At 72.2% G+C, this 56440-nt stretch carries 52 protein-coding genes and 1 pseudogene (2 of these 53 cut by a window edge); 20 read left to right on the top strand and 33 right to left on the bottom strand.

Going from position 1 to position 56440, the window contains the following annotated elements:
* From HAV39_RS15880 to HAV39_RS15850, 7 genes are all read right to left on the bottom strand, one after another.
* On the bottom strand, positions 1-174 hold the 5' portion of the coding sequence (locus HAV39_RS15880) for an ABC transporter permease (protein WP_191839974.1). It extends 897 nt beyond the left edge of the window; the window shows 174 of its 1071 coding nt (coding positions 1-174); it begins with the start codon at positions 172-174; the stop codon falls past the left edge of the window.
* Positions 175-241: 67 nt separating this feature from the next.
* Positions 242-1783, bottom strand: coding sequence for a sugar ABC transporter ATP-binding protein (locus tag HAV39_RS15875; RefSeq protein ID WP_120315373.1), 1542 nt, complete (start codon positions 1781-1783; stop codon positions 242-244).
* A 178-nt stretch (positions 1784-1961) separates the two neighbouring features.
* Complete coding sequence (locus HAV39_RS15870) at positions 1962-2963, bottom strand: ABC transporter substrate-binding protein (RefSeq protein ID WP_191839973.1); 1002 nt, start codon at positions 2961-2963, stop codon at positions 1962-1964.
* A gap of 145 nt (positions 2964-3108) precedes the next feature.
* Positions 3109-3774 carry an L-ribulose-5-phosphate 4-epimerase gene (locus HAV39_RS15865; RefSeq protein WP_191839972.1) on the bottom strand — a complete coding sequence of 222 codons (666 nt, stop codon included), beginning with the start codon at positions 3772-3774 and terminating at the stop codon, positions 3109-3111.
* A complete protein-coding gene (gene araB / locus HAV39_RS15860; protein ID WP_191839971.1) occupies positions 3771-5438 on the bottom strand; it encodes a ribulokinase in 1668 nt (555 codons plus the stop codon). Before araB ends, HAV39_RS15865 begins: the two co-directional genes overlap by 4 nt.
* 438 nt (positions 5439-5876) lie before the next feature.
* Entirely contained in the window at positions 5877-7151 is a 1275-nt protein-coding gene (locus HAV39_RS15855) for a L,D-transpeptidase (RefSeq protein WP_191839970.1), read from the bottom strand.
* Between the two features lie 164 nt (positions 7152-7315).
* Entirely contained in the window at positions 7316-7687 is a 372-nt protein-coding gene (locus HAV39_RS15850; protein ID WP_144119168.1) for a hypothetical protein, read from the bottom strand.
* A gap of 72 nt (positions 7688-7759) precedes the next feature.
* Here HAV39_RS15850 and HAV39_RS15845 point away from each other — a divergent pair, with 72 nt between their 5' ends.
* Together HAV39_RS15845 and HAV39_RS15840 are read left to right on the top strand one after the other, a co-directional pair.
* A complete protein-coding gene (locus tag HAV39_RS15845) occupies positions 7760-8113 on the top strand; it encodes a VOC family protein (protein ID WP_191839969.1) in 354 nt (117 codons plus the stop codon).
* 219 nt (positions 8114-8332) lie between these two features.
* Positions 8333-10990: a ricin-type beta-trefoil lectin domain protein gene (locus HAV39_RS15840; RefSeq protein ID WP_191839968.1), complete on the top strand. Its 2658-nt coding sequence runs from the start codon at positions 8333-8335 to the stop codon at positions 10988-10990.
* A gap of 62 nt (positions 10991-11052) precedes the next feature.
* On the opposite strand, the gene HAV39_RS15835 is transcribed toward HAV39_RS15840, so the two are convergent.
* The 3 genes from HAV39_RS15835 to HAV39_RS15825 form a co-directional block, all read right to left on the bottom strand.
* Positions 11053-11772 carry a transporter substrate-binding domain-containing protein gene (locus tag HAV39_RS15835; protein ID WP_191839967.1) on the bottom strand — a complete coding sequence of 240 codons (720 nt, stop codon included), beginning with the start codon at positions 11770-11772 and terminating at the stop codon, positions 11053-11055.
* A gap of 160 nt (positions 11773-11932) precedes the next feature.
* Positions 11933-12760, bottom strand: coding sequence for a dioxygenase family protein (locus HAV39_RS15830; RefSeq protein ID WP_191839966.1), 828 nt, complete (start codon positions 12758-12760; stop codon positions 11933-11935).
* A 32-nt stretch (positions 12761-12792) separates the two neighbouring features.
* Complete coding sequence (locus HAV39_RS15825) at positions 12793-13704, bottom strand: helix-turn-helix domain-containing protein (RefSeq protein WP_191839965.1); 912 nt, start codon at positions 13702-13704, stop codon at positions 12793-12795.
* 141 nt (positions 13705-13845) lie between these two features.
* Here HAV39_RS15825 and HAV39_RS15820 point away from each other — a divergent pair, with 141 nt between their 5' ends.
* From HAV39_RS15820 to HAV39_RS15800, 5 genes are all read left to right on the top strand, one after another.
* The gene (locus tag HAV39_RS15820; RefSeq protein WP_239120390.1) at positions 13846-15204 is read left to right on the top strand and encodes an alpha-lytic protease prodomain-containing protein; all 1359 of its coding nucleotides are present in this window, start codon (positions 13846-13848) and stop codon (positions 15202-15204) included.
* An 85-nt stretch (positions 15205-15289) separates the two neighbouring features.
* Entirely contained in the window at positions 15290-17647 is a 2358-nt protein-coding gene (locus HAV39_RS15815; protein WP_239120389.1) for a M4 family metallopeptidase, read from the top strand.
* Positions 17648-17771: 124 nt separating this feature from the next.
* A complete protein-coding gene (locus HAV39_RS15810) occupies positions 17772-18152 on the top strand; it encodes a PPOX class F420-dependent oxidoreductase (RefSeq protein ID WP_239120388.1) in 381 nt (126 codons plus the stop codon).
* 146 nt (positions 18153-18298) lie between these two features.
* Positions 18299-19351: a hypothetical protein gene (locus HAV39_RS15805; RefSeq protein WP_191839964.1), complete on the top strand. Its 1053-nt coding sequence runs from the start codon at positions 18299-18301 to the stop codon at positions 19349-19351.
* A 125-nt stretch (positions 19352-19476) separates the two neighbouring features.
* Positions 19477-20040 (top strand): hypothetical protein, encoded by a 564-nt coding sequence (locus tag HAV39_RS15800; RefSeq protein ID WP_191839963.1) that lies wholly within the window; start codon positions 19477-19479, stop codon positions 20038-20040.
* 78 nt (positions 20041-20118) lie between these two features.
* On the opposite strand, the gene HAV39_RS15795 is transcribed toward HAV39_RS15800, so the two are convergent.
* From HAV39_RS15795 to HAV39_RS15765, 7 genes are all read right to left on the bottom strand, one after another.
* Positions 20119-20730 (bottom strand): TetR/AcrR family transcriptional regulator, encoded by a 612-nt coding sequence (locus HAV39_RS15795; RefSeq protein WP_373311667.1) that lies wholly within the window; start codon positions 20728-20730, stop codon positions 20119-20121.
* Between the two features lie 20 nt (positions 20731-20750).
* A complete protein-coding gene (locus HAV39_RS15790; protein WP_191839962.1) occupies positions 20751-21905 on the bottom strand; it encodes an acyl-CoA dehydrogenase family protein in 1155 nt (384 codons plus the stop codon).
* A complete protein-coding gene (locus HAV39_RS15785) occupies positions 21902-23953 on the bottom strand; it encodes an acetyl/propionyl/methylcrotonyl-CoA carboxylase subunit alpha (protein WP_191839961.1) in 2052 nt (683 codons plus the stop codon). Before HAV39_RS15785 ends, HAV39_RS15790 begins: the two co-directional genes overlap by 4 nt.
* 4 nt (positions 23954-23957) lie before the next feature.
* Positions 23958-25553: an acyl-CoA carboxylase subunit beta gene (locus HAV39_RS15780; protein ID WP_203736153.1), complete on the bottom strand. Its 1596-nt coding sequence runs from the start codon at positions 25551-25553 to the stop codon at positions 23958-23960.
* Positions 25550-27232, bottom strand: a complete 1683-nt coding sequence (locus HAV39_RS15775) for an acyclic terpene utilization AtuA family protein (RefSeq protein ID WP_191840051.1) — start codon at positions 27230-27232, stop codon at positions 25550-25552. The genes HAV39_RS15780 and HAV39_RS15775 overlap by 4 nt, the downstream gene beginning before the upstream one ends.
* A 101-nt stretch (positions 27233-27333) precedes the next feature.
* Entirely contained in the window at positions 27334-28146 is an 813-nt protein-coding gene (locus tag HAV39_RS15770; protein ID WP_191839960.1) for a TIGR03084 family metal-binding protein, read from the bottom strand.
* Between the two features lie 113 nt (positions 28147-28259).
* Positions 28260-28661 carry a YchJ family protein gene (locus HAV39_RS15765; protein WP_191839959.1) on the bottom strand — a complete coding sequence of 134 codons (402 nt, stop codon included), beginning with the start codon at positions 28659-28661 and terminating at the stop codon, positions 28260-28262.
* Between the two features lie 94 nt (positions 28662-28755).
* Between HAV39_RS15765 and HAV39_RS15760 the strand changes: the two genes are divergently transcribed.
* On the top strand, positions 28756-29373 hold the full coding sequence (locus tag HAV39_RS15760; RefSeq protein ID WP_191839958.1) for an HAD family hydrolase: 618 nt from the start codon (positions 28756-28758) through the stop codon (positions 29371-29373).
* A 1-nt stretch (position 29374) separates the two neighbouring features.
* On the opposite strand, the gene HAV39_RS15755 is transcribed toward HAV39_RS15760, so the two are convergent.
* Entirely contained in the window at positions 29375-29869 is a 495-nt protein-coding gene (locus HAV39_RS15755) for an anthrone oxygenase family protein (protein WP_239120387.1), read from the bottom strand.
* Positions 29870-31100: 1231 nt separating this feature from the next.
* A pseudogene (locus tag HAV39_RS42675) lies at positions 31101-31616 on the bottom strand (SigE family RNA polymerase sigma factor); the annotation flags it as partial.
* Positions 31617-31832: 216 nt separating this feature from the next.
* On the opposite strand from HAV39_RS42675, the gene HAV39_RS15745 reads away from it, so the two are divergent.
* Entirely contained in the window at positions 31833-32666 is an 834-nt protein-coding gene (locus HAV39_RS15745) for a methyltransferase (protein ID WP_191839957.1), read from the top strand.
* A gap of 81 nt (positions 32667-32747) precedes the next feature.
* On the opposite strand, the gene HAV39_RS15740 is transcribed toward HAV39_RS15745, so the two are convergent.
* On the bottom strand, positions 32748-33410 hold the full coding sequence (locus HAV39_RS15740; RefSeq protein WP_191839956.1) for a TetR/AcrR family transcriptional regulator: 663 nt from the start codon (positions 33408-33410) through the stop codon (positions 32748-32750).
* A gap of 171 nt (positions 33411-33581) precedes the next feature.
* On the opposite strand from HAV39_RS15740, the gene HAV39_RS15735 reads away from it, so the two are divergent.
* Positions 33582-34484 carry a carbohydrate kinase family protein gene (locus HAV39_RS15735; protein WP_191839955.1) on the top strand — a complete coding sequence of 301 codons (903 nt, stop codon included), beginning with the start codon at positions 33582-33584 and terminating at the stop codon, positions 34482-34484.
* A 79-nt stretch (positions 34485-34563) separates the two neighbouring features.
* Here the strand turns inward: HAV39_RS15735 and HAV39_RS15730 are convergent, their stop codons facing one another.
* Positions 34564-35400: an oxidoreductase gene (locus HAV39_RS15730; RefSeq protein ID WP_191839954.1), complete on the bottom strand. Its 837-nt coding sequence runs from the start codon at positions 35398-35400 to the stop codon at positions 34564-34566.
* A 40-nt stretch (positions 35401-35440) separates the two neighbouring features.
* A complete protein-coding gene (locus HAV39_RS15725) occupies positions 35441-36061 on the bottom strand; it encodes a TetR/AcrR family transcriptional regulator (protein ID WP_191839953.1) in 621 nt (206 codons plus the stop codon).
* A gap of 98 nt (positions 36062-36159) precedes the next feature.
* Between HAV39_RS15725 and HAV39_RS15720 the strand changes: the two genes are divergently transcribed.
* Positions 36160-37152, top strand: a complete 993-nt coding sequence (locus HAV39_RS15720) for an aldo/keto reductase (RefSeq protein ID WP_191839952.1) — start codon at positions 36160-36162, stop codon at positions 37150-37152.
* 83 nt (positions 37153-37235) lie between these two features.
* The gene (locus tag HAV39_RS15715) at positions 37236-37781 is read left to right on the top strand and encodes an EF-hand domain-containing protein (RefSeq protein WP_120315394.1); all 546 of its coding nucleotides are present in this window, start codon (positions 37236-37238) and stop codon (positions 37779-37781) included.
* Between the two features lie 70 nt (positions 37782-37851).
* On the opposite strand, the gene HAV39_RS15710 is transcribed toward HAV39_RS15715, so the two are convergent.
* Entirely contained in the window at positions 37852-38298 is a 447-nt protein-coding gene (locus HAV39_RS15710) for a hypothetical protein (protein ID WP_191839951.1), read from the bottom strand.
* A gap of 176 nt (positions 38299-38474) precedes the next feature.
* On the opposite strand from HAV39_RS15710, the gene HAV39_RS15705 reads away from it, so the two are divergent.
* Entirely contained in the window at positions 38475-40064 is a 1590-nt protein-coding gene (locus tag HAV39_RS15705) for a nucleotidyl transferase AbiEii/AbiGii toxin family protein (RefSeq protein ID WP_191839950.1), read from the top strand.
* A 67-nt stretch (positions 40065-40131) separates the two neighbouring features.
* Here HAV39_RS15705 and HAV39_RS15700 read toward each other — a convergent pair whose 3' ends face one another.
* Entirely contained in the window at positions 40132-40686 is a 555-nt protein-coding gene (locus HAV39_RS15700; protein ID WP_191839949.1) for a GNAT family N-acetyltransferase, read from the bottom strand.
* A 139-nt stretch (positions 40687-40825) separates the two neighbouring features.
* On the opposite strand from HAV39_RS15700, the gene HAV39_RS15695 reads away from it, so the two are divergent.
* Positions 40826-41158, top strand: coding sequence for a DUF952 domain-containing protein (locus HAV39_RS15695; protein WP_191839948.1), 333 nt, complete (start codon positions 40826-40828; stop codon positions 41156-41158).
* Between the two features lie 45 nt (positions 41159-41203).
* Here the strand turns inward: HAV39_RS15695 and HAV39_RS15690 are convergent, their stop codons facing one another.
* Both HAV39_RS15690 and HAV39_RS15685 read right to left on the bottom strand, forming a co-directional pair.
* Positions 41204-41596 carry an MmcQ/YjbR family DNA-binding protein gene (locus HAV39_RS15690; protein ID WP_191839947.1) on the bottom strand — a complete coding sequence of 131 codons (393 nt, stop codon included), beginning with the start codon at positions 41594-41596 and terminating at the stop codon, positions 41204-41206.
* 41 nt (positions 41597-41637) lie between these two features.
* Positions 41638-42966, bottom strand: a complete 1329-nt coding sequence (locus HAV39_RS15685; RefSeq protein ID WP_191839946.1) for an MFS transporter — start codon at positions 42964-42966, stop codon at positions 41638-41640.
* 66 nt (positions 42967-43032) lie between these two features.
* Here HAV39_RS15685 and HAV39_RS15680 point away from each other — a divergent pair, with 66 nt between their 5' ends.
* The 3 genes from HAV39_RS15680 (at position 43033) to HAV39_RS15670 (ending at position 45986) form a co-directional block, all read left to right on the top strand.
* A complete protein-coding gene (locus HAV39_RS15680) occupies positions 43033-43683 on the top strand; it encodes a TetR/AcrR family transcriptional regulator (RefSeq protein ID WP_191839945.1) in 651 nt (216 codons plus the stop codon).
* Positions 43684-43833: 150 nt separating this feature from the next.
* Complete coding sequence (locus HAV39_RS15675) at positions 43834-45174, top strand: flavin-containing monooxygenase (protein ID WP_191839944.1); 1341 nt, start codon at positions 43834-43836, stop codon at positions 45172-45174.
* Positions 45171-45986 (top strand): SDR family NAD(P)-dependent oxidoreductase, encoded by an 816-nt coding sequence (locus tag HAV39_RS15670; protein ID WP_191839943.1) that lies wholly within the window; start codon positions 45171-45173, stop codon positions 45984-45986. Before HAV39_RS15675 ends, HAV39_RS15670 begins: the two co-directional genes overlap by 4 nt.
* A gap of 166 nt (positions 45987-46152) precedes the next feature.
* Here HAV39_RS15670 and HAV39_RS15665 read toward each other — a convergent pair whose 3' ends face one another.
* Positions 46153-48429 carry a glycosyl hydrolase family 18 protein gene (locus HAV39_RS15665; RefSeq protein ID WP_191839942.1) on the bottom strand — a complete coding sequence of 759 codons (2277 nt, stop codon included), beginning with the start codon at positions 48427-48429 and terminating at the stop codon, positions 46153-46155.
* A 131-nt stretch (positions 48430-48560) separates the two neighbouring features.
* Positions 48561-48902 carry a S24 family peptidase gene (locus HAV39_RS15660; RefSeq protein WP_191839941.1) on the bottom strand — a complete coding sequence of 114 codons (342 nt, stop codon included), beginning with the start codon at positions 48900-48902 and terminating at the stop codon, positions 48561-48563.
* A 170-nt stretch (positions 48903-49072) separates the two neighbouring features.
* On the opposite strand from HAV39_RS15660, the gene HAV39_RS15655 reads away from it, so the two are divergent.
* Together HAV39_RS15655 and HAV39_RS15650 are read left to right on the top strand one after the other, a co-directional pair.
* Positions 49073-49531 (top strand): hypothetical protein, encoded by a 459-nt coding sequence (locus HAV39_RS15655; RefSeq protein WP_191839940.1) that lies wholly within the window; start codon positions 49073-49075, stop codon positions 49529-49531.
* Positions 49532-49674: 143 nt separating this feature from the next.
* Positions 49675-50706, top strand: a complete 1032-nt coding sequence (locus HAV39_RS15650) for an extracellular catalytic domain type 2 short-chain-length polyhydroxyalkanoate depolymerase (RefSeq protein WP_191839939.1) — start codon at positions 49675-49677, stop codon at positions 50704-50706.
* 91 nt (positions 50707-50797) lie between these two features.
* On the opposite strand, the gene HAV39_RS15645 is transcribed toward HAV39_RS15650, so the two are convergent.
* The 5 genes from HAV39_RS15645 to HAV39_RS15625 form a co-directional block, all read right to left on the bottom strand.
* Entirely contained in the window at positions 50798-51778 is a 981-nt protein-coding gene (locus HAV39_RS15645; RefSeq protein WP_191839938.1) for a pentapeptide repeat-containing protein, read from the bottom strand.
* A 168-nt stretch (positions 51779-51946) separates the two neighbouring features.
* Positions 51947-52963, bottom strand: coding sequence for an ArsR/SmtB family transcription factor (locus HAV39_RS15640; protein WP_191839937.1), 1017 nt, complete (start codon positions 52961-52963; stop codon positions 51947-51949).
* A gap of 288 nt (positions 52964-53251) precedes the next feature.
* Positions 53252-53773 (bottom strand): LURP-one-related family protein, encoded by a 522-nt coding sequence (locus tag HAV39_RS15635; RefSeq protein ID WP_191840049.1) that lies wholly within the window; start codon positions 53771-53773, stop codon positions 53252-53254.
* 220 nt (positions 53774-53993) lie between these two features.
* Complete coding sequence (locus HAV39_RS15630; RefSeq protein WP_191839936.1) at positions 53994-54749, bottom strand: hypothetical protein; 756 nt, start codon at positions 54747-54749, stop codon at positions 53994-53996.
* The gene (locus HAV39_RS15625; protein WP_191839935.1) at positions 54749-55249 is read right to left on the bottom strand and encodes a sigma-70 family RNA polymerase sigma factor; all 501 of its coding nucleotides are present in this window, start codon (positions 55247-55249) and stop codon (positions 54749-54751) included. The genes HAV39_RS15630 and HAV39_RS15625 overlap by 1 nt, the downstream gene beginning before the upstream one ends.
* Before the next feature lie 149 nt (positions 55250-55398).
* Here HAV39_RS15625 and HAV39_RS15620 point away from each other — a divergent pair, with 149 nt between their 5' ends.
* Positions 55399-56440, top strand: partial view of a translation initiation factor 2 gene (locus HAV39_RS15620; RefSeq protein WP_191839934.1) — the 5' portion only. The gene runs 455 nt beyond the window's last position; the window shows 1042 of its 1497 coding nt (coding positions 1-1042); the start codon lies at positions 55399-55401; the stop codon falls past the right edge of the window.

Raw genomic sequence — 56440 nt, 5'->3', positions numbered from 1 at the left:
GGCCAGCCGCAGGATGTCGACGAGGCTGCCGTAGAGGTGGCCGTCCTTCATCTCGACCGTCAGGAATCCGGGCCGGTAGATCGTGTTGGCGACCAGCAGCGCCACCAGCGCGACGACGGGCCAGAACAGCGAGTGGCCGGAGACGGCGGCCCACCGTGCCTTGGCGGTGCTCATGCCTTCTCCTCGCTTCGCTCGCCGACGACATGTGGCATGAGCCTGCTGATTCGCTCGCTGCGCTCACTCATGCTCGGGCCCCTTCGTGGTGCGTGCCGCTGGCGATGGTCTGCATGACGAGGTCGGCGTCCACCGTGTGGTCGTTGGCCAGTTCGGTGACCAGCTGCCGGTCGCGCATGACCGCGATCTTGTGGCTGAGCCGCAGCACCTCCTCCAGCTCGGCGGAGATGAACAGCACCGCCATGCCGCCGTCGGACAGCTGCACGACCAGCTTCTGGATCTCGGCCTTGGCGCCGACGTCGATGCCGCGGGTGGGCTCGTCGAGGATCAGCAGCCGCGGCTCGGTGATCAGCCAGCGGGCCAGCAGGACCTTCTGCTGGTTGCCGCCGGACAGGTTGCGCACCGGGATCTCGGGATCGGCCGGGCGGATGCTCAGCGCCTTGACGTACTTGTCGACCAGCTCGTCCTGCCGGCGGCGCGGGATGGGCCGCAGCCAGCCCCGGGCGGCCTGCATGGCGAGGATGATGTTCTCGCGCACGCTCAGCTCGCCGACCAGGCCCTCGGTGCGCCGGTTCTCGGAGCAGAACGCGATGTCGTGGCCGATCGCGGCGATCGGGCTGCGCAGCGGCGCGGACTTGCCGTCGATGGCGACCTTGCCGTGGTCGGCGCGGTCCGCGCCGAACAGCAGGCGGGCCACCTCGGTGCGGCCGGAGCCGAGCAGCCCGGCCAGGCCGACGACCTCCCCGGCGTGGATGGTGAGGCTGAACGGCGTCACCGAACCCTTGCGGCCCAGCTCTTCGGCCTGCAGGAACGGCGTGCCCGCCTCGATCGCGCGCACATCCCGCTTGGACTGCTCGTCCAGGCTCTCCAGCACGTCGAGTTCCTTGCCGATCATCTTCTCGACCAGGGCGAGCTGGGGCAGCTCCGCGATCGGGTACTCCCCCACCAGGCGGCCGTTGCGCAGCACGGTGATCCGGTCGGCGATGCCGTAGACCTGGTCGAGGAAGTGGGTCACGAAGATGATCGCGATGCCCTCGTCGCGCAGCTGGCGCATGATGCGGAACAGCTGCTCCACCTCGGTCGCGTCGAGGCTGGAGGTGGGCTCGTCGAGGATGAGCACCCGGGCCTGGATGTCGATGGCGCGGGCGATGGCGACCATCTGCTGCACGGCGAGGGAGTACGTGCCCAGCAGCTGCGTCACGTCGATGTGCAGGTCGAGACGGGCCAGCAGGTCACGGGCGCGGCGGCGCATCTCGCCCCAGCGGATCGCGCCCAGGGTGCGCGGCTCGCGCCCGATGAAGATGTTCTCCGCCACCGACAGGTTGGCGCAGAGGTTGACCTCCTGGTAGACGGTGCTCACTCCGGAGGCGGCGGCCTGCATGGGGCCGCTGAACGACACCTGCTGCCCGGCCAGCTCGACGGTCCCCGCGTCGTGGGAGTACACGCCGGTCAGCACCTTGATCAGGGTTGACTTGCCGGCGCCGTTCTCGCCCATGAGGGCGTGCACCTCGCCGGGGAACAGCCGGAAGTCGACGCCGTCGAGCGCGCGCACCCCCGGGAAGGACTTGCTGATGGCGGTCATCGTCAGGACCGGTTGCCTACCCGACATCCCATCCGACCTTTCGCTGAGTACGTGGGCAAGGGTCGCCGCGGCCGTCCGGCAGCGGACTGGGTCGGCTCGGCGGCGAGGACGTCGGCCGGTCGCGGTGTGCCCCGCGGATCCGGCTCCGTCTGCGGTGAGGTGAGGACGGGGCCGCCGCACGGCGTGCGGCGGCCCCGGGGTGCGATCAGTACTTGCGGGTCGGCAGCGCGGCCTTGGCCTGCTCCGGCGTGAAGGTGGTCTCCTGGGTCTCGATGCGCTGGGGGATGGTCTCCCCGGCCTTGACCTTCTTGACCAGGTCCATCAGCTGGGGCCCGAGCAGCGGGCTGCACTCCGCGATGAAGTTGAACTTGCCGTCGGCCAGGGCCTGCATGCCGTCCTTGACCGCGTCGATCGTAATGATCTTGATGTCCTTGCCCGGCACCTTGCCCGCGGCGGTGATCGCCTCGAGCGCGCCCAGACCCATGTCGTCGTTGTGCGCGAACAGCACGTCGATCTTCGGGTTGGCCTTCAGGAACTGCTCCATGACGGCCTTGCCGCCGGCGCGGGTGAACTCACCGGTCTGCGACGCGATGATCTTCAGGTTCGGGTTGGCCGCGATGGCCTCGCCGAAGCCTTTCTTGCGGTCGTTGGCCGGGGCCGAACCCGTGGTGCCCTGCAGCTCCACGATGTTCACCGGGCCGGTGGCCGTCTTGGTCTCGTTGACCAGCCACTCACCGGAGAGCTTGCCCTCCTTGACGAAGTCCGAGCCGATGAACGTCTTGTACAGCGACTTGTCCGCCGAGTCCACCGAGCGGTCGGTCAGGATCACCGGGATGCCGGCGTCCTTGGCCTCCTTGAGCACGGTGTCCCAACCCGACTCCACCACCGGCGAGAAGGCGATGACGTCGACCTTCTGCTGGATGTAGTTGCGGATCGCGGTGATCTGGTTCTCCTGCTTGCCCTGCGCGTCGTCGAACTTCAGCTCGATGTTGGCCTCCTTGGCGGATTCCTTGATCGAGTTGGTGTTCGCGGTGCGCCAGCCGCTCTCGGCGCCGACCTGCGAGAAGCCGAGCGTCAGCTTGCCGTCGTCGGCCGGCGTGTCGCCGGTGTCGCTGTTGCCGCACGCGGCCATGCCGGTCGCGAGCAGAGTTGCGGTCAACACCGCGACGGCGCGGCGTCGCGTGATGGCCTTGCCCATGGTGAGCATGCGATCTCCTTGGATGAGGATGGGCCTACCCCCGCGCGCCGTGTGGGACGTCGGCGCGCGGCCTGCGCTGTGGTGCTGGTGGAGCGGTGATGCTGCGGTGAGAGAGTCGGGGTGGTGCCACCGCCGGCGCCGAACCGGCGGACATCTAGCGGCCGGACTGGCCGTACACGTTCTGGTAGCGGTCGTAGAGGGAGTCCACATCCGCCTGCGCCATCGGCAGCGGCTGCCCCAGCGCCCTGGCCAGGTGCGCGGTGCGGGCGACGTCCTCGCACATCACCGCCGCCTTGACCGCGGCCCGGGCGTCCTTGCCGATGGTGAAGACGCCGTGGTTGCGCATCAGCACCGCCGGCGAGCGGTGCCCGGACAGGGTGGCCACGATGCCCTTGCCGATGTCGTCGCCGCCGATCAGCGCGAAGGGCCCGATCGGGATCTCCCCGCCGAACTCGTCGGCCTGCGCCGTCAGGTGGCACGGGATGGCCTCGCCCCGCGCCGCCCACGCCGTGGCGTACGTGCTGTGCGTGTGCACCACCCCGCCCACCTCGGGCATGGCCCGGTAGACGTAGGCGTGCGCGGCGGTGTCGCTCGACGGCGACAGGTCGCCCTCGACGACCACGCCGTCCAGATCGCAGACGATCATGTTGGCCGGGGCGAGGTCGTCGTAGGACACCCCGCTGGGCTTGATGACCAGCAGCTCCTGGCCCGGCACCCGGGCCGACACGTTGCCTGAGGTCCAGGCCACCAGCCCGTATCGCGTCAGCTCCCCGTGCAGCGACGAGACGGTCTGCCGCAACGCCGCGATGACCTCGCTCATGCCGCCACCCCCAGCGCCACCGTCGGCTCGTCGGCCGAGCGCTGCTGGGCGGCGTTGCGGATGGCGCGCAGGCGGGACATCACGTCGTTCGCACCGCGTCCGAAGTGGTCGTGCAGGGTGCGGTACTCGGCGTAGAGCGCGTCGTAGGCGCGGGCCCGGTCCGGGTCGGGCTGGTAGACGCCCCGCTCGACCCGCCCCATCGCCTCCGACGCCTCGTGCACGTCGACGTAGGCCCCGGCGGCGACCGCGGCGTGGATCGCCGAGCCGAGTGCCGGGCCCTGCGCCGAGCCGATGATGCTCAGCGGCCGGTCGGTCACGTCGGCGTAGATCTGCATCAGCAGCCGGTTCGTGGTCAGGCCACCCGCCACGACCAGCTCGGTGACCGGCACGCCCGCCGCCGCGAACGCCTCGATGATCATGCGGGTGCCGTACGCGGTCGACTCCAGCAGCGCCCGGTAGACGTCGGCCGGCCGGGTGGCCAGGGTCAGCCCGACGAGCAGGCCGGACAGGTCGTGGTTGACCAGCAGCGAGCGGTTGCCGTTCCACCAGTCCAGCGCGATCAGGCCGTGGCCGCCGACCGGCTGCGCGGCGGCCAGCTCCGACAGGCGCTCGTGCGAATCGAAGCCCGCCGGGGCGGCGTGGTCGACATACCAGCCGAAGATGTCGCCGACGCCGCTCTGCCCGGCCTCGTATCCCCAGGCGCCCGGGCTGATGCCGCCGTCGACGACGCCGCACATGCCGGCCACCTCGGCCGGGACCGTGCCGTTGACGACGTGGCAGGTCGAGGTGCCCATGATGGCGACGAGCCGGCCCGGGTCGAGGGCCTGCGCGGCGGCGGCGGTGACGTGCGCGTCGACGTTGCCGACCGCGACCGCGATGCCTTCCGGCAGCCCGGTCCACGCCGCGGCCTCGGCCGTCAGCGAACCCGCCCGGCCGCCCAGCGGCAGCAGCGGACCGTCCAGCTTGGCCACGAAGCCCGCGAAGCCGGGGTTCAGCGCGGCCAGGTAGTCCTTGGAGGGGTAGCTGCCGTCCTGGAAGATGCCCTTGTAGCCGGCGGTGCAGACGTTGCGGGTCTCGACCCCGCAGAGCTGCCAGATGATCCAGTCAGCGGCTTCGATCCAGCGCTCGGCCCGGTCGTAGACCTCCGGGTCCTCCTCCAGCAGCTGCAGCCCCTTGGCGTACTGCCACTCCGCGGAGATCTTGCCGCCGTATCGGCCGATCCACGGCTCGCCGCGCTCGTGGGCCAGGGCGTTGATGCGGTCGGCGTGCGGCTGCGCGGCGTGGTGCTTCCACAGCTTCACCCACGCGTGCGGGCGGTGGCGCAGCTCCGGCAGCTCGCACAGCGGCGTGCCGTCGGCCAGCGCCGGCAGCACCGTGCACGCGGTGAAGTCGGTGCCGATGCCGATCACGTCGGCCGGGTCGACGCCCGCCGCGGCCAGCGCTGCCGGGACCGCGTAACGCAGCACGTCGCGGTAGTCGTCGGGGTCCTGCAGCGCCCAGTCCGGCGGCAGCGGCGCAGCGGAGGCGGCGAGCACGCCGTCCATGACGCCGTGGCGGTACTCGTGCACCGCCGTGCCGACCTCGGCGCCGTCGCTGACCCGGACCACCAGGGCCCGGCCGGACAGCGTGCCGTAGTCGACGCCGACGACGTACCGGTCGCTCATGTCTTCCTCCGCTCGGTTGCTGGCACACAGTGTTAGCGCTCACATCAAGGTGCGTCAAGACACGCCAACGCAACAGATGCGTAACGGCGGCTGGTGCAGAACGACCCAAGAATTTGCGCAACACTTCACGCAGGCGGCATGTGGAATGCGCAGCCCGTCATCGGGCATCCCTTGACGTGAACCGATGTGTGCGTTAACACTATCGCTGCAACCGAGTCCGGCGTTCGACCGGATCGAGTCCGCGGACATGCCGTGCGCCCGGCCGGCGTCGGCAGCTCGACGGCGGGCGGGGGTGGCACTTCATGCGGTGAGAGCGGCACCCCCGCCCGCTCCAACAGAACCGTCCTGATCGGACGGTTCTGTTCGGGCAAGCTGACGCCCGCAGACCGTCAGGCGGATCTGCGGGCGGAAGGGCAGAGGGGAGGGACGGCGGGCTGGTCAGGCCGCCGGCGAGGCAGTCGGTTCGGGCGACGGGTCGGCCGACGGCGCGTACGGGATCGCGCTGCCCTTGACGTACTCGTCCCAGGGCTTGTCAAAGTCGGTCCAGCCGTTGCCGTACTGCAGCCTGCGCGGCGTGCCCTTGGTGACGACCGGGTCGCCGATCATCGTCTGCTCGAACAGCCACTTGGCGTCCGCCAGGGACATGTTGACGCAGCCGTGCGAGACGTTGCGCACGCCCTGGTCCTTCACCGACCACGGGGCCGCGTGGATGAACTCGCCACCCCAGGTCAGCCGCTGGGCGTACTCGATGTTGGTCCGGTACCGGTTTGCCGGATTCGGGTCGTTCGTCGTGTCGAACACCGTCTTGGCCAGGCGCTCGATGATGACGGTGGTGCCGCTGGACGAGGGCATGCTCGGCCGGCCGAGGCTGACCCGGATGGTGCGCACGGTGGCGCCGTCCTTGACGACCTTCATCACCTTCGGCTTGGCCTTGTCGTCGATCGTCATGACCAGCGACCGGCCGATGGCACAGGTCAGCGTCGAGTTGCGTTTGCCGAAGTAACCGTCGCCCAGGGGCAGCCCACCCGCGCGCACGTCGACGAAGACCTTCGTGCCGGCCTGCCAGAACTCCCGCGGCCGCCAGTGCAGCTCGTCGGGGGTGTACCAGGTCCAGATGCCCTCCTGCGCCGGCGTCGTCTGCACCAGCAGCCGCCGCTGCAGCGCCGCCCGCTGCGCCTCAGGGATCTTGCGGCTGAGCCGGAAGATCAGCGGCATGCCGACACCCACCACGGCGTCGTCGGGCAGGAAGCTGACGACGCTGACGACCTTGTCCGGCTGGGCCATGGTCGTGAAGGTCGACGTCGCCGTGGCGGGCTTGCCGTCGTCACCGGTCGCGGTGACCGTGACGGTGTAGGCCGTCCCGTACGCCAGGGACTTGGCCGGCAGCCAGCCCTTGCCGTCAGGGTGCAGCTCCCCCGTCACCTCGGCGCCCGCCGCGTCCTTGAGCACGACCTGCGTGGAGACCGCGTCGGTCGCGGCGAACACGATCTCGGCCGAGGCGGGGACGTCCGTCGCGGCCGCGGCCGGCTCGGTGATCGTGACGTGGGCCTTGGGCGGCGGACCCTCCGGACTCTGGCCGGGCGAGGCCGTCCCGGACGGCGACTTGCTGCCCGTGCAGGCGGCCAGGCCGATCGCGGTGCCCGTCAGGCCCAGGGCGGCGAGGGCAGACCGGCGCGTCAGCGGGCCGAGGTCGAGGCGGGGGAAGGAGGGCATGCATTCCTCACCAGGTCACGAGGGGTGTATGCCGGTCCATCGGGGGAGGGAGCCGACAACGACGATCCCGGACAACTCTACGCCGCGTTCCGTGAAGATCCCTCACACTCCCGACCGGCCCGGAGCCCGCCCGGCCCGAACCGGCCCACCGCCGGAGCCCGGTGTCAGCGGAAGCCGTCGCGCAGCCGCCGGAAGAAGCCACCCTCCATGGGCAGCGGGGCTGCGGGCGGCGGGGCCACCGCGCGCTGGCGGGCGATCGGCTGGTCGTAGTCGGTGCGCGCGATGGCGTCGATGACCTGCTCCTCGGTGAAGTCCTCGGAGCCGGGGATGTGCGGGACGAACCCCACCAGCATGCCGTCGCGCAGCACCTGCGCCTCCAGGCCCGCGGTGCCGTCCGTGTCCCAGAGCGCCTCCCGGCCGTCGGGCAGCGCGATCCGGACACCGACCTTGCGGTGCCCTCCCCCGAGGGACAGGTGCGCGGGGACTCCGCGGTCACGCAGGCGGTCCACCACTCGCCGAGCACGGTTCTCGTCCATGCGCCCACGGTAGCCAGCCACGCTGGGCAGCCGCTGAAAACCACGCCGACCGGGCACGCCTAGGCTGCAGCGGTGAGCCTGGAGTGGGAGCAGACCGTCATCGACGCGCACGACCCGGCGGCGCTGGGCCGCTGGTGGCGGGAGGCGCTCGACTGGGTGGTCGTCGACGACGACCCCCGCTGGTACGAGATCCGCCCCGCCCTCGACCGGCGGCCCGGTCTCATCTTCGTGCCGGTGTCCGACGCCAAGACCGGCAAGAACCGGGTCCACCTCGACCTGCGCCCCGACGACCGGGACGCCGAGGTCGGCCGGCTGATCGCGCTCGGCGCGACGCGCGTCGACATCGGGCAGGGCGAGCCGTACTGGGTCGTGCTGGCCGACCCGGAGGGCAACGAGTTCTGCGTGCTGTCCTCGCGCCGCGCCTGATCGCAGCCGCGAGCCGCCCGCCGGTATGTGTCAGCGCGATGTCCAGACCTTGACAGTCGTATATCTATACGAGTATCAATTAGCTGAAAATAACGTTATAGAGCCGATGTGCTCAGGGGCGTCGACGATCCACCACGGAGCGTCGACGTCTGCCTTCCCGACCGCGACGGGGCTTTCGGCGACGCCTCGTCTGGCCCGGTAACGACCCTGGGAGACCCCATGCACCCAGCACGTCATCGACGCCGCCTGCGGACCGCCGTCCTCCACGGCGCCCTCGGCATCCTCACCGTCCTCGGCGGCCTCACCGCCGCCGCCGCTCCGGCCACGGCCGCCCCCGCCCAGCCGTCCCCGCTGACCACCCCGTGGACCAGCCAGGCGCTCAACGGCACCCCCCTGCCGGAGTATCCGCGCCCGCAGATGACCCGCCCCGACTGGCTGAACCTCAACGGCGAGTGGCAGCTGGGCCAGTCCACCACCAACGGCGCGCCCGTGTTCGGCCAGAACCTGCCCGAGCGGGTCAACGTGCCGTTCCCGGTCGAATCGGCGCTGTCGGGCATCAAGCGCGCCGCCAACGACAACCGCTACTACCTGACCTACCGCCGCACCTTCACGGTCCCGGCCGGCTGGGCCGGCCGCCGCGTGCAGCTGCACTTCGGCGCGGTCGACTGGCGCACCACGGTATGGGTCAACGGCGTGCAGGTCGGCACCCACACCGGCGGTTACGACCGGTTCGAGTTCGACGTCACGGCGCAGCTCAACGGGGGCACCAACGAGCTGGTCGTGCGGGTGTTCGACCCGACCGACTCCGGCGCCGAGGGCAGCAATCCGGCCCGTGGCAAGCAGGTCCGCAACCCCGGCGGCATCTTCTACATCCCCACCTCGGGCATCTGGCAGACGGTCTGGATGGAGCCGACGCCCACCTCGTCCATCTACAGCGCCGACCTCTACGCCAACCTGGCCAACAACACCCTGCGGATCCGGGTGTTCACCCGCGGCGACGTCACCGGGCACTCGGTGTACGCCGAGGCGCTCAACGGCAGCACCGTGGTCGGCACCGCCACCGGCGGCTTCACCGAGTTCACCGTGCCGGTGCCCAGCGCCCGCCGCTGGTCGCCCGACGACCCGTTCCTCTACAACCTGCGGCTGTCGCTGCGCAACAGCGCCGGCACGACGGTCGACCAGACCATGCACTACTTCGGCATGCGCGAGGTCGGCAAGGCCATGCTCAACGGCAAGCTGATGCCGACCCTCAACGGCCAGTTCGTCATGCACAACGGCACCCTCGACCAGGGCTTCTGGCCCGACGGCCTGTACACCGCGCCGACCGACGCGGCCCTGGCCGGCGACCTGCAGAAGATCAAGGACCTCGGCTTCAACATGGTCCGCAAACACATCAAGGTCGAACCGCAGCGCTGGTTCTACCACGCCGACCGTCTCGGCCTGCTGGTCTGGCAGGACATGCCGAGCAAGGGCGACCCCGGCACCGCGGCGCAGCAGGCGCAGTGGGAGACGGAGCTGCGCGAGGTCGTCGACGAGCACCGCTCCTCCCCCGCCGTCGTGGTGTACGTGCCGTTCAACGAGGGCTGGGGCGAGTGGAACCTCGCCGACACGTCCCGGGTCGCGCAGAACGTCAAGAACCAGGACCCGAGCCGGCTGGTCAACCCGCACAGCGGCTACAACTGCTGCGCGTCCAAGGGCGACCCCGGCAACGGCGACATCATGGACTGGCACATGTACGTCGGCCCCGACTCGCCCACCCCGACGTCGACCCGCGTCGCGATGCTCGGCGAGTACGGCGGCATGGGCCTGCGCTCGCCAGGCCACGAGTACAGCCCCAACGGCAACTTCGGGGCGTACGAGATGCACACCAGCACCCAGTCCATCACCGACCGGTTCGTGGGCCTGATCAACTCGTCCACCAACCTGATGTACACCCGGGGCCTGTCCGGCCTGGTCTACACGCAGCCGTTCGACGTCGAGGGCGAGGTCAACGGCTTCTGGACGTACGACCGGCAGGTGCTCAAGTTCGACGCGGCCCGGGTGCGGGCCGCCAACCAGGGCATCATCGCCGCGTCCAAGGCGCTCAACACCGGCCCGCCGCCCGGCCAGCGCATCATCGGCCCCGGCGGCAAGTGTGTCGACGTCGCGGCCGACGACACCGGGGGCAACGGGGCGGCCGTCCAGCTGTGGGACTGCCAGGCGGCCTCCGGTGACCAGCGCTGGACCTGGGACGGCAGCTCCCTGCGCACCCTGGGTCGCTGCATGGACGCCACCGGCAACGGCACCGCCAACGGCACGCTGATCCAGCTGTGGGACTGCAACGGCGGCGGCGCGCAGCAGTGGGTGCAGCAGGCCAACGGCTCGCTGCGCAACCCGCAGTCCGGCCGCTGCCTCGACTCGCCCAGCGGCTCCACCGCCAACGGCGCGCGGCTGCAGCTGTACGACTGCAACAGCAGCGCGGCGCAGGTGTTCCGGGTCGGCGGCGGCTCCACCGCAGCGAGCAACATCATCGGCCCCGGCGGCAAGTGCGTCGACGTCGCCGCCGACGACACCGGGGGCAACGGGGCGGCCGTCCAGCTGTGGGACTGCCAGTCCTTCGCCGTGGACCAGAAGTGGGCCTGGGACACCACCACGCTGCGCACCCTGGGCCGCTGCATGGACGCCACCGGCAACGGCACCGCCAACGGCACCCTCATCCAGCTGTGGGACTGCAACGCCGGCGGATCACAGCAGTGGATCCCGCAGGCCAACGGCTCGCTGCGCAACCCGCAGTCCGGCCGCTGCCTCGACTCGCCCAACGGCTCCACCGCCAACGGCGCCCGCCTGCGGCTGTGGGACTGCAACGGCAGCCCCGCCCAGCAGTTCCTGAAGCAATAGCGAACCGGGTGGTGGCGGCGCTTCCCACGCCGTCACCACCGGCCGCACCCGGCCCGCCCGGCTCAGGCCGCCGGGGCGACCGTGGCGTCCAGGCGGCCCGAACGCCGCAGCGAGTCGGCCACGAACCCGGAGGCCTTCAGCTCCTCGACGAGGTCGCACAGGAACCGGACCGTCTCCGGCCGCCGCTGCCGGGACGTGCCCACGGCCTGCTTGATCTGCATGAAAGCCTCGCCGATCACCCGGACGCCCGGATCGGCGGCCGCATACGCGGTCATCGGCTGCCGGATGCCCGCCCCCACCTCCAGGCCGTCGGTGCGGAACACCTCGACACCCTCGTCGCCGCGGACGATCTCGGCGTGCTCCAGCGTGCGCGACAGGAACAGGTCGTACGCCGACCCCCGCTTCACGCCGACGCGCACACCGGGCCGGTCCACGTCGCCGGGTGAGCCGATCGGCGAGTCCACCGGGACGACATAGACGGCTTCGATGACGGCGTACGGGGCGGTGAACGCGACCTCGGACTCGCGGGCCGGTTCGACCGCCAGGAAGCAGATGTCGGCCTGGCCGGAGGTCAGCGCCTCGAAGGACTTGCGGGCGGCGTCGAAACACACGAACTCGACGGGCACGCCCAGCCGCGCCCCGACCTCGCGCGCGATGTCCACGGTCACCCCGCTCGGCGCGTCCGGTGTGCCCTGCGCCAGCACCGGGTTGCCGAGATTGATGGACGCCCGCAGCACTCCGGTCGAAGCCAGGTCCCGCACGACCTCACCACTAACGATCATGACCGAAGCCTAGGCCACGACCCGCCCCGCCACTGCCCCGCGCCCCACCGGGAACCAACCTGCCGGACGCCCACGGACCCCGGCACCGGTCTGCTGTTTCGGGGAAACTGCAGCATTTGGATGACTCTTTCGTGCAGTTTCCCCGAAACAGCAGGACCGGTCAGAGACGGCGCCAGAGGGCGGGGGTGTTCGGCGGTTCCCAGCCGGGTAGGGAGGTGTGGGCGATCTGGCAGGCGTAGGCCGGGCCGGCGTGGGTGACCTGCGCGCCGACGGCATACGGCTGGTAGGGCTGCCAGGTGCCGCCACCGCCGGGCGGGGTCGGGCTCGGGGAGGGCGTCGCCGTCGGAGAGGGGGAGGGCGGGGTGCCGGGCACGTTCAGCACGAAGTCGAACGTGGCCTGCCGGGTCGAGCCGACCTGCTGCACGTTCATCAGCAGGGCCGGGTCGAACAGGGAGTCGGTGCTGTTGCGGGGCTCGTTCGGGAAGTACAGCTGGGTGGTCAGGACCGGGCGGCCCGGCGCCTGCACCTTGACGTGGATGTGGCGGGTACGGCCCGGGTACAGGCCCGGCACGATGGTGGACAGGGTGAAGCGTCCCGCCGCGTCGGTGAACTGGTGGCCGCGGAAGCGGCTGCCGACGTTGTCGTACCCGCCGGCGTTGTCGGCCTGCCAGAAGTCCAGCAGCGCACCGGCGATGGGTTGGCAGGCCAGGCCGACGACGTAGCCGGTCAGGGTCAGCCGGGTGCCCGCGCCGTCGACCATCGCGGTGCGCAGCGGCGAGCCGGGCTTGAAGTACGGCCCCTCCATCTGCGGCGGGGTGAGTTCGTCGTCGTCGCAGGACTCGGGCGTGACCTGCACCGGCTGCCCGGACGGGGTGCTCGCCCGCGCGGGCACCGCGCCGAGCAGCAGCGGAGCGGCGGGCACGACCAGCGCGGCGCGCAGCAGGGTCTTGCGCGAGATGCCCGGGGTGCGGGCCTCGTCGTCGTTCATGGGTTCTCCTTCGTGGGGCGTCGACGGGAACCCTAGAGCGGCGCATAGCCACCATTCGATGGACGCGAGCGGGTGTTCGTGGTGTTTTCGGGGGTGCCCCACGTCCACGAGGCCGCCCGCCGGAACTCCCCCGCACTCGACCCGGTCTCCCGGCGGAAGAAGCGGCAGAAGTACGCCTGGTCGGCGAAGCCCAGCTCGCGGGCTATCTGCGCGATGCCGAGCCGGGTGCCCGCCAGCAACCGCATCGCCTCCACGGTGCGCGCGTGGCGGATCAGCTCGCCAGGCGAACGCCCGGTGACGTCGCGGACCGCCTCGCCCAGGTAGCCCTGGGAGACGCCCAGCGCCGCCGCGCACTCACGGACCGAGTGCCGCCCGCCGCCGGGCCCCATGAGCAGGTCGAGGAACCGGGCCGCGAGGTCGGCCCGCTGCCCGGTCGCGACCGGCGCGGCGGGCGTGCCGGTGGCGCGGGCGGCCTTGGTCAGCAGGACGCGCAGGTATGCCTGCACCACCCCGAGCGAATCCGCGGCGGGTTCGCCGTACTCCCGCCGCATGCGCCCGACCAGCGCGAAGGCCTCCTCGGCGACGTCGGGTGCGAGCCTGCGGCACGGCTGGTGCGCAAGCAGGTGCAGCAGTTCGCGGACCCGGGGACAACCCGCGAGGAACTCCTCGCCGAACAGGATCAGCCAGCCGTCCAGGTCCGCCAGGTCCTGCCAGTGGTGGGCACGGCCCGGCAGCACCACCGCCAGCTGCGGCGGCTCCAGCGGGTATGCGGCGAGGTCGACGACGTGCGCGCCCACGCCGCCGCGCACGAGCACGACCTCGTAGAAGGTGTGCCGGTGCGGGAACGGGGCGTGCGACATGGGGCCGAGCGCGTCGAACGTGTCGATCGCGAACGGCACCGGCAGCGGCTGCGGCACCGTGAGCCGGTGCAGTGGCAGGGACATCCCCCGAGCCTGCGGCCTCGATCCACGGGGCGGCAGATGTCAGCCCGGTCCTATCACGCCCTGATGCCAGGTTTACCTATCGTAAAGAATATGACCTGTTTGGAACTACAAGGTTTCCAGTGGTCTTCCTAGATTCGCCGTGTGGTCACCAAATCCAAGATCCTCACTGCATTGATCGCTGTGGCGGCGCTCTCCTCCGCCATGGTGGTCACGTCGGCCGCCACCGCCGGCTCGGCTTCCCCCATCCCCGCCCCGCTGCCCGTCGCCGCGGACCGCGGCATGGTCACCGAACTCGCCCGCACCCTGCGCATCAGTCCTGATCAGGCACTCGCCCGGCTGGGCCGGGAGGCGGCCTTCGCCCGTGTCGAGCAGGACCTGCGCCGTGCCCTCGGCGACGGTTTCGGCGGGGCCTACCTCGACGGCGACGCTGCCGCCCTGACCGTGGCGGTGACCAGCGCCGCCGACAGCTCGCGGGTCCGCGCCGCCGGGGCCGTCCCGGTCACCGTCGCGCACAGCGAGGCCCGGCTCGTCGACGGCGCGGCCCGCCTCGACCGCCGCGCCGCCACCGCACCGAAGCAGGTGCCCGGCTGGTATCCGGACGTGCGCACCAACCGCATCGTCGTGCTCTTCCGCGACGGCGCGCTGGACAGCGCCCGCGCGTGGGCCGCGAGCAGCGGCCTCGACGCCGCCGTGGTCCGGTTCGAGGCCAGCGCGGAGCAGCCGCGCCCGCTGATCGACATCGTCGGCGGCAACGCGTACTACATCGGCAGCGGCACCCGCTGCTCGGTCGGGTTCGCGGTGACCGGCGGGTTCGTCACCGCCGGGCACTGCGGCAGCACCGGCGCGTCCACGACGCAGCCCAGCGGCACATTCGCCGGGTCGAGTTTCCCCGGCAACGACTACGCCTGGGTGCGGGCCGCCGCCGGGAACACCCCGCGGGCGCAGGTCAACCGATACCCGGGCACCGTGCCGGTCGCCGGTTCGCAGGCCGCCGGGGTCGGCGCCTCGGTGTGCCGGTCGGGTTCCACGACCGGCTGGCACTGCGGCACCGTCAACGCCCTCAACAGCTCGGTGACGTACCCGCAGGGCACCGTCACCGGGCTGATCCGCACCAACGTGTGCGCCGAGCCCGGCGACTCGGGCGGCTCGCTCATCGCCGGCGACCAGGCACAGGGCGTGACCTCGGGCGGATCGGGCAACTGCAGCTCCGGCGGCACCACGTACTTCCAGCCGGTCAACGAGATCCTGCAGGCCTACGGCCTGACCCTGACCGTCGGCGGCGGCACGCCGCCGACCACCCCGCCGAGCCCGACCGCCGGGCCGACCGGTCCGCCGCCGGGCTGCGGCGGGCTGCCGGGCTGGAGCGCCACCACGGCGTACGCCCCCGGCGCGACCGTCGCCTACAACGCCCGCCGCTACGAGTCGACCTGGTGGTCCACCGGTGCGGTGCCCGACGCGCCCGGTTCGTGGGCCGTCTGGGCCGACCGCGGCTCCTGCTGACGCACGACCCTCCCCTCGGTGGCCTGGGCGTTCCGGAGAAACGCCCAGGCCACCACCCCCACCCTCCGAAGAAGGAGTACCTCCCGTGAAGTCCACAGGCATCCGGATCACGCTCGCGGCCACCGCCGCGGCCGTGGGCCTCGCCCTGGTGATCCCAGGAGTGTCCGGTGCAGGAGCCAGACCCGACGCCGCCCCGGCGCGCGCCGCCGACCCGGCCGTGCTCGCCGCCACCGCCGCCGACGGGGCCGCCGACAGCGGCTACGACGCGCTGGCCAAGGGCCCCGACGAATCCTTCGTACGCCGCGACGTCGTCGCCGGGTCCGGCGGATTCCAGTACGTCTCCTACGAGCGCAGTCACCGCGGGCTGCCCGTGCTCGGCGGCGACGCCGTCGTCGTCACCGATGCCGCCGGAAGCGTGCGCGGCACCGCGTCCGCCCTCGGCCGGGGCGTGCGCCTGGCCTCGGTCACGCCGACGGTGGCCCCCGCGCAGGCGGCGGCCGTCGCCCGGCGGCAGCTCGACCAGGTCGGCCAGGCGACGCCGCCGCGGCTGGCCGTGTTCGCCACCCCGGCCCGCGACCGGCTCGCGTACGAGGTCGTGCTCGAAGGCGTGCGCGCGAACGCACCGAGCCGCCTGCACGTCGTCGTCGACGCGGTCACCGCCGCGGTCCTCGACGTGCGCGACGACGTGCGCATGGGCACCGGCAGCGGCTACTACAACGGCCAGGTCGCCATCACCACCAGCGGCTCCGGCGGCTCCTGGTCCATGACCGACACCAGCCGCCCCGGCATCCGCTGCGGCGGCCAGGGCGGCGCCGCGTACACCGGGACCGACGACGCCTGGGGCAACGGCTCCGGCACCAACCTGGAGACCGCCTGCGTCGACGCCCTCTACGCGGTGCAGCGCGAGTGGGACATGCTCAGCTCCTGGCTTGGCCGCAACGGCATCAACGGCACCGGCGGCGGCTTCCCGGCGCGGGTCGGCCTGGCCGAGGTCAACGCCTACTGGAACGGCAGCTACACCAACTTCGGCCGCAACCAGGCCGGCACCGGCCAGGCGACGCCGATCGACGTGGTGGCGCACGAGTACGGCCACGCCATCTTCCAGACCACGCCCGGCGGGGCCGGGTCCGGCAACGAGAACGGCGGCCTCAACGAGTCCACCGGCGACATCTTCGGGGCGCTCACCGAGGCGTACGCGAACAACCCCAACGACCCGCCGGACTACCTCGTCGGCGAGGAGGTCGACCTCACCGGGTCGGGCCCGATCCGCAACATGTACCACCCGTCGGCGCTGGGCGACCCGAACTGCTACTCCTCGGCGATCCCGAGCACCGAGGTGCACGCCGCGGCCGGGCCGAACAACCACTGGTTCTACCTGACCGCCGTCGGCTCGGCGGGCGGTGGCGGCAACCCGGCCAGCCCGACCTGCAACGGCTCCACGGTCACCGGCATCGGCCTGCAGAAGGCGGGCCAGATCTACCTGGCCGCGCTGAACCTGAAGACCTCGGCCTGGCGCTACGCCAACGTGCGTACGGCGACGCTGCGCGCGGCGGTCAACCTGTTCGGCGCCTCGTCGGCCGAGTGCCGCACCGTCAAGGCGGCCTGGGACGCCGTCAGCGTGCCCGCGCAGTCCGGCGAGGCGCAGTGCACGACCGCGCCCGGCAACGACTTCTCGCTGTCGCTGTCCCCGAGCAGCGGCACCGTACAGCGCGGCTCGACCGTCACCACGACCGTGGTCACGGCCATCACCTCGGGCAGCGCGCAGACGGTGAACCTCACCGCGAGCGGCCTGCCCGCGGGCGTGACGGCGAGCTTCAGCCCGGCGTCGGTCACCTCCGGCGGCTCCAGCACGCTGACCCTGACCGCGAACGCGAGCGCGGCGACCGGGGCGGCGTCGGTCACCGTGACCGGCACCGGCGGCGTGACCCACAGCGCGACGTACACGGTGACGGTCACCAGCGTGCCGAGCGGCAACGACTTCAGCGTCTCGCTGTCGCCCGCCGCCGCGACGGTCGCGGCCGGTGGCAGCACCAGCGCCACCGTGTCCACCGCGACGACCGCGGGCAGCGCGCAGCCGGTGAGCCTGTCGGTGTCCGGTGCGCCGACCGGGGTCACGGCGTCGGTCAGCCCGGCGTCGGTGACCTCGGGCGGCGGCGCGACGCTGTCGGTCGCGGTCGCGGCGGGCACCCCGGCGGGCACGTACCCGCTGACGGTGACCGCGGCGGGCACGTCAGCGACGCACACGGCCGGGTTCACCCTGACGGTGACCGGTGGCGGCGGCGGCTGCGGCGGACTTCCGGCCTGGAGCGCGGCGAGCCCGTATGTGCCGGATGACGTGGTCGCGCACAACGGACGCCGGTGGAAGGCGACCTGGTGGTCGACCGGCGCGGAGCCCGGCGCGCCCGGCTCCTGGGCGGTCTGGTCCGACCAGGGCGCCTGCTGACGGCAGCCGGATGGACGGGGGTCGAACGCCGGGACGCGTTCGACCCCCGTTCCGTGGCACCGGCCTGCTCGCCGGGCAGGTTCCCCGCCGCGCCCGGATGTGGCCGGTGTCTATGCTGACCGGCGTGACCACCGCCGAGCGGTTCGCCCGCGCCAAGTACGTCAGCCTGACGACCTACCGCAAGGACGGCACGCCCGTCGCCACGCCGGTGTGGCTGGCGGTCGACGGCGACCAGCTGTTCATCGTCTCCGACGCCGACGCGTGGAAGGTCAAGCGCATCCGGAAGACGAGCCGGGTGTCGCTGGCCGTGTGCGACGTCCGGGGCCGGGTCGCGCCCGACGCGGTACGCGTGGACGCCACCGCCCGGGTCCTCGACGACACCGGTACGCAGCAGGTCCGCCGCCTGATCGCGCGCAAGTACCTGATGTCGCGGGTGGGCAACTGGGCGGCGCGGGTCCTGCACCTGCCGAAGAAGCCGGTCGTCGGCATCGCCGTGACCTTCTGAACGGACACCGCGACCGGCTCCCGGTGATTTCTGCCCGATGTGGACGGTGAACAGAGTTTCCCCCACCGAAACGGTTGCGCACGAGGCTCCGGGGTAAGACGCTGTCTGAACCCAGACGATGGGCTCGGGCACGGAGGGCGTCGGCGATGAAGGTTACCGAACTGCGGGCGAGCCGGGCGCTGCTCGGCGCGATCATCGCCGGGCTGCTCATGACGGCTCTCATCGCGGTGAGCACCACGTGGCTCGCCCGGCCGGACCTGCTGCCCGACGCCGGCCCCTCGTGGTACGTCTGGCAGCGCCCCGAACGCTCCACACTGATCATGGCCGGGGTCTGGGCCCTGTACGCCCTGCACCAGGTCGGTTTCTGGGCCCTGATCTGGTACGGCCAGCAGCGCGTCGGCAAGTACACCGGCCGCCTGCACCTGGTCAACGTGGCCGCCCTGGCGTTCAACGCCGCGTTCGTGCTGCTGCACTTCGCGCAGACCCAGCTCTGGTACGACGGCCTCGCCCAGGACGTGTCGATCTGGTCGTCGCAGTTCTCCGTCATCATCCTGCTGGTCTGGGTGCTGCTGATGGAGAACGACAGGCGCGGGCTGGTCTTCGGGAAGAAGGTCCCCACACCCGGTGGCGCCGGCGTGCGCGCGTGGGCCCGCAGGTACCACGGCTACTACTTCGCCTGGGCCGCGGTCTACACGTTCTGGTACCACCCGATGGAGACCACGACCGGGCACCTCGTCGGCTTCCTCTACATGTTCCTGATCCTCGTGCAGGGCAGCCTGTTCCTGACCCGCGCGCACGTGAACCGCTGGTGGACGGTCACGCTGGAGGTCATGGTGCTGTTCCACGGCGCGGTCGTCGCCCTGAACAGCCCGAAGCAGCTGTGGTTCCAGTTCGGCTGGGGCTTCGCCACGATCTTCGTCGTCACCCAGATGCACGGGCTGGGCCTGTCCCGCCGGGCCAGGTGGCTGATCGGCCTCGCCTACGTCGGCTCGGTCGGCCTGGTGGTCTCCCAGCTCGGCACGGCGAAGCTGGCCACGCTGCCCCGGGTGCCCGCGGCGGAGTACGCCGGGGTGTTCATCCTCGCCGCGATCTTCGCGGCCGGGCTGTGGACCGCCCGCCGGGTCGGGTCCCGCCGCACCCCGGCCCCCGAAACGGCCGCCGAGACCGGCGCGCCGACCGGCGCGCAGGTCGGGGTCTGACCGCGGGCCCGATGATCTGACAGTTCCGGTGCTGGACGTCACCGCCAGGCGGGATACTCGACCGAAGGGGAGGTCGGGCGCGCACACGGGCCCGGGGTCGCCGTCCAGGTCGACAGGAGCCGGGTATGCGGATCCGAGAACGCTCGCTCACCCCCGTCGCCGCGGTGGTGGCGGGGCTGCTCGCCGGGGTCGTGGGCACCGTCTGCATGGACACGTTCCGATACCTCGCCTACCACCGCACCGGTGGCAAGGACAGCCCCCTGGCCTGGGAGTTCGCACCGGTCGAGAGCTGGGCGCAGGCGCCCGATCCGGGTCTGGTCGCCAAACGCGTCGTCGAGGGCTTCACCCAGCGTGAACTGCCCGACCGCTGGGCGTTCCCGGCCAGCACCGCCGCGCACTGGGGCTACGGCTCCGGCTGGGGCGCGCTCTACGGCATCGTGGCCGGTTCCCTGCACGACCCGCGTCCGCTGTACGGGCTGCCGTTCGGCGCTGCCGTCTGGAGCAGCGACTACGCCGCTCTGCCGCTGGCCGGCCTGTACAAGCCGATCTGGGAGTACGACGCGAAGACCCTGGCCACGGACCTGACCGGACACCTGGTCTACGGCCTGGGCACCGGCACCGCGTTCTGGCTGATCACCAGATGGTGGTCGGGTGTGGCCCGGTCGCCGCGCTGCGCTCCAGGTGCGTGATCCGTTCTTGTGGACGCTGGATGTCGTCATGACAACTGCCGGCGTCCACAGAAACAGATCTCGGGGCGGCCAATCTGCTCAGGATGACGGCGGCAACACGGTGTCGAGGGTGGCGGCCCACTGGCGCAGCACTCGGGCCCGGCGGGCCGTGTCGTCGTGCAGCAGCTCGCCCAGGCCCAGGCCGCGCGCCAGGTCCAGGGTCGCCTGCACGGTCTCGCGCGCGCCCGGGGTCTGCTCGTCGACGCGCAGCAGCTCGACCGCCATGCCGTGCGCGGTGCGCCCGAGCGCCGCCTCCAGCGGGCGCACCTGGGCACGCAGCGACTCGTCGACCGCCGCCGCGGTCCACACGTGCAGCGCGGCCCGGAACAGCGGCCCGCGATACAGCCCCACCAGCACGACCAGCACCTGCTCGGTGCGGCGCGGTCCGCTGCGCAGCCCGGCGGCAGCCGTCTCGATCTCGGCGGCGCGCACCTCGGTCATGTACTCGATCAGGCCTGTGACCAGGTCTTCCCGGGTCGGGAAGTGGTGCTGGGCCGCGCCGCGGGAGACCCCGGCGCGCTCGGCGACGACGGCGACCGTCGTGCCGGACCACCCCAGTTCCGCCATGGCCTGCACCGAGGCCTCCAGCAGCCGCCGCCGGGTCGCCCGGCTGCGGTCCTGCTGCGGTTCACGAAGGGGGGTGGTCGGCACGGCGCTCACGCTACCTGGGCTCAGTAGGACCGGGGCAGGCCCAGGCTGTGCTGGGCGACGAAGTTGAGGATCATCTCCCGGCTGACCGGCGCGATCCGCCCGAGCCGGGACGCGACCAGCAGCGTGGCCAGGCCGTACTCGGTGGCCAGCCCGTTGCCGCCGTGGGTCTGGATGGCCTGGTCGACCGTCTTCACGGTGGCCTCCCCCGCCGCGTACTTGGCCATGTTCGCCGCCTCGCCCGCGGCCTGGTCGTCGCCGCTGTCGTAGAGGTACGCCGCCTCGCGGGTCATCAGCCGGGCCAGCTCGACCTCGATGTGGCAGGCGGCCAGCGGGTGGCTGATGGCCTGGTGCGCGCCGATCGGCGGCCCCCACACGGCGCGGGTCTTGGCGTACTCGACCGCCCGCGACAGCGCGTAGCGGGCCATGCCGAGCGCGAACGCCGAGGCCATGATGCGCTCGGGGTTCAGCCCGGCGAACAGCTGCAGCAGGCCCGCGTCGGCGCTGCCGACCAGGGCGTCGTCCGGCAGCCGCACCTCGTCGAGGAACAGGTTGTACTGCTTCTCCGGCGCGACCAGCTCCGTCGGGATCTGCTGGGCAGTGAACCCGGGCGCGTCGGTCGGCACCACGAACAGCACCGGCTTGAGCCGCCCGGTCCGCTCGTCGGCGGTGCGGCCCACCACCAGCACCGCTTCGGCCTCGTCGATGCCGGAGATGTACGTCTTGCGGCCGGACAGCAGCCAGCCGTCGCCGTCGCGGGTCGCGGTGGTGGTGAGCTTGTGCGAGTTCGAGCCCGCGTCGGGCTCGGTGATCGCGAACGCGAAGATCTTCGTCCCGTCGGCCAGGCCCGGCAGCCAGCGCCGCTTCTGCTCGGGGGTGCCGAAGCGGGAGATCACCGTGGCGCAGATGGCCGGGGAGACGACCATCATCAGCAGCGGGCAGCCGGCCGCGCCCAGCTCCTCGCACACCGCGGCCAGGTCGCCGATGCCGCCGCCGCCCCCGCCGTACTCCTCGGGCACGTGTACGCCCAGGTAGCCGAGCCGGCCGGCCTCCTGCCACAGCTCGGTGGTCTTCTCCCCGGCGCGGGTGCAGCGCAGGTAGTAGTCGTGGCCGTACTTGCCGGCCAGGTCGGACACGGCGCGGCGCAGGGCCTGGCGCTCGTCGCTCTCAAGGATCACGGTTGGGCCTCCGGGTCGGCGGGGGTGACGACCGCCAGCACCGCGCCGACCTCGACCTGGTGGCCGACGGCCACGGGCAGGTGGGTCACGGTGCCGTCGGTCGGGGCGGTGATCTCGTGCTGCATCTTCATGGCCTCCAGCCACAGCAAGGGCTGTCCGGCGCTGACCTGGTCGCCTTCGGCGACGGCGACGCGGATGACGGCTCCGGGCAGCGGCGCGAGCAGCGACCCGCTGGCGACCTGGACCTCCGCCTCCGGGAAGCGCTCGACCGGCCGCAGGCTCACCGGCCCGAGCACCGAGTCGACACAGACCACATCGGGGTACGCCGCGACGGTGAACGCGTGCCGCACGATGCCGCGGGCCAGCTCCACCCGGGTCGCGGTGACCTCACCGACGACGAGCTCGGGCTCCCCCTCGATCTGCACGCCGTCGCGGGTGCGCCGGTAGCCGACGTCGATCCGCCCGGCAGGGGCCTGGTAGGCGCGTGTCTGCGGCGCGGTGGCGACATTGCGCCAACCGCCCGGCAGTCCGGTCACGACGGTCGCGCCCGCCCGCTCGGCTGCCGACGCGGCCAGCGCGGCGGCGTACGCCGACAGCCGCTGCGCGTCCTCGTCGGCCAGCGGCCGGGCGAGCATGTCCAGCCCGTGCTGCGCGAAGAACGCCGTGTTGATCCGCCCAGCGAGGAACGCCGGGTGCCGCAGCACGTTGACGAGCAGGTCCCGGTTGGTCACCAGCCCGTGGATGCGCGCCTGCGCCAGCGCCGCCGCCAGCGCCCGCGCCGCCTGCGCCCGCGTCGGCGCCCACACGATCACCTTCGCCAGCATCGGGTCGTAATGCGCCGTAACCGTGTCACCCCCCGCAAACCCGCTGTCCACCCGCACCACGACCGCACTGTGGCCCTGCAGTTTCGGGGAAAGTGCACGAATGCCCCCCTCGATTCCTGCACTTTCCCCGAAACTGCCGGCCGGCGCGGGTGTGCCGAACTCGGTGGTCGCGGTGGGGAGGGTGAAGGTGTGGAGGGGGCCGGTCTGCGGGCGCCAGGTGTGGGCGGGGTCCTCGGCGTAGAGGCGGACCTCGATGGCGTGTCCGTGGGTGGCGGGCGGGGTCGGTGGGAGTGGTGCGCCTTCGGCGATGTCGAGTTGGAGGGCGACCAGGTCGAGGCCGGTGACGAGTTCGGTGACGGGGTGTTCGACCTGCAGGCGGGTGTTCATCTCCAGGAAGTGGAACGAGCCGTCGTCGGCGGCCAGGAACTCGACGGTGCCCGCGCCCCGGTAGGCGATCGCCGCCGCTGCCGCGGTGGCCGCGGCGTGCAGGCGGTCGCGCATCGCCGGGTCGACCATCGGCGACGGGGCCTCCTCGACGACCTTCTGGTGGCGGCGCTGGAGGGAGCACTCGCGCTCGCCCAGCGCCCAGATGGTGCCGTAGGCGTCGGCCATGACCTGGACCTCGATGTGCCGTCCGGTGGCCAGGTACGGCTCGCAGAAGACGGTCGGGTCGCCGAACGCGGCGGCGGCCTCGGCGCGGGCGGCTTCGACCTGATCGGGCAGGTCGGCCAGGGTGTGCACGACGCGCATGCCCCGGCCGCCACCACCGGCGGACGCCTTGACCAGCACCGGCAGGTCGGCCTCGGTGACCGTGGCCGGGTCGAGTTCGGGCAGCACGGGCACACCCGCGGCGGCCATCAGCTTCTTCGACGCGATCTTCGAACCCATCGCGTCGATGGCGTCCGGCGACGGCCCGACCCAGGTCAGCCCGGCGTCGATGACCGCCTGGGCGAACGCGGCGTTCTCGGACAGGAAACCGTAGCCGGGGTGCACCGCGTCCGCGCCGGCCGCGAGCGCGGCCTCGACGATGAGGCCGGCGCGCAGGTAGGTGTCGGCGGCGGTGACGCCGGGCAGGCGTACCGCGATGTCGGCGTCCGTGGTGTGCAGGGCTCGGGCGTCGGCGTCGGAGTAGACGGCGACGGTGGTGATGCCGCGTTCGCGGCAGGTGCGGAACACCCGGCGGGCGATCTCGCCCCGGTTGGCGACCAGCAGTCGGGAGATCATCTCGTCACATCCGGAAGATGCCGTAGGGACCCGGGCCCGGGTCGGGTGCCGACTGGACCGCGGACAGGCACATGCCGAGCACGGTGCGGGTGTCGCGGGGGTCGATGACGCCGTCGTCGTAGCCGAGCCCGGACAGGACCATCGGCAGCGACTCTGCTTCGATCTGGTTCTCGACCATGGTGCGTACGACCTGGTCGGCGTCGGAGTCGTAGGGCCGGCCCGCGGCGGCCGCGGACTGCCGCGCGACGATCGACAGGACGCCCGCGAGCTGCGCGCCGCCCATCACGGCCGACTTCGCGCTCGGCCACGCGAACAGGAAGCGCGGGTCGTAGGCCCGCCCGCACATGCCGTAGTGCCCCGCGCCGTAGGACGCGCCGATCAGCACGGAGATGTGCGGGACCGTGCTGTTCGACACCGCGTTGATCATCATCGCGCCGTGCTTGATGATGCCGCCCTGCTCGTAGTCCTTGCCGACCATGTAGCCGGTCGTGTTGTGCAGGAACAGCAGCGGGGTCCTGGTCTGGTTGGCGAGCTGGATGAACTGCGCCGCCTTCTGCGACTCCGCGCTGAACAGCACGCCGCGCGCGTTGGCCAGGATGCCGACCGGGAACCCGTGCACGCTCGCCCAGCCGGTGGCCAGGCTCGCGCCGTACTCGGGCTTGAACTCCTCGAAGCGGGAGCCGTCGACGACCCGGGCGATCACCTCCCGCGGGTCGAACGGGGCACGCAGGTCCGGCGGCACGATGCCGAGCAGCTCCTCGGCGTCGAACACCGGCTCGTCGGCGTGCGGCGACGGGGCCGCGCCGAGCTTGCGCCAGCGCAGCGACGCGACGATGCGCCGGCCCATGCCGATGGCCTGCACCTCGTCGTCGGCCAGGTAGTCGGCCAGGCCGGAGACGCGGGCGTGCATGGCCGCGCCGCCCAGCGACTCCTCGTCGGCGTCCTCGCCGGTGGCCATCTTGACCAGCGGCGGCCCGGCCAGGAACACCTGCGAGCGCTCCTTGATCATCACGACGTGGTCGCTCATGCCCGGCACGTACGCCCCGCCCGCGGTGGAGTTGCCGAAGACCAGCGTCACCGTCGGGACGCCCGCCGCGGAGAGTCTCGTCAGGTCGCGGAACAGCCGCCCGCCGGGGATGAAGATGTCCTTCTGGCTCTGCAGGTCCGCGCCGCCGGACTCGACCAGGTTCACCAGCGGCAGCCGGTTCTCCCGCGCGATGTCCATCGCGCGCAGGGTCTTGCGCAGGGTGTACGGATTGGACGCGCCCCCGCGCACCGTAGGATCATTCGCGATGATCATGCATTCGGTGTTCTCGACGACGCCGATCGCGGTGACCACGCTCGCCCCGACCGGGTAGTCGGTGCCGTAAGCGGCCAGCGCCGACAGCTCCAGCAGCGGCGAGTCCCGGTCCACCAGCAGCTCGATGCGCTCGCGCGGCAGCAGCTTGCCCCGGTCGTGGTGCCGCTTGACATACTTCGGCCCGCCCCCGCCCAGCGCCTTGGCGTGCTCGGCGTCGAGCGCGGTCAGCTTCTCGAGCAGCGCGCCGCGGTTGCCCGCGTACGCGGCCGCGCCGGTGTCCAGGGTGGATCGCAGGATCACAGCAGTTCCTCCGGGATGTCGACGTGCCGCGAGCGCAGCCACTCGCCCAGTCCCTTGCCCTGCGGGTCGAACCGGGTGCCCGCCGAGACGCCGTCACCGAGCAGCCCGTCCACGACGAAGTTCAGCGCCCGCAGGTTCGGCAGCACATGCCGGGCGACCGGCCGCCCGGCCGCCTCGGGCAGCAGCTCCACCAGCACGTCCGCGGTCAGCGTCGCCGCCAGCCACGCGTACGCCGCGTCGCTGCGCGCCCAGACCCCGATGTTGGCAGTGCCGCCCTTGTCCCCGCTGCGCGCCCCGGCGACCAGCCCGAGCGGAGCGCGCCGCGTCGGCCCGCGCCCCGTCCACGACGGGACCGCCGCGTCGCTCGCCGCACCACAGGGATCGTTCGATCCGAGCGACCCGCCGGTGGTGCCGCACGCGGCATCCGCCAGGTCCCCGTTCAGCGGCTCGATCGTGTGCTCGGTGCCGTCAGGCAGCACGACCAGGTGCGGGACCAGTCCGGCCGGGACGGCCGCCGAGGTGAACACGCCGAACGGGGTGGCGTCGCCGGGCGGGGCGAGCAGCGTGAAGCCGGGATAGCTGGACAGCGCCAGCTCGACGGCCGCCCCGCTGAAGGCGCGACCGGCCACGGCCGGGTCGGTGTCCTTGACGGTGGCGTGCAGCAGCGCGCTGGCCTCCTCCTGCCCGTCCGCGTCGGGGTGGTCCGTGCGGGCGAGCCGCCACACCAGCTCCGCGGGCGGGCGGCGCTTGAGCGACGCTTCGAGCTGAGTACGGGCCAGCGCGGCCTTCGCCTCGACGTCGAGGCCGGTGATCAGGAACGTCACGTCGTTGCGGAATCCGCCGAGCGAGTTCAGGCCCACTTTCAGCGTCGGCGGCGGCGCCTCGCCGCGCACGCCGGTGATCCGCACCCGGTCGGGACCGTCGTCGGTCAGCACGACGGTGTCGAGGCGGGTGGTCACGTCGGGGCCGAGGTAGCGCGGGCCGTCCACTTCGTACAGCAGCTGCGCGGTGACCGTGCCGGTGGTGACGGCGCCACCGCTGCCGGGGTGTTTGGTGATGACGCTGCTGCCGTCGGCGTGCATCTCGGCGATCGGGAACCCGGGCAGGCCGATGTCGTGCTCGGCGAAGAACGCGTAGTTGCCGCCGGTGGCCTGCGCGCCGCACTCGATCACGTGCCCGGCGGCGACGGCCCCGGCGAGCGCGTCGAAGTCGTCGCGCGCCCAACCGAAGTGGGCCGCGGCCGGGCCGACGATCAGCGACGCGTCGGTGACCCGGCCGGTGACCACGATGTCGGCCCCCTGCCGCAGGGCGTGCGCGATGCCCCACGCGCCGAGGTAGGCATTCGCGGCCAGCGGCGCGCCGAGCCCCAGCTCGTCGGCCCGGCCGAGCAGGTCGTCGCCGGTGACCTGGGCGATGCGCGGGCTCAGCCCGAGCCGCCCCGCGAGCGCGCCGAGCGCCTGGGCGAGCCCGGCCGGGTTGAGCCCGCCCGCGTTCGTGACGACGGTGACGCCCCGGTCGAGCACGGTGCCGAGGCACTGCTCCAGCTGCCGCAGGAACGTCTTGGCGTATCCGGTGGCCGGGTCCTTCATCCGGTCGCGGGCCAGGATGAGCATGGTCAGCTCGGCGAGGTAGTCGCCGGTGAGCACGTCGACCGGGCCGCCTTCGAGCATCTCCCGCATCGCCGACGCCCGGTCGCCGTAGAACCCGGAGACGTTCGCGATCCGCAGCGGGGTGCCCGCGCGCTCCCCGGTGGCGGCCTGCGACGGCGTGGTCCGCTCGCTCACGCGACACCCTCCGCGGCGAACTGGCCGGGGGCGCGGCCGGCGCCGGGCGGGCCGGCGAAGGCCTGGGCCACGTCGAGCCAGCGGTCGGCGTCCGGCCCCTCGGCGTGCAGGGCGAGGTCGGCGCGGTGCCGCCGCTGGGTGACCAGGAGGCAGAAGTCGAGCGCCGGGCCGGTGACGCGTTGCGCGGCGTCGTCGGGTCCCCAGGTCCACACGTCCGCGTCCGGGCCGGTGAGCCGGACGTGGAACGGCTCCGGCGGCGCGTCGAGGCCGTGCGCGGCGTAGGCGAAGTCGCGGGCCCGTACGCCGAGGTGGGCGACGTGGCGCAGCCGCCCGGTCGGCGGCCGGGTGACGCCGAAGGTGTCGGCCAGGTCCTGGCCGTGCGCCCAGGTCTCCATGATGCGGGCGGTGGCCATGGAGGCGGCGCTCATCGGCGGGCCGTACCAGGGCAGCCGGGTGCCGGGCGGGACGGCCGCGAGCGCGAACCGCAGCCTGGCCCGGGTCTCCCGCCAGCGGTCGAGCAGTTGAGCGGGCGGCAGCACGGCGAGCTGTGCGGCTCCGGCGTCGACGAAGCGCAGCGGGTCGGGTGAGGTCGCGATCTCCTGCAGCGCGTCACCGAAGCCGTCGGGATCGGTGGCGGCGAGCAGCGAGCGCTCATCGGTCCACAGCAGATGGGCGATCTGGTGCGCCACGGTCCAGCCGGCGGCCGGAGTGGGCGTCGTCCACTGGCCCGCAGGCAGGTCGGCTACGAGCCGGTCGGCGTCGGCGCTCTCGGCGTCGAGATCAGCCAGCAGCGCCTCGAGTTCGGCCATCAGGGGTGCTCCCTCCAGTCGGCTCCACCCTTCCCCCGGGTCACAAAAAAGTCAAGCGTGCTTGATTTTATTACGGACCGGCCGAACAGGCTGCGGATCGCAGGAACTATCGCTCAGAGGGGATTCACGTACCGCCAGTGACCGCCCTCGCGCAGGAACCGGCTGTGCTCCTCCAGCACGCCCGGCCGGCCGCCGTCGCGGTAGTGGGCCCGGAACAGCACGGTCCCCTCGGTGTCGAACATGCTCCCCCGGTCGGTGGCGAGCACCTCCAGCCCGGTGTAACGCGGGCCGCCGGTCAGCTCCAGGTCCCGCGGCCGGGTGCTGGAGTGCCAGGTGCGCAGCAGGTATGCCGTGTCGCCCAGCGCGAACGCGCTGTACCGCGACCGCATCAGCTGCTCCGCGGTCGGCGCCTCGCCGCCGCGATGCCAGCGCCCGCAGCACTCGGCATAGGGCTGCCCGGTCCCGCAGGGGCAGGTGGCGGGCCGCGGGTCAGGCTTCCTGCGTACACGTGCCATGGTCACCATGGTGGCCCATCACCGTCCCGGCCTCTCACCGGACACCCACCGGCACATATTTGATCTTATGGAACCCCCGCCGGAGGATGGCAGCATGACGGTTGCGGAACTGGTCTGGGACATGGACGGCACGCTGCTCGACTCCACGGTCGTCGTGCCGGCCGCGTTCGTCCGGGCGGTGGCACGGCTCGGCGGGCAGCCGGTGAGCCCTGCGCAGGCCGTCGCCGCGTATCCGCTGGGCACCCCCGAGGTGATCCTTGCGCACCTGGTCGGGCGGCCGCTCGGCCCGCACGAGACCGACTTCTACTACCAGGAGTTGCAGGACGGGCAAGTCGCCCCCTATCCCGGGATCGTCGAGGCGCTCGCCGCACTGCGGGCACGTGGCCGGGCAGTGGCGGTGTTCACCGGGGCCAGCACGCGGGGCGCTCGCATGCTGCTGGACGCAGCCGGGCTGGAGGTCGACATGCTGATCGGCGGGGACCACATACGGCGGCCCAAGCCGGCCGGGGACGGAGTGCTGCTGGCCGCCGAGCGGCTAGGGGTCGCGCCGGGCGGGATCGCCTACATCGGGGACTCTCCGCTGGACCTTCGCGCGGCCGCGGCAGCGGGCAGTGTCGGCGCGGCGGCCGCCTGGGGCCACCTGTACGACGCCGAGGAGCCCGCCGACCGCACCCTGGCCCGGCCGGAAGCCGCCCTGGAGCTGCTCGGCTGACTCAGCGACCGTAGTGCAGGAGCGCGACGGCGAGGCAGATCAGCGCGGCGGTGGTCGCCACGGTGCGGAGGTGGTTCCAGCGCGACCACTTGGCCTCGTCGAACCGGGCCCGCACGCCCGCCAGGTCCGTGATCTCGTCCGGATCGCCGGCGGCCTTGAGCGCGTTGTTCATCGGCACGTTGACGGCGACCGTGATGACGAAGACCACCAGGTACAGCACGAGCGCGGCGACGGTCCAGCTCAGCGCCGGGCTACCGGGTCCGAACAGCAGCGCCGCGGACGCGACCGTGAACACCAGCGCGCCGACGAAGCCGCCGAGCATGAACCAGGGGTTGATGATCGCCCGGTCGAGCGCCTGGAACGCGGCGACGAAGGTCCGGTCGTCGGTGCGGCGCAGGCCGGGCATCACGGTGTGGGAGTACAGGCCGAACACGCCTGCCATGATCCCCATCGTCACCGTCGCCGCGACCAGCATGACCATCCGTACGGTGTCCACATCGCCCCCTCGGTGCCCGTGCTGCCGCGCCGATCCTATGCCGATGCCCGCCATGCCTGAGCCGACCGGTCTACGCGAGGACGACGGCGAACGGAACCGTCGGCTGTTCCGACTGCTCGAACGTGTTCGGCAGCCACTGCGCGGCCTCGACCGAGTACGGCACGTCCCACGCGGGGTCGGGCGTCGGATTGAGGTCGGACGGCAGGGCGTCGGCGACGAAGTCGAACTCGAAGACCTCCTTCGCACCCGCCGGCACGCCGGGGCCGAGGCACCGCACGTGGACCGACGTCGGGGCGGTGATGTCCTCGCGGGTGCACGTCGCCCAGCCCGGACCGGCGGGTTCGAGCCATACGCCGCGCAGGTGCAGGTGCAGTTCCAGGTCGCGCACGTCCGCGTCGCCGCGGTTGGCCACCGTCACGGTCAGGTGCCCGGTGTGGCGGCCGTCCGCCGTACGGCGCAGCGTCAGGTCGGTGGCGTCGACCCGCAGGTTGGCGTATCGCGGCTGCGCCTCGAACCTCGTCGGCCCCGCGACCTGGCGCACCTTCGTCCCGTCGAGCCGGTAGGTGCGGGTCTGGAACGGCACGGCCTGCTTGCCGCCGTCGGAGTAGTGCTCGCTCAGCTCCACCTCGACGCCGACGCCGGTCGACGCGACCTGGTGGATGCCACCGAACCCGTCGCGGGTGCCGACGATGCGGCCCATGGTGACCGGCCGCCCGTTCACCCGCCGGAAGGCGATCACTTCGCTGCCCGGCGACTCCGGCCCTTCGCCGCAGCGCAGGATCGCGACGAGGTCGCCGTCGCCGTCGCCGTCCACATCGGTTTCGGTGAAGCTGTCGACCCACACCGGCAGGCTGCCCCCGGCCGCGCTGCCGGCGGCGTCGAGCCGCACCTGCCCCGACGGGCACAGCGCTCCCCTGGCGCCTGCCCAGGCCGGCACGCCGATGGTGACGTTGCGGAAGGGTCCCAGGTCAGGTGGGCCGTCCGCCAGATACTTGCGCACCGGCGTCGGCGCCGGACCCGACGCGGCGGACCGGCTCGGTGAAGGAGTCGGCTCGGCCGGCAGGACGGTCTGGCCGCGCCAGGGGCCGAACAGCGTCAGGACCACCGCCACCGCGGCCGCCACGGCGGCGGCCGCGGACACCGCCGCCGACCGGCGTCTGGCCAGTTGCCGCGACGACGCGAGCGCCCGGTCGCGCAGGTCGACCGGCCTGACCTCGCCGACCGCGCCGCCGTAGAACTCCTTCAACTCCGGGGCGAGCACCCGCAGTTTGGCGAGCGCCTTGGCGGTCTGGCTCTTCACGGTGCCGATGTTGACGCCCAGGACCTCGGCGGTCTGCGCCTCGGTGAGGTCGTCGAAGAACCGCAACACCAGCACGGCGCGCTGCCGGGGTGGCAGTCGCAGCAGCACCGCCCGGAGCGTGACCTGCAGCGCGGTCGTATCCGCCAGGTCCGTCCCGGTGGTGGCGCGCGTCGGGAGATCCTCGGTGAGGGTCTCCGCCACCCGCCGCCTGCGCCACCAGGACACCTGCAGGTGATACATGGTCTTGCGGGTGTACGCGTCGGCCGCGCCCGTCGCATGCAGGTTCGACCAGGCCCGGTGGGTGCGGGCCAGCGCGGACTGGACCAGGTCCTCGGCGAGGTGCTGGTCACCGGTGAGGAAGTACGCGGCCCGCAGCAGCGCCGCCGTACGGGCCCGGACGAAGGAGTCGAACTCTCCGGCCGGGTGGGTCACGGTTGAGGCTGCCATGCACACCAGGACGCGACCTGCCGCACCGATGGTTGCCCGGATCCCGAGCACACCCGGTCCATATTGCACGGTCGTGCGGCAGCTGCCGACCGGTTCGGACACCGCCGGCAGGAGGTGCGATCGTGTCGCGGGTGTGGGCTCGGCTGGAGCCGGTCTGTGTCTGGTTTCATCCCGCGTCGCGCTGACACGCACGCGCCAAGGCGTGAGGATGTGGGCATGAGCTCATCGCAGCCGGTCGTCGACCCCGGGTCCGAGTCTTCCCCGGATCACCGATACCTGCTCGACAACGCCCGGGTGCAGGCGGGCGAGCGGTTCACCTGGCTGGCCGAGCTGTTCGACGGTGTCACGCGTGGGCACTTCGACCGGCTCGGCGTCACGGCCGGCTGGCGCTGCTGGGAGGTCGGCGCCGGCGGCCCCAGCATTCCCGAGGCACTCGCCACGGCCGTCGGACCGACCGGTCACGTGCTGGCCACGGACATCAATCCGGCCTGGTTGGACCCGCACGCCGGGTACGAGGTACGCCGGCACGACGTCGTCGCGGACCCGCCGCCGCAGCCGGGAACGTTCGACCTGGTACACGCGCGGCTCGTGCTCGTTCACGTGCCCGACCGTGCCCGGGCGCTGGCGACGATGGTGTCGGCGCTGCGGCCCGGCGGTTGGCTGCTGGTGGAGGACGCCGACACCGAGCTGCAGCCGCTGGCCTGCCTCGACGAGGTCGGCCCGGCGCAGCGGCGCGCCAACCGGCTGCGGCGGGCTGTCCGGGAGCTGATGACCCGCCGCGGCGCCGACCTGCGCTACGGCCGCACGCTGCCGCGGACGCTGCGAGCGGCGGGCCTGGTCGATGTCGGGGCGTCCGGCTGCTTCCCGGTCGGCGGGGTGGCCTGCGACCGGCTGGAGACCTCGACGGTGCGTCTGGTCCGCGCCGAGTTGCTGGCCGCAGGGCTGACCGACGACGTCGAGATCGACGCGCACCTGGCCGCCGTCGATGCCGGCGAGCTCGACCTCACCCTCGCGCCGCTGATCTCGGCGTGGGGACGCCGTCCGAGCTGAGCAGCATGCGGAAATTCTGCAGGTAACGAGGTGGCAGCCCGGCCGGCCCCACGCCACCGTGATCACCACTTCAGACGGGGGCTAGCCGGCGAGCAGGCCGCCGAGCAGCGCGCGGATGGTGCGTTCGAACAGGTCGGCGGTGGGCGAGCCGGGGGCGCTGCCCGTCAGCACCGCAGCCAGCAGCGGATGGCGAGCCGGGTCGACGGCGCCGAAGTCGAGGGCCGTGGGTGCGGCGGCGCTGCGGGCGAACAGCATGATCACGCCGTTGAGCACGCCGACGGCTTCCATCTTCTGCCGCGTCGTCCGGTCGAGCGCGGCCATCGCCTGCAGGCAGTGCTCGAACCAGCGCAACGTGTGCGGACCCGGCGCGGAGCTGGTGGGCACCGCGTCGAGCAGCCACGGCTGGGCCACGTAGAGCGAGCGGGTGGCCTCGGCGATCCGGACCAGCTCGCCGAGCCAGTCCTCATCGGAATCACGGGTGTGGGCGAAGCCGGCCATGGCCGTGTCGACCATGAGGTCAAGCAGCTCGTCGCGAGAGGTGACGTAGCGGTACAGCGTGCTGGCCGTGGTGTTCAGCTCACCCGCGACGGCGCGCATGGAGACGGCCGCGAGCCCGCCCGCCGACGCCAGCCGGATCGCCGCCGCGGCGATGTCGGCCAGGCGGTATTCCGGCGAGGGACCGCGCGCGCCCCGCTGCGGCCTGGCCCAGATCGACGGGCCGCGCCCCTGCTGACCAACCGTCACCCCACCACTCTAACCGCGAACGACGTTCGCAAAAGCGTCACCGCGCCGCCCGCGGCCGCGACACACGCACCTCGCGCTCAGGGACTGCGGGAAGATCCAGGTGCGGTTAGGGTGGGCGGGCCCGCCGCTCCGGGTGCGCTCGGCCACACACATCGGGGGAGGCGGTCTGTCATGTCCGAATACGACGTCCTGGTGCTCGGCGGTGTCGGCGTGGACACCATCGTGCAGGTGCCGGAACTGGCGGTGCCGCCGGGCGACTTCTTCCCGGTGCCACCGATCCGCGACTACGTCGCGCACTCCGGCAACGGCGTCGCGCTGGGCTTCCACGCGCTCGGCCTGCGCACCAAACTGGTCGACTTCCTCGGCGACGACATGCTCGGCGCGCTGGTGCTGGCCCGATACGCCGAACTGGGCCTGGACTTCAGCCACGTCATCGCCCCGAACGGCACCCCGCGAGCGGTGAACCTGGTCGACAAGGCGGGCCGCCGGTTCTCGTTCTTCGACGGCCGCCACCCCCACGACCTCGTGCTGCCGCCCGACTTCTACCTGCCGTACCTGCGACGCGCCCGGCACGCCCACATCGCCGCGCCACGGGCCGCGGGCGCGTTCGCCGACGCCCACCGGCTCGGCGTCACCACCTCCACCGACCTGCACGCGTGGGACGGCGAGCTCGACTGGGTGTGGCCGCTGGCCCGCGCCGCCGACCTGGTGTTCCTCAGCGCCGAGGCGGCGCCCGAGCGCATCGACGACATCATGCTCGCCGTGCTCGGCAGCGGTCGGGCGCAGGTGGTCGTGGCCACCGAGGGCGCGGCCGGCTGCCGCGTCGCCACCCGGGACGACCCCGAGGTCCGCCGGTTCCCGGCGGTCACCCCCGAGCGGCCCGTGATCGACAGCAACGGCGCGGGCGACGGCTTCAGCACCGCGTTCATGAGCCGCTGGCTGACCGGGCGGCCGATCGAGGAGTGCGTGCTGGCGGGGTCGGTGTCGGGTGCGTTCGCGTGCGGCGCGGCGGGCACCCACGAGGAGCTGATCACGGCCGAGCAGCTCGCGGCGGCCGTGGCACGGGCGAGCTGATCCACGCCACCGCCGCATCCGGCCCTGCCGCACCGGCGGCGGTGGGGCCACGCCGGGACGGCGCAACCCCACCGGCCGGTCAGGCCTGTGCCGGGTAGTCGGTGGAAACGGTGACGTCGGCCCACTTCTCCGTCTCGGCGGCGCGGGCGGCCGAGGATTCGCGGGCCCGCTTCAGCGCGTCGGAGCCGAGCAGCAGCCGCAGCGGCGGGTCGTCGGACCCGGCGATGTCGACGACCGCCTTCGCGGCGCGGACCGGGTCGCCCGGTTCGACGTACTGCTCCCGAAACTTGATCATCGCGCCGACGGACGCCTCGTAGTCCGGGCCGACCGGGGCCGCCAGCTGCGCCGCGCCGCCGCTCCAGTTGGTGCGGAACCCGCCGGGCTCCACGATGGTGACCTTCACCCCGAACGGCCTGACCTCGTTGGCCAGCACCTCGGAGTAGCCCTCCACGGCGAACTTCGCGGTCTGGTACGCCCCGAGTCCGGGGGTGCCGCCGACCCGCCCGCCGATGGACGAGTACTGGACGATGTGCCCGTGCCGCTGCCGGCGCAGCACCGGTAGCGCGGCCTTGGTGACGTTCACGACGCCGAAGAGGTTGGTCTCGATCTGGGCCCGGAAGTCGGCGTCGGGCGTCTCCTCCAGCGACCCGGACACCGCGTAGCCCGCGTTGTTGACGACGACGTCGAGAGTGCCGAACGCGTCGACCGCGGCCTGCACCGCGGCCCGGCACGCGACGGGGTCGGTGACGTCGAGCGGCACCGCCCGGATCTGGTCGCCGTACTTGCGCACCAGGTCGTCGAGGGTTTCGGGCCGCCGGGCGGTGGCCACGACGTTGTCGCCGTGTTCCAGCACGGCCCGGGTCAGCTCGTATCCCAACCCGCTGGAGGTTCCGGTGATGAGCCAGTTGTTCGCCATGAGAGTCCCCCTGTTGATCTCGTCGAGACGGGTGCCGCGGTCAGCGCGGGGCCGCGTCCACCCAGACCGGCACCAGGCCGACCAGGATGTCGATCAGCTCGTCGCGCGGGCACGGTTCGGCGGCGGTGAGCCAGTCCACGATCGCGGCCGCCAGGCCGTGGCCGAGGAACACGGCGGTCGTCGCCAGCTCGCCGCCGGGCCGCGTCGGCGCGAAACGCAGCCGCCGGAAGTAGTACGCGATGTTGTCGGCGAGCTGCCGCCCGAACCGTGCCGTCGCGGCCCCGCCCTCGGCCGAGCCGAAGACGGCCAGCAGCTCGCTGCGCTGGCCTTCGACCTGGTCGAGGATGTGCCCGAGGACGATCCGGGAGGCGTCCCGGCCGGTGGCCGCGCCGACCAGCCGGACCTGCACGTCCTGCTCGGAGATGGCCCGCAGGGCCTGCTCCAGGACGTACACGGCCAGGCTGCCGGTCGTGTCGAAGTGGGCATAGAAGGACGACCGGTTCAGGCCCGCCTCCGCCACGATCGCGCTGACCGACACCGGAGCTCCCGGGTGGCGGCCCGCGACCGCGGTGAACGCCTCGGCGAGCCTGGCCCGGGTGCGTACGGCCCGCGGGTCACGACTGTGCGTGTCCCCCGACCCGGCCCTGATCTCTGTCCCCACCAGGCCAGCGTAACCAGGTCAACGGCACTTCGCCAACAGATGTCGGAGAAATCGACCCCTAGGATGGGACCTCTCCACTCGGAACAGGGGTCACCGCGATGGACAAGCGCACTCTCGGCACCGGCGGCCTGGAGGTCTCGGCCGTCGGCCTCGGCTGCATGGGGATGAGCCAGAGTTACGGCCCGAACCCCGGCGACCGGCGGGAGATGATCGCGCTGATCCGAACCGCGGTCGAGCGCGGGGTCACCTTCTTCGACACCGCCGAGGTGTACGGCCCGTTCGTCAACGAGGAACTGGTCGGCGAAGCCCTGGCCCCGTTCCGCGGCGAGGTCGTCATCGCCACCAAGTTCGGCTTCGCGTTCGACGCCGAGGGCCGCCAGACCGGGCTGTCCAGCCGGCCCGAGCACATCAAGCAGGTCGCCGACGCGTCGCTGCGGCGGCTGCGGGTCGACGCGATCGACCTGTTCTACCAGCACCGCGTCAACCCGGACGTGCCGATCGAGGAGGTCGCCGGGGCGGTCGCGGAGCTGATCCAGGCGGGCAAGGTCAAGCACTTCGGCCTGTCCGAGGCGGGCGCGCGGACGATCCGCCGCGCCCACGCCGTCCAGCCGGTCACCGCGCTGCAGAGCGAGTACTCGCTGTGGACCCGCGGCCCGGAGGCCGAGATCCTGCCCACGCTGGCGGAACTGGGTATCGGGTTCGTGCCGTTCAGCCCGCTCGGCAAGGGCTTCCTCACCGGCACGATCGACCAGAGCACGGAGTTCACCAGTTCGGACATCCGCGCCGGCATTCCCCGTTTCTCGGCGGAGAACCGCAAGGCCAACCAGGCCCTGGTCGATCTGCTCGCGACGGTCGCCGCCGGCAAGGGCGCGACCGCCGCGCAGATCGCGCTGGCCTGGCTGCTGGCCCAGCAGCCCTGGATCGTGCCGATCCCCGGCACCCGCCGGGTCGAGCGGCTGACCGAGAACCTGGGCGCGGCCGAAATCAGGCTGACCTCCGCCGACCTCGCCGAGATCGAGCAGGCCATCGCGCAGATCGAGGTCGCCGGGGCGCGTTACCCCGAGCACATGGAGCGCATGACAGGCCGCTGAGCCCCGGCAAGATGTGCCACTTCCGAATGAAGACCGTTTGCCCGATATCGACTTTATGAGGGTGTACAACATAGATTTCGGGCATGGCTACTGAGATGCAGCTCCGCAAATTGGACAAGGCCTTCGGCCACCTCGACAACGACCGCAGCGGATTCGTCGAGCAGCAGGATCTCAACAACCTCGGCCTGCGCCTGCTGGCGGAGTTCGGCACCGCGCACGACGCCCCGAAAGCGCAGCGGATCGCCGAGGACTTCTCCACATTCTGGCAGGAGCTGGCCAAAGCGCTCGACGTCGACCACGACCAGCGGCTCAGCCCGCAGGAGTGGCGACAGGGCATGACCGAGGCGTTCGTGCACGGCGACGCCTTCGACCGCAGCTTCCGCCCCGGCGCGCTGGCGGTGCTGCACCTGGCCGACACCGACGACGACGGGCGGGTCAGCCGGGACGAGTTCGCCACCATGCAACGCGCCTTCGGCACGCCGGTCGGCGAGATCAACCTCGCCTTCGACAAGCTCGACGCCGACGAGGACGGCTACCTCACCATCGAGGAACTCATGCTCGGCGTACGCCAGTTCTACATCGGAGCCGACGAGACCGCCCCCGGCAACTGGTTCTTCGGCCGGGTCTGACCGGAATCGAACGTCGGGGCCCGCCGCGGCTCGATCGCCGCGGCAGGCCCCGACGCCGGCCGGCGCATGCTCAGACCTGGTCGAGCAGCAGGCCGCTCGGGCCGTAGCCGATCTTCCAGTCCTCGTAGACGCCGATCTCCTGGCAGGCCTCGCAGCGCAGCGCGACGTACACCCAGCGGACGTCGTCGGACTCGCCGTCCTCGTACAGCGAGAAGCCCGCCGCCGCGGTGAACGCCTCGTGCCCGCAGTTGCAGGCGCAGACCTCGATCTCCTCGTCGTCGTCCCAGAACTCGGCGCTGTCGGCGATGAAGCCGTGCGTTCCGCACGCCACGCAGGTGCGGCGCACCGAGCCCTCGTCCTCGGCCATGACGGCGACCTCGAACGACCGGCCGCCGCACTGCCGGCACACGCACCCGCGCACCTCGTGCACCGGATGCGCGTCCTCCTCCGGCAGCAGCAGGAACTCCTTCAGCTCCTCGAACGCGGTCTCGGGTGCCGTTGCGGCGGATCCGGTCATGTCGTGCCTCCCTGAGCCGTGAACACGCCGGCCGCGTCCACCGCGTGGATCATGCCGGTGCCCTCCGACGGAACACCCAGCGGGTTCCGTGCACGGCGTTCCGGCGACGTACGAAATCGACGGACGGTCCGAAAATCGGCCGTGCCGACAAGATCTCCGCTTGTATCGTGTGCGCCATGTCCGAGCAGGCCTCCCCCGAGATCACCGGCGACTTCGAGATCCACCTGACCGTGCACGACCACGCGACGAACCGCCTGGCCGAGTTCGCCGACCGGCATGGGCTCAAGTACGTGCACGTGGTGCTGGACCGCGGGATCACCCGCTCCCAGCCCATGCTGACGCTGGCCGGGTCCGGTTCCCTGGCCGACCAGCATGCGCTCGCCGGGCACTGGGCCGGGCAACTGAGCGCGGTCGGGCTGCGCCCGGCGCGGACGAAGATCGAGGCCGCGCCGTGGTGCGCCGGTGTACCCGGCACGGATGCCGAAGTCGAGGCCGAACCGGCGGGGCGCTACTTCGAGCACCACGTCAAACTGCTGCTGCCCGCCGAGGACGTGGCCTGCCTGCTGGCCGTCGCCGCCGTCGGCGAGCAGCACGACGCCCGGCTGTCGCGCAACGCGCGCCGGATCCGCGACGACGGCCGGCAGGAGCGTTTCCTGACCCAGCGCTGCCACCGGGTCGGCCGCGAGTCCGCGCGGTTCCGGCTCGACCGGCTCGTCACGGCGCTGCGCGACGCCGGGTGGGAGATCGCCTCGGTCGAGCAGGAGTACGTCGTGTACGACGACCGGCTGTCCCTCGACGCGGACTGGCTGGTGGAGGACCCGGTTCCGGAGCACCGGCGGCGCTGGGAGGCACAGCGGCGGGCCGCCCCGGCCGGCGCGGCGGGATACCCCGCCACCTACCGCCCGCTGCCCGACACCCCAGGCATGTCCCAGCGTGCGGCGTTCGACCCCGCGGTCAAGCAGCACTCGAACGCCTACCGGGCCGGCGAGCCGGAGTTCGCGGAGCGCGGCGCGTGGCGGCAGTGGACGCGGGCCCGGCGGACCGCGATGGCGCACCTGCTCAACGCCGTGCTGCGCACGCCGTGGGCCGGGCAGCTCGTGCTGCGCGGCAGCGTGACCATGTCCGCCTGGTTCGGCGGCGACGCACGCGAGCCCGGCGACGTGGACTTCGTGGTCGAACCTTTCGCCATGGGCAGCAGGAGCGCGGAGGCCGCCGCGATGCTCGACGGCATCGTGGCCGAACTGCGTGCCCGGCCCGGCGCGGGGCTGGACCCGGACCAGGTCAAGGTCGAGGAGATCTGGACCTACGAGCGGGCGGACGGTCGACGGCTGGTCATCCCGTTCACGGCGCCGGGCGTGCCGGACGGTTCCGTGCAGGTCGACTTCGTGTTCAACGAGTACCTGCCGATCGCGCCGGTCGCGGTGCTGCTGGACGGCGTCGGCGTCGCGATGCGGGCCGCGTCGCCTGCGCTGTCGCTGGCCTGGAAGCTGATGTGGCTGGCCACCGACCGGTATCCGCAGGGCAAGGACCTCTACGACGCGGTCCTGCTCGCCGAGCACACCGCGGTGGACCTGTCGCTGGTCCGCGACCTCTTGCGGCCCGAGCTGCGCGAGGAGGCGGACGCCTTCACCGCGCAGTCCGTGCTGGAGTGGGACGTGGACTGGGCGAACTTCACCGACGAGTACCCGTCCGTCACGGGCGACGGCGAGGCCTGGAAACGACGGCTGGCCCTGGCCCTGCACCGCAGCTGGTTCCCCGGCGCGTGACCGCGCGGCCCGGCAGAACCGTGGCGGCATCAGCGCGGCCGAGGTCTACCGGAGAGGTCCGCTCCGGTCAGCGCCGGCCCAGGTCGCGGGCGTGCGGCCAGGCCATGCGCAGCTTCGCGGGGCGGCCGTTCAGCCGACCGGGCACACCGCCCGGTTCGCCGGCGTACGCCCGCTCGACCGGGCTGCCGCCGTGCGCCACATAGAACGCCTGGGCGGCGGTGTTCTGCTCCAGGACCCATAGATACAGCCCACCGGTCTCGCCACGCTCGACCACGACCTGCGCCGCCCGTGTGATGAGGCAGGAGCCGATCCCACCGCGCCGCAGCGCATTCGTGACGTGCAGGTTGTCGACGAACGAGCCCCAGTGGGCGTCGTCGTCGAGGATCACGTGCACGAACCCGACGGGCTCGCCGTCGACGTCGGCGACGATCGTGACCTGACCCGGCTTCGGCGACCGCAGGCGTTGCGACCAGACCGTCAGCCGATCGGCCACGACATCGCCGTCCAGGAACGAGTCCGCGAACGCGCCCCGGTAGTGACGGCGCCAGCTGTCCGCGTGCAGTGTCGCGACGACCTCCGCGTCGACGGCCGACGCCGTCCGCAGCTCCACCGCTGATCCCATGCCGACCACTCCCCCGATGCAGGCCGCCGTTCATGCTACGGCGGCGCGGACCAGGGCGGCGGGCCGCGAAGCGGCACCCGACTTCGTCTCAGGGGATGGACGAGCAGCGCGTAGGTCGCTCGTCTGGCATGGTGATGCGGTGCTGATCTACAAAATCCTGCTGCCGTCGGAGTGGGCCGCGTTCGAGCAGGCCGGGCGGTTCGACGGCTCGCCGTTCGACCACGAGTCCGGATTCGTCCACCTGTCGTCCCGCGAGCAGGTCGCCGCCACCGCGCTGCGGGTGTTCGGCGACGAGCCGGAACTGGTCGTCGTCGCCGTCGACACCGAGGCGGTCGGCGAGACGCTGCGCTGGGAGGAGTCGCGCGACCGGGGCGTCTTCCCGCACGTGTACGGGCCGCTGCCGCGCAGCGCCGTGGTCGCGGTGCACCGTGTCGCGGGAGCCGCGGCGGTCGACACGTCTCTGCCTCGGTAGCCCGCCGCCACGTCGGTCGGCCACCGGCTGGGTCCGCTCCGGCGCTCAGCCCGCGGCTGGACGGGACTGATCGGCCTCGTCGAGCAGGGCGGCGAGCTCGTCCGGGGCGCGCATGCGCCAGGCGTCGGTGACGAGTTCGGTGAGCCGGGCGACGTCCACCCGGGGCAGTCGCAGCATCACCAGCGGGAAGCCGTCGTAGCCGGGCGTGGTGAAGAACAGGTCGGGCTCGCCGAGCAGCAGGGCCTGCTTCTCCGCCTCGTCGCCGACGTACAGCACGGCCACGTCGGTGCGGATGACCCGCGGCTTTCCGGGCCGGCGCTCGGGGTAGGACCAGACGAAGCCCTTGTTCGCGACCCGGAAGTCGAAGCCCTCGCTGTCGATCTCGGTCACCTCGGGCAGGCCGAGCGCCAGGCGGCGCACGTCGTCCGCGTCAGCCACTCCTCTGCCCTCCCGTCCGCATACGCACAGGCTATCGGGGTTCAGCGGAGCGTGCGGTCCAGGGTGTAGCGGCGCTGCAGCAGCATCGCGACGACCATCAGCACCGCCGGGACGACGCCGAAGCCGAGCCGGATCATCGTGTGCGCTGACTCGGACTGCACGACCTCGGTGCCCGCGCTGCTGGCGGCGAAGCCACCGACGGCCAGGCAGGCCGCGTACACGTACGGGCCGAGCGCGCCGCCGGTGGCCTCGGCCGCGGTCCACACACCGGTGTAGGTGCCCGCGCGGGTGGTGCCGTCGGCGCCGCTCGCCCGGATCACGTCGGGCATCATCGAGAACGGCAGCAGCTGCATCGCGGCGAACGCGATGCCCAGCACCGCGACGGCGGCGATCAGCACGGGCAGGCCCGCGGCGCTGCCGAAGGCGAGCACGATCGAGCCCGCGACGAACGCGCCCTGGGCGATGAGCAGGCCGGGCTGCTTGCCGATGCGGCGGGCGACGACGACCCAGACCGGGGTGGCGATCAGCGCCGGGGCGACGAACGCGGCGACCAGCACCGTGGTCAGGCCGGGGCGGCCGAGCTCGTACTCGGCGAAGTAGGGCACGGCGGCCAGCACCAGGTGGCTGGTGGTCGACATGGCCAGGTAGGAGCCGACGAGCCAGCGGAACTGCGGGTCGCGCAGGGCGACCAGCAGGGTGCGCAGCCCCGGCTTGCCGTGTGCGGTGGCCGCCGCGCTCGGCGCGAACGCGGTCAGCCGCCGCACGCCGCCGATCCCGATCAGCATGGTGATCAGCATCGACGCGCCGAGCACCAGACCCATGAGGGCGTATCCGGACCGGGTCGGGTCCTCCTTGCCCGCGAGCATCGGTGCGAGCACTCCGCTGAGCAGGATGCCGACGGTGAGCACGACCATCCGGAAGCCCATCAGGCGGGTGCGCTCGTGGTAGCCGATGGACAGGTCGGCGGGCGTGGACAGGTAGGGCACCTGGTACGCCGCGAACAGCAGGTTGCCAGCGATGAACGCGACGGCGACCCAGCCGGCGGCGGAATTGCCGATCAGGCCGCCGGGCACCAGGAACAGGGCGGCGAATGCCAGCGGCAGGCCGCAGCCAAGCATCATCAGGTGACGGCGGTGGCCGCGGCGGGCGAGGTCGGCGTCGGAGAGGTGGCCGACCCACGGGTGCAGCAGCACGTCGGCGATCTTGGGCAGTAGCAGCACGAACCCGGCGACCAGGGGCGCGACGGCGAGCACGTCGGTGAGGAAGTAGAGCAGCAGCAGGCCCGGTACGGTGACCCAGGTGCCCATGCCCAGTGACCCGCTCGCGAAGGCCAGCATGCCGCCACGGGGAAGCCGCGCCGCCTCGTCCATACCTTCTCCTCGCCCGTCCGCGGGTGTAATCCAACGTTTGCTGGATAGTAGGGCACGATGGAGCGCATGACTACACCCCGACGGGGACCGGGCCGACCCCGGCGCGACGACCAGCGCGCCACGCCCGAAGTGATCATCGAGGCGGCGGCCGGGCTGTTCGCGCGGCGCGGCTTCGACGCGGTCGGCATGCGCGAGGTCGCGGCCGCGTGCGGCGTGGACGTCGCCACCGTGCACCACCACGTCGGCACCAAGGCCGCGCTGTACGAGTGCTGCTTCGCGCGGGTGTTCGCGGCCGAGAGCGAGGCGCTGACCAGGGCTGTCGCCACCGCCCGGGAAGGCCTGTCCGCGGGACCCGGGCCGGCCATGGCCGGGCTGCACGAGCTGGTCGACGTGTTCATCGACTTCCTGGAGGACCGCCCCGAGGTCACCGGGCTGTGGCTGCGCCGCTGGCTGGAGCCCGACCGGCACGCCGAACTGGACGCCCGCTACAGCGAGCCGCTCTACCAGGCGGTCGAGCAGGTGCTGGCCGAGGCCGACGCGGCCGGGATGCTCAGCGAGCCGCAGCCGCACCTGGCCGTACGCAGCCTGGTCTGGTCCGTGCACGCCCACGTCGTCGGCCTGCTCTCGGGCGCCAACGGAGCCCGCCAGCGCCGCGAGTTCCGCACCTTCGCCCACCGCTGGCTCGACCGCATGTACCCTCCCCCGCCCCCTTCTTGATCGCTCGACTTGCCCGGCAAGTGGGCGAAAGACCCCCGATGATTCGCACATCTGCCAGGCAAGTCGAGCGATCATGGGCGACGGGCGCTTGACGCGGGGGCCCCCGTCGACGCAATATCCAACGGACGTTGGATTTTGGGGAGGGTACGCATGACGCCACGTGTCGCCGTGATCGGCGCCGGGCCGGCCGGGCTGGCCACGCTCAAGGCACTGGCCGACCGGGGCGTGCCCGCCGTCGCCTTCGACACGGCGGCGCAGGTCGGCGGCCTGTGGGTGTACGGCGCACCGCACTCCTCGGCATACCGCACCCTGCACCTGAACACCTCGCGCACCCGCACCGAGTTCGCCGACCTGCCCATGCCCGCGGACTGGCCCGACTACCCCGACCACGGCCGCATCGCCGGCTACCTGCACGACTACGCGACGCGGTTCGGACTGCTCGACGCGGTGCGGCTGCGGCACACGGTCACCGAGATGGTCCGCGACGGCGCGGGCTGGCGCGTCACCGCGCTCGGCCCGGACGGCACGACCACCGTGCACGTCGAAGCCGTCGTGGTGGCCAACGGGCACAACAGCCGCCCCCGGCTGCCCTCCCCCACCTACCCGGGCGAGCTGGGCGTCGAGCAGCTGCACAGTCACGACTACCGCGGCCCCGAGCAGCTCGCCGGGCGGCGGGTGCTGGTCGTCGGCGGCGGCAACTCGGCCATGGACATCGCCGTCGACGCCTCCCACGTCGCGCCGCGCACCCTGCTGTCGCTGCGCCGCGGCGTCTGGATCGTGCCCAAGCACCTGCTCGGCAAGCCGTCGGACACCCTCAACGGGGCGCTGGCCAAGCGCCTGCCCTGGCGGCTGCGCCAGCGCATCAGCCAGACCATGCTGCGCTTCGCCGTCGGCAAGCCCGCGTCCTACGGTCTGCCCGCTCCGGAGCACGGCTTCCTGCAGGACCACCCGACCCTGTCGGACTCGCTGCTGTCGCGCATCACCCACGGCGAGATCACCGTCCGGCCGGCGATCGCCCGCTTCGACGGAGACCGGGTCCACTTCGCCGACGGCCTGGCCGACGAGATCGACCTGGTCGTCTGGTGCACCGGCTACGACATCGACCTGCCGTTCCTCGACCCGGCCCTGCTCGGCGACGGCGCGGACCGGCTACCGCTCTACCGGCACGTGTTCCACCAGCAGGCCCCGGGGCTGATGTTCGTCGGCCTGATGCAGTCCACCGGCTCCGCGCTGCCCGTGGTCGAGGCCCAGGCCCGGCTCGCCGCCGCCCACCTGGCCGGGCAGTACGCCCTGCCCGACGCCGCCGGGCAGGCCGCCGACATCGCCGCCGAGCACCGCGCCGCCCGTGACCGCTGGGGCGAGCGCCGCCCCGCCATGCGCATCGACTTCGACGCCTACCTCGCGCTCGCCGCGAAGGAGCTGACCGACGGCGCGGCCCGGGCCCGCCGCGGCCAGGGCGTCACCTGGAACAGCAAGGAGCACACCCGATGAGGACCCTCAACGGCCGGCGCGTCGTCGTCACCGGCGCGAACGGCACCTTCGGCCGGCTGCTGGTCGCGCGGCTGGAGCTGGCCGGGGCCCGGGTCGTCGGCCTCGACCTGCGCGCCGACACGGTCGGCACGTCGCCCGTGATCGCCTGCGACCTGACCGACGGCACCGCGGTGCCGGGCGCGGTCGCGCAGGCGGTCGAGACGCTCGGCGGCCTCGACCTGCTGATCAACAACGCGGGTGTCGGCGGGCCCGCCCCGGCGGAGCTGCCACCCGGCGACGCCGCCCGGCGGCAGCTCGACGTCAACCTGATGGCCGCGTGGCACACCACCGCCGCGGCCGTGCCCGCCCTGGAGCGCAGCCGGGGCCGGGTGGTGTTCGTGTCCAGCCGCATGGCGCTGCTGCCACTGCCGCTGGCCGCCGCGTACGGCGTCAGCAAGCGCGCCCTGGTCGCCTACGCCGACGCGCTGCGGCTGGAGGTCGGCACCCACATCGGCGTCAGCGTCGTCTACCCGAGCATGGTCGCGTCCCCCATCCACGACGCCTCCGCGCAGGCGGGCCTGTCCCTGCAGGGGGTGTCCCGGTACGAGCCGGTGGAGGGGGTCGTCGCCGCGATCCTGCGGGCGGCGACGGCCCGCAAAGCCCCGCGCGACGTGGCCACCACCGGACGCGGCCGGTTCGAACTGCTGCTGGCCCGGCACCTGCCGTCGGTGACCGGCGCGATCGTGCGCCGCACCATCGCCAAGCGCCTGGCAGCAGGCGACCTGGACCAGGCCCCGCTGGCCGAGGGCATGCGCCGCCGCGCCGGCCGCTGACCCCACCGGCTGCCCCGGTCCGCCGCCGGGACGGTCGGCTAATGATCGCTGTTTGGTGTCAAGATCCGTGGATGGACCGCAGATCTTGGCACCAAACAGCGATCTTCGTGGCGGCTGGAGGCCGCGCGGCGCGCATCCGGGCGGGGGCGCGCCGCGCGGCGGTCCGTCACAGACCCGAGTGCACCGCCGACATCAGCGTGCCCGACGCCGTGTCTCCGGACATCTCCCAGATCATGCCGCCGAGCAGTCCCTTCTGCTTGATCCAGGCGGTCTTCTGGCCGATCGACCAGGGGTCGTCGAAGCTCCACCACTGCCCGCCCGCGCCGGTGTAGCAGTAGCTGGAGACCGACTGCACGTCGTGGTACACCGTGCAGCCCGGCACGCTCGACAGCAGGTTGGCGTAGCCGCGGGTGCCCGCCTCCTCGGCGAACTGGCCCGGGGCGGCCCCGGTCGCGGTCTGCCACTCGCCGTTGACGCCGCCCGCGGCGACGCCCTGCCAACCGCGCCCGTAGAAGGCCACCCCGATGGTGAGCCGCCGCGGGCTGACCCCGGCGTCCAGATAGGTCTGGATCGCCTTGTCCACGCTGAACTCGAACGCGTACGGGTCCTGCGTGTCGCGGTACAGGTTGGCCTGGTGGCCGGTGCGGTTCGGCTCCCACGAGTTGTCCGAGCCGGAGCCGTGGAAGTCGTAGCCCTGCACGTTGGCGAAGTCCATGTAGTTGAACACCCCGTTCGGCCCGATGTCCCAGCCCGCCGCGATCTTCGCCGGGTCCGCCGGAGTGAACGCGGTGATCAGGTAACGCTTGCCGGTGGTCGCGGTAAGCGCGTCGAGCTGGCGGCGGAACTCGGCGGTCAGCGCCGTGTTGTTGGCCTTGTCCGCCGGGCTGACGTGGTTGCCCGGGTGGCCTTCCGCTCCCGGCCACTCCCAGTCGAGGTCGATGCCGTCGAAGATGTTCGCCGCGCTGCCCGGGCCGCCCGCGCCGTTGTACACCGGCAGATTGCCCTTGATGTAGATGTCGATGCAGGATCGGACGAACTTCTCGCGGGCCGCGGGCGTGGCCGCGACGTCGGAGAAGTACTTGGAGTAGGTCCAGCCGCCGATCGAGATGAGCACCTTGAGGTGCGGGTGCTTGGCCTTGAGCTTGCGCAGCTGGTTGAAGTTGCCGCGCAGCGGCTCCCAGCCGGTGTCGGCGACGCCGTCGACGGACTGCGACGCGGCCATCGGTCGGCCGTAGTCGGCGTCGGCGTCCCCGGCGCCGGTGCCCTGGTCCGGGTCCTGCGGGTTGGTGGTGGTGCCCCGGGTGACACCCTGCAGGCAGGTCAGATTGACCGGGTCGATGTTGGCGAAGGCGTAGTTGAGGTGGGTGAGCTTGGCGGCCGCGCCGCTGGTGTCGAGGTTGCGGACGAAGTACTGCCGGCCGTAGATGCCCCACTGCACGAAGTAGCCGACCTTCGCGTAGCTGCCTGTGCCGACGACGTCGTCGGTGGTGACGGTGACGGCATTGGACGCGGCGGAGGCGTTGTCGTAGGTGTCGCGGGCCTTGACCGTGAACGTGTACGCGGTCATCGGCGACAGCCCGCCGACCACCGCGGTCGTGCCGGTGACGCTGGCCCGCAGGGTCGTGCCGGTGTAGACGTCGTAGCCGGCGATCCCGTTGGCGTCGGCCGCGGCGTTCCAGGCGAGGGTGACCGAGGTGGCGGTCTTCGCGGTCGAGCGCAGGTTGCCGGGCACGGTCGGCGGGGTGGTGTCGTTCGCCGGGTTCAGCGTGGTGGCGCTGACCGGCGCGCTGACCGCGGACAGGTTGCCGCGGGTGTCGCGGGCCCGCACGGTGAACGTGTAACCGGTGTTCGGGGTCAGGCCGGTGACCGTCGCGCCGGTGGTGGTGCTCGTGGCCACGACCGTGCTGCCGGACAGCACGTCGTATCCCGCGATCGGGAAGTCCGTGACCGCGGCGGCGGTCCAGGCCAGCGAGACGGTGCGGGTGGTGCGGCCGGTGACGGTCACGCCGGTGGGCGTGCCCGGGGCGCGGTCGGGGCTGCCGTCGCACTTGTTGCCGTTGATGCGGCAGTTCAGCGGGGCCGCGCCGGAGCCGTACGCGATGAACCAGGGGCTGTAGGGCTCGGTGCTGGCACCGGCCGCGACCGTGCCGTTGTAGTGGGCGTTGACGACGGTGACGCGGCTGCCGGACTGACTGGCCGTGCCGTTGTAGAAGTTGCTCATGGTCACGCCCGCGGGCAGGTCGAACTCCAGGGTCCAGCCGGTGATCGCGGCACCCGTGGGGTTCGCGACGACGAACTTGTCCATGAACCAGGAACCGTTGTTCGCGCTGGAGAAGGTGGCGGTGAGTCCGGCCGGTGCGGCGGCCGCGACGCCGGGCAGCGTCAGCGTCGCACCGGTGACGGTCATGGCGAGGATGACGGCAAGGGAGCGGATCTTGCGCATGTGCCCTCCTGTTATTAGGAAACTTTCCTAATACTGGGCCCACCGGGACTGCGCGGTCAATGCCAGATTTACATTTCTCAATGGATGTCGAGGCCGCCGCGGGTCCGAGACGGATTCGCTGAGCCCGGCGGCTACCTGAGTTTGCCGTCGAGCCGCGGCCGCGCCGTTCCGTCCACCTCGGTGCAGATGCCGAACACGCGGGCGTGGCTGGTCCAGCCGTTGACCCGGCCGCGGTTGTTGCTGATCTGCACCCGACCGCCTGCGGTGTCCACCGCGGACACCACGTGCAGATAGACCGAGCCCGCGACGCGAGCCAGCACGATGTCGCCGACCTGGACCGCCGCCGGGTCCACCGGCGCGACTGCCACCAGGTCCCGGCTGCGGATCAGCGGCACCATCGAGTTGCCAGTGGGCCGGAACCGCACCGTCGCCCCGGCGACCACCCGCGTCGCGACGCTGTCGAGCACTCCCATGGGCCATAGGATGCACGTCCGCACCGGACGCAGGCCATGGGATTTCCTTACCTCGGCGACAGGGCGGCTACAGGTGACAACCCTGGAGTTTCCCGAGCAGCGACGTGCCTTGCGCATTCACCTCACACTAGAGATCGAAAACTTACGATCAATAGAGAGGTTCACCGCAGATGCTGGAGGACATCCTCACCTTCGTCGGGACCCTGGCCGTCGTGGTGTCACTTCTGTTCCTCGCGGTTCAAACCCGCGCAGCAGCCAGACAGGCCGAAATCAACAACTCGATAGGGATCACCTCGACCTTCTATCAGTCCGCCAGCCTCGTGCAGGTCGTCCACGGCACCTTTCTATCGGATCCCAGCCTTCGGGCGTACTTCTACGACGGCAGGGAGTGCAGCCCCAAGAACCCCCAGCGGGCGAAGGTCGTGACGCTCGCAGAACTGCATGCTGATGCGCTCGAGTACGGGCTGATGGCCGGGCAGCAGATCAAGGGTGCCGTGGCATGGGTCAACTATCCCCGCGACCTGCTTGCGCGAAGCCCGGTCATGCAGGAAGTGGTCTCGGGCCAACCGGAGCTGTGGCCGAGGCTCGCCGACCTACTTGCCGACATACGCAGCCAGAAGGCGTCCTGAGCGAAATGCTCTGGTGCAGGTTGCCGAGGTTGTCAGGTGGTGCGCGCCATGTGGATCCCTCGAAATGTGTGCGCGGCGCGGCTGGAGGAGGGCGTGACCAGCGCCTACGGTGACGCCACCCCTGTCACCGGAAGGAGTCGGTCATGTCACGACGTGCCCGCGCCGGGCTCGCGGCCATCGCCGCGCTGCTGGTCGTTCTCGGATCCGCCGCACCTGCCGCCGCCGCGACGCCGTACACGGTGCCGTCCGTCGCCGGCACCCTGCAGACCTACAACATCTCCAGCGTGTACGTCGCCGGCGTCTCCTCCGGCGGGTACATGGCAACGCAGCTGCACGTGGCCTACTCGGGCCGGATCAAGGGCGCGGCCGTGTTCGCCGCCGGGCCCTACTACTGCGCTCAGTACAACGCGAGCCGGGCGCTCTACGCCTGCGGCGACAACCTCTGGTCGACGCAGCTGAGCAGCCTGGAGTCGTACACCTCGCTGTGGTCGGGCTACGGCTGGATCGACCCGCCGGCACAGCTGTCCGGCGACCCGGTGTACGTCTTCCACGGCAACAACGACAGCACCGTCAAGAAGTCCGTCACCGACGACCTGGTGAGCTACTACCAGCACTTCGGCGCGAGCGTGTCCTACAACTCGGGCAGTTCCGCCGGGCACGCCTGGGTCACGCCGTACGGCACGGGCGGCTGCACGGCCACCGCCTCGCCGTTTCTCAACGACTGCGGCACCGACCCGCAGAACGCCATGTTCGCCAAGCTCTACGGCTCGGTCAGCGCCCGCAACACCGGCCCGCTCACCGGCTCCCTGATCCGCTTCGATCAGAACACGTTCGCGGTCAACGGCTTCGCGAACGGGCTGAGCATGGGCAGCAGCGGCTTCGCGTACGTGCCGAGCAGCTGCGCGGCGGGCCAGAGCTGCCGGCTGCTGGTCGCCCTGCACGGCTGCGCCCAGGGCTACGACGCGGTCGGCACGGCGTTCGTGGACCGCGCCAACCTCAACCAGTACGCCGACACCAACAAGACCGTCGTGCTGTATCCCCAGGCCACCGCCTCCGGCGTGAACCCGTACGGCTGCTGGGACTGGTGGGGCTACCTCGGCTACACCAACTACCCCATCAAAGGCGGCCTCCAACTGGAGACCGTCATGAACATGATCCGCCGCCTCGACGGCTGACCTGTTCCCTGTCGCAACTCTGAAACCGTCGCGGTCTCCGGGCTCCCCGGAGGCCGCGCGTTCTTAAGAGTTGCGGCAAGAGGGGGTGGGGTCAGGTGAGCAGGACGCGGAGGAGGAGGGCGGCTTCGGGGTCGATGAGGGTGCGCATGTCGATGAGGGCCTGGTCGGCGCCGCCGGCGACGCCCATGAACTTGCGCAGGTGCTGCAGGCGGCCGCGGGCCTCCTGGGCGGCGTGGTCGTCGCGGTCGGCCAGCCGTTGCAGGCCCGCCTCGACGCGCGCCACGCCGCGGACCACAACCAGGGCCGGGTGGTCGGGCAGGTCGACACGGTCGAAGTTCACGCCGCGGAAGTCGACGTCGTCGAACGCGGTCACCCCGCGCATGTCGACGTCCTGCATCGGGTTGGGGGCCAGGTCGCGCTCGGGCTCGAGCACCCGGCCGTCGAACACGACCTCGCGCAGCACCCCGGCGAAGCGGCAGCGGACCAGGCTGGCCTGCCAGAAGTTGGTGCATTCGAGCTGGGCGTGGGCGAAGTCGACGTCGGTGAACGAGGCGACGCCGCAGCCCAGCCGGGACAGGTCGGCGTGCCGGAAGTCGACGTCGCGCAGCCGGTTGCCGCGCCCGGCATACCAGCCGCCGACCGAGGAGCGGGCGAGGTCCGCGGCGAGGAACGAGGTGTCGCTGACGTCGGTGGCCCACATCCGCAGGCCGACGCAGTGCGCGCCGTCGAACAGGCTGTTGTCGATGACGCAGCCGAACAGCCGCAACCGCGGCAGGTGCGCGCCGCGCAGGTCGAGGTCGACCAGGCGGGCGCGCTGGAACTCCAGCGTCGCCGCGACGTCGGAGAACTCGAAGGTGAAGGTCATCCCGCCGGCCTGCCGGGTCGCGCTGTCCGGTTCGGCGGCGCGGGGCTCGGGTGCGCCCAGCCCGCGCAGGTCCCAGCGGCCGTCGATGCGGTCCAGGGCCAGGCCGTCGAGGCGCTCCCCCGCCCGCAGCCGGCGGATGACCTCGGACTGCAACTCCGGCCCGCCGGGCACGAGCCAGCGCTCGACGAGCGCCTCATCGTTGAGCATGCGGACCCCTCGTATCGACAACGCCGCATGACGAGCCGCTCGGGGCGCAGCTCAACGGGTCGTTGGCGATCAAAAGTAGGTCGCCGGGCGCGGCAACTCAACAGGTCGCCGCCCGAGATGTCCGATACGTCCGACCGCGTTACCGAACCTTGACCCGACGGCGGGCCCTCACCGCAGTAGCGGCAGGTCGTGACCCACAGTGACGCCGTCGAGCATCGATCTGCCGAGCGGCGTGACCGAGTGCAGCATCGACGTCCCGGACCGCTGCGACATGATCAGGTTCGCGGCGCGCAGCGCCGTGGCGTGCTGGCTCGCGCTCGGCGCGGACACGTTCGCCCGCCGGGCCAGCACGGTGGTGCTCACCGGTCCCGCCGCGACCGCTTCGAGCACCGCGGCGCGAGTCCGGCCCAGCAGCGCCGCGAGCGCCGCGCGCGGCGGGCCCGACGGGTCGCCCCAGAGCTGCGCCGCCTGCCGCAGGTCGCGCACCGCCGGGTAGACCAGCACCCTGGTCCGCTGATCCAACGACACGTACAGGTGCGGCGCGGGCCAGCAGAAGGCCGACGGCGCCAGCAGCAGGTCGCCGCCCGCCAACGTGACGTCGCCGTCGCCGTGCGAGGGGATCTCCAGCACCGGTGGGTCCCAGCGCACCAGCGGGTGCAGCCGGCCCAGCGCCGCCCCCACACCCTCGGCCAGCAGCACCCGCCCGAACTCGGCCTGCTCGACGTCGACGAGCCCGCCGATCCGGCCGTCGGCGCCCGCCAGCGCGGCGTGCCGCAGCTCCCGCAGTGCCAGGACGAGGTCGCGACGGGCCTCGTGGTCGCCTGCGGCCAGCTGCCGCAGCCACGGCGGCGGCCGTCGCCCGCGCAACCGGGCGAGCCCCAGCTCGGCGTTCAGCTGCGGCTGCGGGAGGGCGAGCAGGTTCTCGGCCGCCTCCTCGTCGGTCGCCTCGGCGCCGGCGAGCGTGATCAGGTCGACCTGCATCTCCCGGTACGGGAACAGCCAGGACGCGGTGTCCACCGCCCGCGGGGTCAGCCGTGCCCTCGCCTCGGCACGCCACCGCCCATACAGGTGGTCGTCGTCGCGGGCCGCCATCGCGGGCGCGGCCAGTTGCGCCAGTGCCAGCGGCCCCAGCCGGACCACCCGGACCCGGGAGAGGTCCCGCGCGGTGAAATGGATCCGCAGCATGGTCGTGTCCTCCCGGCGCTCGGGCGGGCGCGCACCGCCAAGCCGAGGTCACCGCTGCCGTCGGCGTGACCCGGCGCGCGGGATTGGCCTCCCCCGTTGCGGCCAAGCCCGCGAGGGTCGAGCGCCGCGGCGGGACCCGGCGGCGCCCGACCATGCGCCGGTTCCCCGCAGGCGATGATGCTCGACTCGGCCCGCGCGGTCGAGGCTATTCGGCCACCGCCGAAACATGCTGCACACGGACGTGGGGACGCCGGCCGCAGCCGACGCCCCCACGCGGTTGGCACGGGGTCAGCGTGCCTGGAGCGCGTCCAGCGCCACCGCCATCGCCACGACCAGGCGGCGGTCGATGGCCGGGTCGTGGATCTCGACGGTGTACTTGTCGCGCACCAGCGCGAACTTCTTCATCACGGAGAACACCGGCACACCGTCGCGCACGAAGTCGAAGTGGTACGGCCAGAAGGTCAGGTCGGCGAAGCGGCGTAGCAGCGCGATGGGCAGGCTGCGCTCCTGGCCGGTGATGCGCGCGCCGGCGGCGGGCTCCACGTGCCAGGTCGAGCGCAGCAGCGACTTCGCGAAGTCCTTCTTGAACAGACCGATCGGCGCGCCGTTCTCGTCGGTGACGTCGTAGGTCGCGCCGAGGTCGATCACGCTGCGGGCCTTGAAAGCGGCGAACACGCCGGTCTTGCTGTCGTCGCGGTACAGCGTGACCTGCTCCTTGAAGGCCATGCGCTTCTGCTCGACGAACGCCAGCTGCGTGCCGGGGGTGCCGTCGGGCTGCACCGACGTGACCTCGTACCGGTTGATCATCATGGTGAAACGCTGCTTGATGAACAGCGTCTGCTGTGCCTGCAAAGTGGCCAGGTCCACGAGGGGATGTCCTTCGTCCAGGGGTGAACGCGAAACATGAACTGTCCGCGAGGCGACAGTGTGTCACGGCGGCACCGGACCGGACGCGCAGCCGATGGCCCGCTCACTTCGGCAGACCGGTGGGGCGCGGTCGTGACCACGCCCCACCTGCCCCGTTGCGACGTCAGCCGTGCTGGATCGGCAGCTCCCGCGGACCGTCCGGCATGACCGCGACGATCTTCGTGATCTCGGAGAAGTCATAGGACTGCTGGCCCGCGCCCGTCAGCAGATACCACTCGCCGTCGAGCTCTGCCTCGCGCACCACCCCGCCGGGAAAGTGGACCTCCACCCGGGCGGCACCCGCCGGGACGCGCCCGAAGGTGTACGCCGCCGCGGGCTCGGACCCGAACGCCGACGAGGCGTTGCTCAACCGGCCCGGCGGGTGCGACGGCCGCATCGCCGTGGTCAGATCGGAGACGCCGACCTGCACCGCGTGCTGCTCCGCGCCCAGCCAGCACGCCGTGCTGCCGCGGTCGTCGGCGTACATCAGCAGCCGCAGCCGTCCCGGCACCGGCTCGACCTCGAAGCGCAGCGGCGGCAGCTCCGTCAGCCCCGCCTGGGCCAGCTCCCCGGCGGCGTAGTCCGTGCACCGCCCCTGCGCCGTGGTCGCACTGCTGGTGGGCCGGGGCGGCTTGCCCTGCGCCGACGCCGAAGGCGGCGGCACCGCGGGTTCCTCGGACGACCGCGGCGCGGCCAGCAGCAGGAAGGCGGCGCCGAGCAGGACCACCCCGACCAGCACCCCCATGGCCAGCGCCAGCACCGCGACCGGCCGCGGCCGCGGACGGGCCCCGATGATCCGGGCCAGCGGCACGGCGAGATGCGTGTCCCGGTGCGCCGCCCGGACCAGGTTTGCGAGACGCTCGTCGTCCAAGTCCGTCATCACCGCTCCTCCCCGACGAGCGAGCCGTCGCCGACCGCGACGGCGAGTTGGGCGCGCAGGGTCGCGAGCGCGCGGTGCAGGTGGACGTGCACGGTGGCCGCGCCGATGCGCAACGTCCGCCCCGTCTCCTCCGCCGACAGGTCCGCCAGCAGCCGCAGCGCGACCACCTGGCGCTGCCGGGTGGGCAGCGCCATGACCAGCGCGCGCAGCCGGGCGTCGAGCCCGCCCGGGTCGCGGTCGGCGACGCCGCCGACGTCGGGCGGATCGCCGAGCAGCTCCCGGCGCAGCCGTCGCCACCAGGTCCGCTGCTCGTTCAGCGCGGTGCGCAGCACCCACGCCGTCGGGTTGGGATGTGCCCCCACCGCCTCCCAGCGGGCGTACGCCCTGGTGAAAGCCTCTGCGACGGCGTCCTCGGCCCCGGGCTGCCCGCGGGTGGCGACCAGCAGCGCCCGGTAGACGGCGTCCTTGCGCGCCGCGTAGAACTCGCCGAAATCGTCCATCGACACCACCTGTGGCCGGGAAAGGGAACTCTCGCATGGACTACGCACGACACCCCGCGCGGCCTTTACCCGACCCGTCCGCGCCGAGGACAGCGTCGACGGCGCCCGGATGCGACACTTGCCGACTCAGCTCGGCGGGAAGGGGCCACGTGCGCGAAGAGATCCTGTCCGGGGTGGCGGCCAACCCCGGGGCACCCGTCGACGTCCTGCTGCGCCTGCTGGCCGTCGAGGCGCAGGCCTGCTGGGATGTGCTGTGCATCGAACGCGACCTGCCGGTGGAGGTCGTCGACGCCGTCCTGTCCCACCCGGACCGCGCCGTACGCCGGCGGATCTCGCGCAATCACCACCTCGCGCCTGCGCAGCGGGCCCGCCTCATCGACGACCCGGACCCGATGACCCCGGCCACCCTGATATACGAGCCCGGGCAATGGCCCACGGGGACGGTCCCGCGACCGCTGCCCGACGACGTCGTCCGGCGGCTGCTCGCCACCTCGTTCCCGCTGCTCAGCGCGGCGGAACTGCTTTCCGAGCTCGCGTTCACGCATTTCGGGCGGCAGACGTGCGAGATCGCCGCGACCCATCCGCTGCCCGGGATCCGCGCCCTCGCGTGCGGCTACCGCGGTGCCGTGTCGGACGAGCGGTGGCTCGCCCTGCAACGCGATCCCGACCCGCAGGTGCGCGCGGCAGCCGAGGCGGCGAACGCCCGTGACGACGCACCCGCGATCGAACCCGCCGGCATGCCGCCACGTGGCGGCCGCGACCACTGGCTGGTGCTGCAGTGCCGGCGGCTGTCCCGTACGGTGCTGGATCAGCTGGTGACCGGGACGGATCCGGTCGACCTCAGGTTCCTGGCCCGCAACCCCTACCTGCCACCGGACGTGGTGGAACAGCTGCTGTCCGATCCCGACGCGTCGGTCCGAGGCGCCACCGCCGGACGTGCCGATCTGGCACCCGACCAGCTGCTCCGCCTCGCCGCCGATGTGGAGGAAGCGGTGCGGATCGCCGTGTCGGTGCACCCCGGCCTCAGCGAGTCCCAGCGTGCGGCCATCGTGGTGGGCCACTGGCCGGACGAGCACTTCAACCGCCACCGGCCGGGACTGCCACCGGAACTCACCGTCGGCATCGCCCACGCGTACTCGGTGAATCCGCTGCTGCGCCGCCGGGCCGCGAGCGACCCCCGGCTGCCGCAGG

Origin of the sequence: Catellatospora chokoriensis, assembly GCF_011297315.1 — a bacterium.
Lineage (GTDB): Bacteria > Actinomycetota > Actinomycetes > Mycobacteriales > Micromonosporaceae > Catellatospora > Catellatospora citrea.
Note: the sequence above shows the minus strand (reverse complement) of the source record. Positions and strands in the feature narration are given on the sequence as shown.

Bases quoted from the DNA above. Each gene is read 5' to 3' on its own strand.
- HAV39_RS15875 (WP_120315373.1), bottom strand. From the start codon at position 1,783: ATGTCGGGTAGGCAACCGGTCCTGACGATGACCGCCATCAGCAAGTCC.
- HAV39_RS15870 (WP_191839973.1), bottom strand. From the start codon at position 2,963: ATGCTCACCATGGGCAAGGCCATCACGCGACGCCGCGCCGTCGCGGTG.
- HAV39_RS15865 (WP_191839972.1), bottom strand. From the start codon at position 3,774: ATGAGCGAGGTCATCGCGGCGTTGCGGCAGACCGTCTCGTCGCTGCAC.
- araB (WP_191839971.1), bottom strand. From the start codon at position 5,438: ATGAGCGACCGGTACGTCGTCGGCGTCGACTACGGCACGCTGTCCGGC.
- HAV39_RS15855 (WP_191839970.1), bottom strand. From the start codon at position 7,151: ATGCCCTCCTTCCCCCGCCTCGACCTCGGCCCGCTGACGCGCCGGTCT.
- HAV39_RS15850 (WP_144119168.1), bottom strand. From the start codon at position 7,687: ATGGACGAGAACCGTGCTCGGCGAGTGGTGGACCGCCTGCGTGACCGC.
- HAV39_RS15840 (WP_191839968.1), top strand. From the start codon at position 8,333: ATGCACCCAGCACGTCATCGACGCCGCCTGCGGACCGCCGTCCTCCAC.
- HAV39_RS15835 (WP_191839967.1), bottom strand. From the start codon at position 11,772: ATGATCGTTAGTGGTGAGGTCGTGCGGGACCTGGCTTCGACCGGAGTG.
- HAV39_RS15830 (WP_191839966.1), bottom strand. From the start codon at position 12,760: ATGAACGACGACGAGGCCCGCACCCCGGGCATCTCGCGCAAGACCCTG.
- HAV39_RS15825 (WP_191839965.1), bottom strand. From the start codon at position 13,704: ATGTCCCTGCCACTGCACCGGCTCACGGTGCCGCAGCCGCTGCCGGTG.
- HAV39_RS15805 (WP_191839964.1), top strand. From the start codon at position 18,299: ATGAAGGTTACCGAACTGCGGGCGAGCCGGGCGCTGCTCGGCGCGATC.
- HAV39_RS15800 (WP_191839963.1), top strand. From the start codon at position 19,477: ATGCGGATCCGAGAACGCTCGCTCACCCCCGTCGCCGCGGTGGTGGCG.
- HAV39_RS15785 (WP_191839961.1), bottom strand. From the start codon at position 23,953: ATGATCTCCCGACTGCTGGTCGCCAACCGGGGCGAGATCGCCCGCCGG.
- HAV39_RS15775 (WP_191840051.1), bottom strand. From the start codon at position 27,232: ATGCGGGAGATGCTCGAAGGCGGCCCGGTCGACGTGCTCACCGGCGAC.
- HAV39_RS15770 (WP_191839960.1), bottom strand. From the start codon at position 28,146: ATGGCCGAACTCGAGGCGCTGCTGGCTGATCTCGACGCCGAGAGCGCC.
- HAV39_RS15765 (WP_191839959.1), bottom strand. From the start codon at position 28,661: ATGGCACGTGTACGCAGGAAGCCTGACCCGCGGCCCGCCACCTGCCCC.
- HAV39_RS15760 (WP_191839958.1), top strand. From the start codon at position 28,756: ATGACGGTTGCGGAACTGGTCTGGGACATGGACGGCACGCTGCTCGAC.
- HAV39_RS15745 (WP_191839957.1), top strand. From the start codon at position 31,833: ATGAGCTCATCGCAGCCGGTCGTCGACCCCGGGTCCGAGTCTTCCCCG.
- HAV39_RS15735 (WP_191839955.1), top strand. From the start codon at position 33,582: ATGTCCGAATACGACGTCCTGGTGCTCGGCGGTGTCGGCGTGGACACC.
- HAV39_RS15730 (WP_191839954.1), bottom strand. From the start codon at position 35,400: ATGGCGAACAACTGGCTCATCACCGGAACCTCCAGCGGGTTGGGATAC.
- HAV39_RS15720 (WP_191839952.1), top strand. From the start codon at position 36,160: ATGGACAAGCGCACTCTCGGCACCGGCGGCCTGGAGGTCTCGGCCGTC.
- HAV39_RS15715 (WP_120315394.1), top strand. From the start codon at position 37,236: ATGGCTACTGAGATGCAGCTCCGCAAATTGGACAAGGCCTTCGGCCAC.
- HAV39_RS15710 (WP_191839951.1), bottom strand. From the start codon at position 38,298: ATGACCGGATCCGCCGCAACGGCACCCGAGACCGCGTTCGAGGAGCTG.
- HAV39_RS15705 (WP_191839950.1), top strand. From the start codon at position 38,475: ATGTCCGAGCAGGCCTCCCCCGAGATCACCGGCGACTTCGAGATCCAC.
- HAV39_RS15700 (WP_191839949.1), bottom strand. From the start codon at position 40,686: ATGGGATCAGCGGTGGAGCTGCGGACGGCGTCGGCCGTCGACGCGGAG.
- HAV39_RS15685 (WP_191839946.1), bottom strand. From the start codon at position 42,966: ATGGACGAGGCGGCGCGGCTTCCCCGTGGCGGCATGCTGGCCTTCGCG.
- HAV39_RS15680 (WP_191839945.1), top strand. From the start codon at position 43,033: ATGACTACACCCCGACGGGGACCGGGCCGACCCCGGCGCGACGACCAG.
- HAV39_RS15675 (WP_191839944.1), top strand. From the start codon at position 43,834: ATGACGCCACGTGTCGCCGTGATCGGCGCCGGGCCGGCCGGGCTGGCC.
- HAV39_RS15670 (WP_191839943.1), top strand. From the start codon at position 45,171: ATGAGGACCCTCAACGGCCGGCGCGTCGTCGTCACCGGCGCGAACGGC.
- HAV39_RS15665 (WP_191839942.1), bottom strand. From the start codon at position 48,429: ATGCGCAAGATCCGCTCCCTTGCCGTCATCCTCGCCATGACCGTCACC.
- HAV39_RS15660 (WP_191839941.1), bottom strand. From the start codon at position 48,902: ATGGGAGTGCTCGACAGCGTCGCGACGCGGGTGGTCGCCGGGGCGACG.
- HAV39_RS15655 (WP_191839940.1), top strand. From the start codon at position 49,073: ATGCTGGAGGACATCCTCACCTTCGTCGGGACCCTGGCCGTCGTGGTG.
- HAV39_RS15650 (WP_191839939.1), top strand. From the start codon at position 49,675: ATGTCACGACGTGCCCGCGCCGGGCTCGCGGCCATCGCCGCGCTGCTG.
- HAV39_RS15645 (WP_191839938.1), bottom strand. From the start codon at position 51,778: ATGCTCAACGATGAGGCGCTCGTCGAGCGCTGGCTCGTGCCCGGCGGG.
- HAV39_RS15640 (WP_191839937.1), bottom strand. From the start codon at position 52,963: ATGCTGCGGATCCATTTCACCGCGCGGGACCTCTCCCGGGTCCGGGTG.
- HAV39_RS15635 (WP_191840049.1), bottom strand. From the start codon at position 53,773: ATGATGATCAACCGGTACGAGGTCACGTCGGTGCAGCCCGACGGCACC.
- HAV39_RS15630 (WP_191839936.1), bottom strand. From the start codon at position 54,749: ATGACGGACTTGGACGACGAGCGTCTCGCAAACCTGGTCCGGGCGGCG.
- HAV39_RS15625 (WP_191839935.1), bottom strand. From the start codon at position 55,249: ATGGACGATTTCGGCGAGTTCTACGCGGCGCGCAAGGACGCCGTCTAC.